46 protein-coding genes and 2 riboswitches (2 of these 48 cut by a window edge) are annotated in these 57,671 nt (G+C 51.4%); of the genes, 28 read left to right on the top strand and 18 right to left on the bottom strand.

All coding sequences use genetic code 11. The features are described from left to right. The 6 genes from HGH92_RS00435 to HGH92_RS00410 form a co-directional block, all read right to left on the bottom strand. A protein-coding gene (locus tag HGH92_RS00435) for a redoxin domain-containing protein (RefSeq protein ID WP_168868808.1) crosses the window boundary here: on the bottom strand, positions 1–117 show its start. Its footprint begins 1,698 nt before the window's first position; only the first 117 of its 1,815 coding nucleotides appear in the window; it begins with the start codon at positions 115–117; its stop codon lies off the left edge, out of view. Then, on the bottom strand, positions 117–1,505 hold the full coding sequence (locus tag HGH92_RS00430) for a RagB/SusD family nutrient uptake outer membrane protein (protein ID WP_168868807.1): 1,389 nt from the start codon (positions 1,503–1,505) through the stop codon (positions 117–119). Before HGH92_RS00430 ends, HGH92_RS00435 begins: the two co-directional genes overlap by 1 nt. A 14-nt stretch (positions 1,506–1,519) precedes the next feature. Further along, complete coding sequence (locus HGH92_RS00425) at positions 1,520–4,714, bottom strand: TonB-dependent receptor (RefSeq protein ID WP_168868806.1); 3,195 nt, start codon at positions 4,712–4,714, stop codon at positions 1,520–1,522. A 264-nt stretch (positions 4,715–4,978) separates the two neighbouring features. Beyond that, a complete protein-coding gene (locus tag HGH92_RS00420) occupies positions 4,979–6,178 on the bottom strand; it encodes a FecR family protein (protein ID WP_168868805.1) in 1,200 nt (399 codons plus the stop codon). 109 nt (positions 6,179–6,287) lie between these two features. Further along, positions 6,288–7,814, bottom strand: a complete 1,527-nt coding sequence (locus tag HGH92_RS00415) for a hypothetical protein (RefSeq protein ID WP_168868804.1) — start codon at positions 7,812–7,814, stop codon at positions 6,288–6,290. Positions 7,815–7,819: 5 nt separating this feature from the next. After that, positions 7,820–8,485 (bottom strand): RNA polymerase sigma factor, encoded by a 666-nt coding sequence (locus HGH92_RS00410; RefSeq protein ID WP_168868803.1) that lies wholly within the window; start codon positions 8,483–8,485, stop codon positions 7,820–7,822. Between the two features lie 121 nt (positions 8,486–8,606). Here HGH92_RS00410 and HGH92_RS00405 point away from each other — a divergent pair, with 121 nt between their 5' ends. The 10 genes from HGH92_RS00405 to HGH92_RS00360 all read left to right on the top strand — a co-directional run bounded on the left by HGH92_RS00405 (position 8,607) and on the right by HGH92_RS00360 (position 27,121). Next, positions 8,607–9,323, top strand: coding sequence for an SGNH/GDSL hydrolase family protein (locus HGH92_RS00405; protein ID WP_168868802.1), 717 nt, complete (start codon positions 8,607–8,609; stop codon positions 9,321–9,323). Positions 9,324–9,808: 485 nt separating this feature from the next. Further along, a complete protein-coding gene (locus HGH92_RS00400; protein ID WP_168868801.1) occupies positions 9,809–12,889 on the top strand; it encodes a SusC/RagA family TonB-linked outer membrane protein in 3,081 nt (1,026 codons plus the stop codon). 3 nt (positions 12,890–12,892) lie between these two features. Then, complete coding sequence (locus tag HGH92_RS00395) at positions 12,893–14,587, top strand: RagB/SusD family nutrient uptake outer membrane protein (RefSeq protein ID WP_168868800.1); 1,695 nt, start codon at positions 12,893–12,895, stop codon at positions 14,585–14,587. A gap of 109 nt (positions 14,588–14,696) precedes the next feature. After that, positions 14,697–16,418, top strand: a complete 1,722-nt coding sequence (locus HGH92_RS00390; RefSeq protein ID WP_168868799.1) for an FAD-dependent oxidoreductase — start codon at positions 14,697–14,699, stop codon at positions 16,416–16,418. A gap of 184 nt (positions 16,419–16,602) precedes the next feature. Continuing rightward, positions 16,603–17,196, top strand: coding sequence for an RNA polymerase sigma factor (locus HGH92_RS00385; RefSeq protein WP_168868798.1), 594 nt, complete (start codon positions 16,603–16,605; stop codon positions 17,194–17,196). A 70-nt stretch (positions 17,197–17,266) separates the two neighbouring features. Next, on the top strand, positions 17,267–18,427 hold the full coding sequence (locus HGH92_RS33700; RefSeq protein ID WP_168868797.1) for a FecR family protein: 1,161 nt from the start codon (positions 17,267–17,269) through the stop codon (positions 18,425–18,427). 318 nt (positions 18,428–18,745) lie between these two features. Then, on the top strand, positions 18,746–21,997 hold the full coding sequence (locus tag HGH92_RS00375) for a TonB-dependent receptor (RefSeq protein WP_168868796.1): 3,252 nt from the start codon (positions 18,746–18,748) through the stop codon (positions 21,995–21,997). Between the two features lie 18 nt (positions 21,998–22,015). Continuing rightward, the gene (locus HGH92_RS00370) at positions 22,016–23,599 is read left to right on the top strand and encodes a RagB/SusD family nutrient uptake outer membrane protein (RefSeq protein ID WP_168868795.1); all 1,584 of its coding nucleotides are present in this window, start codon (positions 22,016–22,018) and stop codon (positions 23,597–23,599) included. Positions 23,600–23,605: 6 nt separating this feature from the next. Further along, entirely contained in the window at positions 23,606–25,666 is a 2,061-nt protein-coding gene (locus tag HGH92_RS00365; RefSeq protein ID WP_247654797.1) for a glycoside hydrolase family 2 protein, read from the top strand. A gap of 12 nt (positions 25,667–25,678) precedes the next feature. Next, complete coding sequence (locus tag HGH92_RS00360) at positions 25,679–27,121, top strand: alpha-L-fucosidase (RefSeq protein ID WP_168868794.1); 1,443 nt, start codon at positions 25,679–25,681, stop codon at positions 27,119–27,121. 131 nt (positions 27,122–27,252) lie between these two features. Here the strand turns inward: HGH92_RS00360 and HGH92_RS00355 are convergent, their stop codons facing one another. Together HGH92_RS00355 and HGH92_RS00350 are read right to left on the bottom strand one after the other, a co-directional pair. Next, positions 27,253–28,248 (bottom strand): S1C family serine protease, encoded by a 996-nt coding sequence (locus tag HGH92_RS00355; protein WP_168868793.1) that lies wholly within the window; start codon positions 28,246–28,248, stop codon positions 27,253–27,255. A 100-nt stretch (positions 28,249–28,348) separates the two neighbouring features. Continuing rightward, the gene (locus HGH92_RS00350) at positions 28,349–28,753 is read right to left on the bottom strand and encodes a VOC family protein (protein WP_168868792.1); all 405 of its coding nucleotides are present in this window, start codon (positions 28,751–28,753) and stop codon (positions 28,349–28,351) included. Between the two features lie 142 nt (positions 28,754–28,895). Between HGH92_RS00350 and HGH92_RS00345 the strand changes: the two genes are divergently transcribed. Continuing rightward, positions 28,896–29,531, top strand: coding sequence for a 4'-phosphopantetheinyl transferase family protein (locus HGH92_RS00345; RefSeq protein WP_168868791.1), 636 nt, complete (start codon positions 28,896–28,898; stop codon positions 29,529–29,531). Positions 29,532–29,575: 44 nt separating this feature from the next. Here HGH92_RS00345 and HGH92_RS33990 read toward each other — a convergent pair whose 3' ends face one another. Then, the gene (locus HGH92_RS33990) at positions 29,576–29,707 is read right to left on the bottom strand and encodes a hypothetical protein (protein ID WP_262888710.1); all 132 of its coding nucleotides are present in this window, start codon (positions 29,705–29,707) and stop codon (positions 29,576–29,578) included. Continuing rightward, positions 29,691–32,837, bottom strand: coding sequence for a lantibiotic dehydratase (locus HGH92_RS00340; RefSeq protein WP_168868790.1), 3,147 nt, complete (start codon positions 32,835–32,837; stop codon positions 29,691–29,693). Before HGH92_RS00340 ends, HGH92_RS33990 begins: the two co-directional genes overlap by 17 nt. A gap of 273 nt (positions 32,838–33,110) precedes the next feature. Here HGH92_RS00340 and HGH92_RS00335 point away from each other — a divergent pair, with 273 nt between their 5' ends. From HGH92_RS00335 to HGH92_RS00300, 8 genes are all read left to right on the top strand, one after another. Beyond that, positions 33,111–33,266, top strand: a complete 156-nt coding sequence (locus HGH92_RS00335; RefSeq protein ID WP_168868789.1) for a class I lanthipeptide — start codon at positions 33,111–33,113, stop codon at positions 33,264–33,266. Between the two features lie 18 nt (positions 33,267–33,284). Beyond that, complete coding sequence (locus HGH92_RS00330; protein ID WP_168868788.1) at positions 33,285–33,458, top strand: hypothetical protein; 174 nt, start codon at positions 33,285–33,287, stop codon at positions 33,456–33,458. Between the two features lie 31 nt (positions 33,459–33,489). Beyond that, positions 33,490–33,648: a hypothetical protein gene (locus tag HGH92_RS00325; RefSeq protein WP_168868787.1), complete on the top strand. Its 159-nt coding sequence runs from the start codon at positions 33,490–33,492 to the stop codon at positions 33,646–33,648. Between the two features lie 132 nt (positions 33,649–33,780). Next, positions 33,781–35,001 carry a lanthionine synthetase C family protein gene (locus HGH92_RS00320; protein ID WP_168868786.1) on the top strand — a complete coding sequence of 407 codons (1,221 nt, stop codon included), beginning with the start codon at positions 33,781–33,783 and terminating at the stop codon, positions 34,999–35,001. Between the two features lie 128 nt (positions 35,002–35,129). Continuing rightward, a complete protein-coding gene (locus tag HGH92_RS00315) occupies positions 35,130–35,762 on the top strand; it encodes a response regulator (RefSeq protein WP_168868785.1) in 633 nt (210 codons plus the stop codon). Positions 35,763–35,779: 17 nt separating this feature from the next. Next, positions 35,780–35,984: riboswitch (cobalamin riboswitch) on the top strand. A 123-nt stretch (positions 35,985–36,107) separates the two neighbouring features. Beyond that, positions 36,108–38,123 carry a TonB-dependent receptor gene (locus HGH92_RS00310; protein WP_168868784.1) on the top strand — a complete coding sequence of 672 codons (2,016 nt, stop codon included), beginning with the start codon at positions 36,108–36,110 and terminating at the stop codon, positions 38,121–38,123. A gap of 3 nt (positions 38,124–38,126) precedes the next feature. Beyond that, complete coding sequence (locus HGH92_RS00305) at positions 38,127–39,278, top strand: YncE family protein (protein ID WP_168868783.1); 1,152 nt, start codon at positions 38,127–38,129, stop codon at positions 39,276–39,278. A gap of 20 nt (positions 39,279–39,298) precedes the next feature. Further along, positions 39,299–40,468, top strand: a complete 1,170-nt coding sequence (locus HGH92_RS00300; RefSeq protein WP_168868782.1) for a PKD domain-containing protein — start codon at positions 39,299–39,301, stop codon at positions 40,466–40,468. A 76-nt stretch (positions 40,469–40,544) separates the two neighbouring features. On the opposite strand, the gene HGH92_RS00295 is transcribed toward HGH92_RS00300, so the two are convergent. Then, positions 40,545–42,782 carry an FG-GAP-like repeat-containing protein gene (locus tag HGH92_RS00295; RefSeq protein WP_168868781.1) on the bottom strand — a complete coding sequence of 746 codons (2,238 nt, stop codon included), beginning with the start codon at positions 42,780–42,782 and terminating at the stop codon, positions 40,545–40,547. A gap of 217 nt (positions 42,783–42,999) precedes the next feature. Next, positions 43,000–43,218, top strand: a riboswitch (cobalamin riboswitch). 247 nt (positions 43,219–43,465) lie between these two features. On the opposite strand from HGH92_RS00295, the gene HGH92_RS00290 reads away from it, so the two are divergent. Together HGH92_RS00290 and HGH92_RS00285 are read left to right on the top strand one after the other, a co-directional pair. Then, positions 43,466–44,617 carry a DUF5074 domain-containing protein gene (locus tag HGH92_RS00290; RefSeq protein ID WP_168868780.1) on the top strand — a complete coding sequence of 384 codons (1,152 nt, stop codon included), beginning with the start codon at positions 43,466–43,468 and terminating at the stop codon, positions 44,615–44,617. Between the two features lie 38 nt (positions 44,618–44,655). Further along, positions 44,656–45,585: a PKD domain-containing protein gene (locus HGH92_RS00285; RefSeq protein WP_168868779.1), complete on the top strand. Its 930-nt coding sequence runs from the start codon at positions 44,656–44,658 to the stop codon at positions 45,583–45,585. Between the two features lie 119 nt (positions 45,586–45,704). Here the strand turns inward: HGH92_RS00285 and HGH92_RS00280 are convergent, their stop codons facing one another. After that, positions 45,705–46,160, bottom strand: a complete 456-nt coding sequence (locus HGH92_RS00280) for an NUDIX domain-containing protein (RefSeq protein WP_168868778.1) — start codon at positions 46,158–46,160, stop codon at positions 45,705–45,707. Positions 46,161–46,202: 42 nt separating this feature from the next. Beyond that, entirely contained in the window at positions 46,203–46,766 is a 564-nt protein-coding gene (locus HGH92_RS00275) for an AAA family ATPase (protein ID WP_168868777.1), read from the bottom strand. Positions 46,767–47,361: 595 nt separating this feature from the next. Here HGH92_RS00275 and HGH92_RS00270 point away from each other — a divergent pair. Continuing rightward, the gene (locus HGH92_RS00270; RefSeq protein ID WP_168868776.1) at positions 47,362–48,096 is read left to right on the top strand and encodes a LuxR C-terminal-related transcriptional regulator; all 735 of its coding nucleotides are present in this window, start codon (positions 47,362–47,364) and stop codon (positions 48,094–48,096) included. Here HGH92_RS00270 and HGH92_RS00265 read toward each other — a convergent pair. After that, complete coding sequence (locus tag HGH92_RS00265) at positions 48,062–49,135, bottom strand: AAA family ATPase (protein ID WP_168868775.1); 1,074 nt, start codon at positions 49,133–49,135, stop codon at positions 48,062–48,064. The genes HGH92_RS00270 and HGH92_RS00265 overlap by 35 nt on opposite strands. Positions 49,136–49,232: 97 nt before the next feature. Here HGH92_RS00265 and HGH92_RS00260 point away from each other — a divergent pair, with 97 nt between their 5' ends. Then, positions 49,233–50,339: an ABC transporter permease gene (locus tag HGH92_RS00260; protein WP_168868774.1), complete on the top strand. Its 1,107-nt coding sequence runs from the start codon at positions 49,233–49,235 to the stop codon at positions 50,337–50,339. A gap of 5 nt (positions 50,340–50,344) precedes the next feature. Here HGH92_RS00260 and HGH92_RS00255 read toward each other — a convergent pair whose 3' ends face one another. Beyond that, a complete protein-coding gene (locus tag HGH92_RS00255) occupies positions 50,345–51,481 on the bottom strand; it encodes a glycoside hydrolase family 172 protein (protein WP_168868773.1) in 1,137 nt (378 codons plus the stop codon). 92 nt (positions 51,482–51,573) lie between these two features. On the opposite strand from HGH92_RS00255, the gene HGH92_RS00250 reads away from it, so the two are divergent. After that, positions 51,574–52,257, top strand: a complete 684-nt coding sequence (locus HGH92_RS00250) for a hypothetical protein (protein ID WP_168868772.1) — start codon at positions 51,574–51,576, stop codon at positions 52,255–52,257. Here HGH92_RS00250 and HGH92_RS00245 read toward each other — a convergent pair. Then, the gene (locus HGH92_RS00245) at positions 52,241–53,044 is read right to left on the bottom strand and encodes a universal stress protein (protein ID WP_168868771.1); all 804 of its coding nucleotides are present in this window, start codon (positions 53,042–53,044) and stop codon (positions 52,241–52,243) included. The two genes, HGH92_RS00250 and HGH92_RS00245, sit on opposite strands and share 17 nt — an antisense overlap. A gap of 159 nt (positions 53,045–53,203) precedes the next feature. Here HGH92_RS00245 and HGH92_RS00240 point away from each other — a divergent pair, with 159 nt between their 5' ends. Beyond that, a complete protein-coding gene (locus tag HGH92_RS00240; protein WP_168868770.1) occupies positions 53,204–53,581 on the top strand; it encodes a hypothetical protein in 378 nt (125 codons plus the stop codon). On the opposite strand, the gene HGH92_RS00235 is transcribed toward HGH92_RS00240, so the two are convergent. Both HGH92_RS00235 and HGH92_RS00230 read right to left on the bottom strand, forming a co-directional pair. Then, complete coding sequence (locus HGH92_RS00235) at positions 53,578–54,636, bottom strand: response regulator (protein ID WP_168868769.1); 1,059 nt, start codon at positions 54,634–54,636, stop codon at positions 53,578–53,580. The two genes, HGH92_RS00240 and HGH92_RS00235, sit on opposite strands and share 4 nt — an antisense overlap. 1 nt (position 54,637) lies before the next feature. Next, on the bottom strand, positions 54,638–56,236 hold the full coding sequence (locus HGH92_RS00230) for a sensor histidine kinase (protein WP_247654796.1): 1,599 nt from the start codon (positions 56,234–56,236) through the stop codon (positions 54,638–54,640). Positions 56,237–56,390: 154 nt separating this feature from the next. Here HGH92_RS00230 and HGH92_RS00225 point away from each other — a divergent pair, with 154 nt between their 5' ends. The 3 genes in view from HGH92_RS00225 to HGH92_RS00215 are tightly spaced (at most 20 nt apart) and all read left to right on the top strand, a layout consistent with a single transcriptional unit that may run on beyond the window. Further along, entirely contained in the window at positions 56,391–56,786 is a 396-nt protein-coding gene (locus tag HGH92_RS00225) for a hypothetical protein (protein ID WP_168868768.1), read from the top strand. An 11-nt stretch (positions 56,787–56,797) separates the two neighbouring features. Next, complete coding sequence (locus HGH92_RS00220; protein WP_168868767.1) at positions 56,798–57,631, top strand: universal stress protein; 834 nt, start codon at positions 56,798–56,800, stop codon at positions 57,629–57,631. 20 nt (positions 57,632–57,651) lie between these two features. Then, a protein-coding gene (locus HGH92_RS00215) for a universal stress protein (RefSeq protein ID WP_168868766.1) crosses the window boundary here: on the top strand, positions 57,652–57,671 show its 5' end (the start). The gene runs 817 nt beyond the window's last position; only the first 20 of its 837 coding nucleotides appear in the window; the start codon lies at positions 57,652–57,654; its stop codon lies beyond the right edge, outside the window.

The raw sequence follows: 57,671 nt of genomic DNA, 5'->3' as shown, positions 1-57,671 counted from the left end.
ATCACCGCGCTGCGGGTATTGCGGCGCGATGGCGACCCGTTGCTGTGACCGGGCGCTGTTAGCAGCGCCGGTCATCAACAGCAGGAACAATATGGCAAATGAAAAAATACGCATCATTAGTATCCCGGGTTTTGAGTGAGGTTGGGATTGGTGCTGGTGGCGTCTACAGGGATGGGATACAGGGTGTCTGTATCCTGCCAGTTGGCGCCTTTAATGGGTTTCAGCACAACGGAAGATTGTTTGGTCCGTTTCAGGTCAAACCAGCGGTGGCCCCATTCGGTGAACAGTTCCAGGTGTCTTTCTTTGGCCACGGCTTTCAGCAGGTCGTCTTTGCTGAGCGTATTGGACAATACGGGAATGCCTGCACGAACACGGATGGCGTTCAGGTCGGCGCGGCCTTCGTCCAGTTTCCCTTGCTGGATGCGGGCTTCGGCGCGGATGAGGTATTGTTCGGCGAGGCGCATCACCATGGAGTATTCGGTCACTACGCCCAGGGTGCCTACTCTGATTTTATACTTATAGGGAAAATAGTAGGTAGCGCCGGTAGACGTTTTGCGGAAGCCGGTCCAGTTGGCCAGTCGTTGATCGTTGGGTTCGAAGCGGCGGATAAAATTTAAGGTGTCCAGCCGGAACACCGCGGTGGCTGTGGCATTGGCGGGAGCGGCGGTGAAGCCTTCCCAGGTATTGCGGCCACTTGCCACGTTCACAGGTTGCAACTGAAAAATAGCTTCTCCGCTGTTGGCGAGAAATACTTTGTTCAGGTCTGTCAGCAGGGAATATTTGTTGTCTGCTATCACCTGGCCCGCGGTAGCTTCTGCCAGGGCCCATTGTTGGTTGTACAGATATACCCTTGCCAGCAGGGCGTTGGCGGCAGCTTTATTGGGGCGTACCCGTGTGCCTGTCGGATAATCGTTGCCCATCAGGGACACGGCATCAGTCAGGTCTTTGATGATGTTATCATAAACGGCGGCCCTTGTTGCACGTGGTTTGAGGCCGTTCTCTTCGTAGTTGGTAGTGGTGATCAACGGTACATCACCATACATATTGACCAGGTGAAAATAGAAGAAGGCACGCATAAAGTAAGACTCGCCCAACAATTGGTTTTTAATATTGGGAGAGAGGGCGGTGGCTTTCTGTAATCCTTCCAGGCAGGCGTTAGTATGATAAATAAAACCATACTGGTCGGCAAACATGCTCTTTACATACTGGCTGCTGGGCACCAGTCTGTTGTCCTTAAAAACGTCGTAGTTCTCGAATGCTGAGAAATAATACATTTCATCGGCCTGCATGGCTGATAAAAAGCTGAGCAGCACATTGGCAAACTGATAATTGAAGCCGTTCATATCGGTGTACAGGCCTGTTACCGCCGCAGTAGCAGTTTTATCGTCAGTGAACACCAGTTCGGACACCAGCTCGTTTTTCGGCAGGGGAGTGTCTACATACTTATTACAAGCCATAGTGGCGGTGATGGCGAGTAAGGTGATATATATATAAATGCGTTTCATGTCAGTTTATTTTATCAGAGTGACAATTGTAATCCTATGGTATATGTTTTCAACGGAGGCATCATTCTGCCTTGTGTTTCAGGATCATAACCTTCATATCCGGTAATGGTGAACAGGTTCTGTGCGAGGCCATAAACGCTGGCGCCGGCCAGTTTCCATTTTTGTACATATTTGGAAAGGTCATAACGCAGGGAGAGGTTTTTCAACCGGATAAACGAAGCATCGCCCCACTGTTCGGTAGAGATGGCGTAGCTGCGGAAGTTGGCGGCGCCGGAGCCTACTGTGGCTTTGGGTACGCCGGCATTGTTTCCTGCTGCCGTCCACCGGTCAAGCGCGTACAAGCTCTGGTTGCTGGCGGAACCGATATATGGAATGCCATAACCATAGTTGAAAGAAGTGCCTTCCTGTTTCACGAACTGGAAGAGGAACTGCAGGCTGATGCCTTTATAGGAAAAACTGTTTTGCAGGCCACCGAAGAACTTCGGCAACTTGTTGCCCAGGATTACAAAATCATCCGGTTCAGATGGGGTGGTGGTAGTGCCGCCTTTGGCGCTCTGGAAGAGGGCGAGACCGGTTTGCGGGTCAATGCCGGCAAACTGGAACCCTTTCTGAATGGTCAGTGGTTTACCGATCACCATTAGATCTTTATAGGAAGAAGCTTCGATATTGGGAAATTCCTTCAGTTCATTTTTGTTGATGGACATATTGAAGGACGTACGCCAGGTGAAATCTTTTTGTTGGATATTGATGGTGTTTACTTCAAATTCCCATCCGCTGTTGAGCACTTTCGCCGGGAAGTTGCGGGTGACGGAAGGAAAGCCTGTCTGTGGAGACAGTTTATAGTCCAGTAACTGGTTCTCAGAGACATTATGGTAATAGTTGGTATTGATCAGCAGCCGGTCATTGAAGAAGCCCAGTTCCAGGGCCGCTTCTTTTTTATGGCTTAGTTCCCAGCGGTAGTTGGGATTGGCCAGCCTGGAAGGGGTGAGCCCTGTAATGCCATCGTAGGGGAAAGAGGTGGATGTCCAGCTGTCGAGGTATTTATAGTCGCCGATATTATCATTGCCGGAAGTACCGATGCTGGCGCGCAGTTTACCGAAGCTAAGCACAGACCCTTTGGGCATGAAGGATTCTTTACTGAAAATCCACGCGGCGCCTACTGCTCCGAAGTTGCCGAAGCGGTTGCCCGGGCCGAAGCGGGTGGAGCCATCGCGACGGAACGTAGCGTTGACCAGGTATTTTTCGTCCCAGTTATAGTTCACTTTACCAAATACCGCGTTATAACGGTAAAGGGCGTACGTATTGGATTTGGAAGTCAGTTTGGCGGCGGCGTTCATATTTTCCAGCATGGCGTCGCTGGAATAACCTTCGCCCACCACCCAGTTGCCTTTGCGGAGCGCTTCCTGCCAGCTGCCGCCAACGAGCACCTGCAGGTCGCCTTTACCAATATGGGTGGTATAGTCGATCTGCGGTTCAATGATATAGGTATTGGCCTGCGTATTGCCGTAATTAGCCATACTGGTAGTGGTGGTATTGGGGTTGTTGCTTTTCAGCGGTACCAGCTGCGTTTGTTGCATATCGCTGCGGGTATAGCCTACGTTGGCTTTCAGGTTAAGGCCCGGCAACAGGGTGTAACGGATGTCCGTTTGTGCCACCAGGTTATTGGTGCGCGTGTCGGAGCTACGCAGCAGGAAAGCCATCGGGTTAAGGCCGTCGGGTCTCCAGTAGTAGTTGCCGGTGGAGTCATAGACCGGATAGTTAGGGATCATGTCGGTGAAACCGGCCAGGCTGGCGGCGATGGAATTATCGCGCAGCGTGGAGTAGTTGGCGACAGCGCCTATATGAAACCGGCCGTCTTTATTGCTATGGTCTATGCTGAAGCTGCCCGCGCCTTTGGTGAAGCCGAGGTTATTGGGCATGACGGTGGTCTCTTTGCGGAAGGTGCCGCCCAGCCTGAACTGCGTTTGGGTATTGCCACCGGACACACTGCCTTGCGCTTCCGTGAGGTGACCGGTATTGCCGATCATCAGCTTTTGCCAGTCGGTGGTTTTCTGTTGGTCCCAGATCGTCAGATCGGGTGCTGTTTCCGCATCGTAGGTTTTGTTATCATTTTTAAAGGCTTCCTTACGCATCTGTACGTACTGCGGGGTGGAGAGCATGTCTACCATGTTCACTACCTTGCTGGCGCCGGTATAAACATTGAACTCCGTCTTTGTTTTACCGGCTTTCCCGCGTTTGGTAGTAATGAGCACCACGCCGTTGGCGCCCCTGGAGCCATAGATGGAGGTAGCGTCTGCATCTTTCAATACATCGATCCGTTCTATGTCGGCGGGGTTAATGGATGCCAGCGGGCTTTGATTGCCGTTGGCGGAGGTGAACTCATTGAGGGGGTCTGTGATGAAAGGCACGCCATCGATGATGAACAGCGGCTGGTTGGCTTGTAATACTGAATTCTGGCCTCTGATGCTGATGTTAAAAGCCGAGCCGGGCAGCCCGTTGCTGGAAGTGACAAGCAGGCCGGGCACATTGGCCTGTAAAGCAGACAGCGGGTCCATTACCGGGTTAGCGGCAATATCACCGGCTTTTACACTGCTGACAGAACCGGTATTAAATCTTTTGCTGGTGGTGCCATAGGCAATGACCACCGTTTCGTTCAGTGCGTTCACAGCGGGCTGTAGTTCAACCGGTATAGTGCTGCTGTTGCCAACGGTAATTTCTTTCGGTTCAAATCCTACATAGGTGATCACCAGCACATCGCCCGCATGGGCTTTGATGCTGAATTTGCCATCCGCATCGGTGATGGTACCGGTGCTGGTACCTTTTACCTTGACCGTTACGCCTGGCAGGGACACGCCGGCGGCGTCTTTCACGGTGCCGGTCACGGGCGCCTGTACGGCAGGTGCGTTGACAGGCAGGTCGCGCCGTTTAATGAAAACGGTTTTGTCTTTGATCGTGTAGTCCAGTGGCTGGTCTTTAAACACTTCGGTCAGGAAATCCTGCAGCGGCTGTTGTTGGGCCTGGATGCTGACCGGCCGGGTGCTGCGTAGCAGCGTCCGGTCGTAAAAAAAGAGGTAGCCGGTCTGTTTTTTAACAGCCGTAAACACATTTTCCATGGAGATGTTGCGCGCAGAAAGCGACACCGTCTGCGCAGAAGCGCCGGCAGAAACCTTTAGTGTGGCCGCAATCAGTAACATCACTGTTAATCTCATTGTTAGTGCAATTTTGGTTGGTAAAGACCCCGGTATAGAAAGAGTCTTTGCATAAAGATTCAATTGCATAGATTTGCATTGTTTGGATGTAAAAAATCAGTATTTAAGTCGTCAAGCTTAATAATGACAGTCTTCGTCCGGACATTCGCCGGGGGTGGGTCCAATCACCTCCGGTTTTTTTATGGACGGACTGCCGGTTTTAGGTCAGTGTAAGCGCATATAGCTGATAGATGGCTGGTTTCGTTCGTTGTGAATCATGACAATTTATGGTTGTACAATAATGTTTCTTCCTTTCATATGAAAACGGATGCCTGTTGACTGAAGGCCTTCCAGTATGTCTTCCAGTGGCAGGTTGCGTTGTATTTCGCCCTGGAAGGTGCGGACGGGGATACTGCCCTCGTATACCGCATGTACGTCGTACCATCTTTCCAGTTGCCGCATGATGGCGGGTATATCTGCATTGTTGAAATAGAACTCCCCGTTCTTCCAGGCGATGGCGGCGGCGGTGTCCGTTGGGCTGACTACTATGTTGCCATTGGTGATCTGTGCCTGTTGCCCGGGGGCAAGGGTGCGGGAAGTGTTACCGGTGTTGACTTTTACCGCGCCGCTCACCAGGGTGGTGCGGATGGTGTTTTCGTTGGCATAGGCGCTGATGCAGAAGCTGGTGCCCAGTACGTCTACGGTGGTGTGGTCATTGATTTTGACCTGGAATGGATGGTTGGCTTTTGATGTTACTTCCAGGTAAGCTTCACCGGTGATGCTTACCTGTCTGTTGCCTTCGCGGAAGGCGGTGGGGTAGGTGATGGAAGAAGCGGCGTTGAGCCATACGGCGGTGCCATCGGGGAGTATTACCCTGAACTGGCCGCCACGGGGAGTAGTCAGTGTATTCAGTGCCGGCGCTGCGTCCGGGTTTTGTATATCATAGCGGAGTTGCCCGTTCTGTTGGTGGATGCTGGCTGCGCCCTGTGCAATCACCTGCCTGCCGGCGCTGTCCAGCTGTATGGTGGAGCCGTCGGCCAATGTGAGCACGGCTTTGCTGGTGCCGGGCAGCACGGGCGTTTGTTGCTGTTGCTGTTGGGCAACCGGTGCAGCAGGACGGGAACGCTGGACATACCAGGCGGTGCCTGCCAGCAAAACCACCGCTGCGGCGGCGCTCCAGTGGCGCCATGTCAGCCGGAAGGTTTTGCGTGGTGCACGTTCAAAGTTGGCATCGGTCAGGTGTTTGGCCCGAAAGGCCTCCCACGCGGTATTGACATCAGGTTGGGAATAACTTTGCAGTTTGCTGGCCAGCCATTGGGTGTCGTTCCATTGTTCCATAAAACGACGGTTCTCCGGTGTGGCATCCAGCCATGCGCGCAGCTCTTCGGCTTCACTGGCGGTGAGCTGGTCCTGCTGGTGCCGGCTGATCAGGTAGGCGACCCGTTGTAAAAAGGTAGTTGGTTGTTGGCTGTCAGGTACTCCCAAAGTTGATGTTTTACTATAGAAACAACAACTTGATAGTTTCGATGAAAGGAAAAGATAAAAATTTTGGAATTTTTTTTAAATAAATGGATAACTGTTTGAACATAAGCGTTTAAAACTCCACGGTTACGTCCAACGCCTCTGCCCATTGTTGCAGCTGCGGGACGTTGGCCACCGGCATGCAGGCCAGCAGGTAGTTGCCCATGCCGGCGTTTACCCTAACCAGTATGGCGCCATGCGGCTGCAGCTCGGCGTTCACAAAATGCAGGTACTCGTCGCTGACCGGATTTTCTGCATAAGGTGGCGGCGTTGCAAAGCTGGTATTCCAGTAAAGCTGCCCTATTTCGTTCAGTTTGTGTATCTCCGCTGAGACAGGCTTTTTGTAAGAAAGTTCCGCGATCAGCCCATGCTCCAGCAGGCTGTCCAGCAGGGAAACAGGCAGGGTGGCGTCGGGGGCCTCGTCCAGCCCGCGCAGCTCACTGTCTTCGGAATAACGGCTATGGATATACGTGTAAGGATATTCCGCCGCCAGCATCACCCGTTGGAAGATAGCGGTAGCTACCGGCGTAAAATTATCGGTGTCATTGGCAGGATTAAACAGCCAGATGAGCCGCCACAGTTGTTCTTTGTCAATCTCTTTTTTGTAATACCCGTTCCAGGTGGTTTTAGCGCTAACGACGGAGCGGGCTTTGTTGAAGTAACGGAATAACTGCTGCCCTGCTTCAGTGGTGACATCGGTGATCTCTTTAAACTCGTTTTCGGCCACTTCTTCATAAAAAGACAAGGGCTTCCCCGGTGCAGTGGAAATAAAAAAAGCACGTCCTTCTTCTTCATTGCTCATATAGAGCGTGTCCAGTTTCCAGTCTTCCGGCCTGTCGCCGTACCGGCTAAAACGCAGTGCCCATGCCTTTTGCGTGACCGTCAGGAAGTCAAGCCCCGGTGCAAACAGCGGGTTATGCAGCAGCTGGTAAAAATCATCTGAAGAAATGCTGGTGCGTACCAGGTCCAGTTTGAAGACAGGTGTCCCTTCTTCAATCAGCCGTATCAGTTCCGCATTGCCCGCAAAAAGGTAGCCGTCTTCCAGCAGCTGAGCGGCCATTTCCGGCAGCAGCACATCGTGCCAGCTGGTATAGTCCGGTGTGGTGATCTGCTCATCCGGCCCAAAGGTGATGGCATTTACCCTGCCCTGTACAATGGTCTGGTGGTCGTCTTCTATCCACAGGCGGGCATGCAGGTCGCCGCCGATGGTCACCTCGCCGTGATTGTAATACCCGATGAAAGTTTGCTGCACGGTGACGTTGCCTTCTACATGTATGGGAACGCAGCCGGCAATGAGGTTGCGGCAGGTGAGGTCACCATCTACCCAAAGAAAGCAGGCGTAGGTGTCCGGTTCATAATCGATGATGGAATTGTCCACCTGTAAGTTGCCCCGGAAAATCATTCCGGCGATATCCTGTTCCACATAAATATTGTACAGGTCCAGTAGTTGGGCGGAGTGTACATCTTCTTCAAAAATCAGCACTTTCAGCCCGGGAACTTCTTCGGAAAGGAATTCAAAATCGTAGGAGAGGCTGGCTGTCAGCCCTTGCCGGATAGCGTCATCCAGCGTCAGTGTAATGGGTTTAACGTTCTCGAACATTGGTTTTATCCTTTATAGTCATAGTATCTCAACAGCGTGAGGTAAAGTGGCAACAACGGCAGCACCTGTTTTTTCAGCACGCTGCTGCGCAGCAGTTTGATGGCGCGTAGTTTTTGGGTCCGTACGGTATTATAGGAGATATTAAGCGCGGTGGCAATCTCTTCATTTTTGCGGCCTTCCAGGTAACCCATTTTAAAGACCCGCTTGCATTGGGCGGGTAGTTGCTCAATGGCGGCATACAGGTGCTGCAGCAGCTCTGTTTCAGCCAGCAGCGGATCGAAGCCGGCAGGAAGGGGAGTGGTCTGGCCATCCTGATGGTACAGGAATTCCTGTTCCCGTTCTGTCAGCCTGTTTTGTTGTTTCAGGTAATTCAGGCAGGCATTTCGCGTGGAGATGAACAGAAATGCTTTGATACTGGCGGTGCTTTGAAAATCGCCGCGCTTGTCCCATAGTTTGGAAAAAGCCTCCTGTACCAGGTCTTCTGCTGCATGTGTGTGAGAAATGATGGAACCGGCAAAATAACACAGGGCTTTATAGTGCCAGTCGAACAGCTGACGGAACACCTGATGGTCTCCTGCCGCCAGTTGCGCTATAAATGCATCCTCTGTATAATTGTTATGCTGTTCGCTCATCCCTGTGCCGCTGAAATAATTGAACCATAAAAATACCAAATCAATTACGAATTACGAATTACGAATTACGAATTACGAAGGCGGCACTATATCTTTATCCTATTCAATCCATCCAATTCAATCCAATTCGTAATTCGTAATTCGTAATTCGTAATTGATCATGCGTTTTTGGCTCTTATGCTGTCTGATGGCCTGTGTGGCCTGCACTTCCCGTCCGTATACCGTCATCAACAAAGGTATCGGCGGCAACAGTACTTCCGACCTGCTGGCGAGGGTGGAGAAAGATGTAGTGGCGCTCAGACCTGATCTGGTGATCATGATGGCAGGGACCAATGATATGGTCAATTCGCAGAAACTGGTGCCGTTTGTGCAGTATGCAGCACAATACCGGCAATTGGTGCGGCGTGTCCGCCAAAGCGGTGCTGCTGTGGTGCTGGTAACTCCTCTGCCTGTAGATACCGGATACCTTTTTATGCGCCACCAGCGCGGGTTGTACGATATGGACCCTAACCGCCGGATAGACAGTGCCCGGGCGGTGGTACAGGGAATAGCCGCTACGGAGCGGGTGTACTGTCTCGATCTGCACCAGGTTTTTGTGGACCGTGGTGAGCCAGGCAGAACGGCCGCTTCCCTGATTGTCAATGCGGCCAATATGGGCCGGGAAGACGGGGTACATCCTACTGCTGCCGGCTATCAGCTCATCGCGGCTGAACTGTATGCCTATTTGAAGGCGCATCGCCTGTTGCGCCGCAATCACCGCATCCTCTGTTTTGGTGATAGTATTACCTACGGCGCGTTTATGGACGGCGCAGGTACTGACAGCGGAGATACTTATCCCGCGGTCTTAAAGCGGTTGTTAGACCATTCTTTAAAATGATTTTGGGAGAGACCTTAGCGCGTCCGTGACCCTTGTTAGCCATGGTGGCTGGTGATTATGTGCCGGTCTTCTATACTTTTTATATCCTGCAATGTTTGCTTGATAAATTTAAAGTCCCTTCCAGTCTGTGTTTCAATATTGTTTTTAAAAAAATTAATTAATTATAGGTTGATTATTTAAAAGAATTACTATTTTAGTCTCCGCCAGGGCATTTATTATAAAGTAGGCTTTTTACAGCCATATATTTTATAAACGCAACCAAACTCTATACACGTTCTGATGAAACTAAAACAACCAGTCACCAGCCATGGGCTGTTGCTATGCTTTGCGTATGCCGGTCATGGCCAGGGTAACAGCTATCAACTATATGCGCGAACACTAAACCATCAACAACACCTGTAGTTACTGTCTCCGGCTGCATGCAGGCCGGCTATGTCAACCATTCATCTTTAATCAAGCTTTTTATCAATCAAAATTCGTTTTGTATGGGAAAATTTACCCGTCACTGGCGACTGAGCAGCTTTCTGCTCCTGCTCCTCGTCATCCTGCAACAGCCGAATGCTTTCGGGCAAAAAAGCTACCTGTTCAAAGGCAGCGTAAAAGATAAAGACGGTACGCCGCTTATTGGTGTCAACGTGGTCCTGAAAGGCACCACCAAAGGAGGCACTACCAACGCCAACGGCGATTTCCAGTTTGCCGGTACAACGGAAACGGCTACACTTGTTTTTTCGTTTGTGGGTTATAAATCACAGGAGCTGGAAGTCAACAGCCAGCAGGTGATCAACATCCTCCTGGAACCGGCCAACAAACAAATCGGAGAAGTGGTGGTGGTAGGATATGGCACCCAGAAAAAGGTAAACCTTACCGGCGCCGTTTCGGTGATTGAAGGTAAAACAATGACGACGCGCTCCGTGGCCTCTGCATCGCTGGCCTTACAGGGTGCGGCTCCCGGCGTGACCGTCACCCAGCAGTCGGGCGTACCCGGCGGCGACGCCGGCACCATCCGCATCCGCGGCATCGGCTCCATCAACGCCGGCCAGAACCCGCTGGTGCTCATCGACAACATTGAAATGAGCCTCGACGCGATAGACCCTAATAACATCGCCAGCATCTCCGTACTCAAAGATGCGGCGGCAGCGGCCATCTATGGCTCCCGTGCAGCCAACGGCGTTATCCTCGTCACCACCAAACGTGGCATCAATGGCGTCAGCCTGAGCTATAACGGCTACGTGGCCAAACAATCACCTACCAATCTGCCTAAAAAAGTAGATGGACTGGAACATATGAAACTGTGGGACATCGCACAGGTGAACGCCGGACTGCCACCAGCTTTCACCCAGCAGATCGCAGACTATGAAAAACTGGGACCGGATAATTTCGCCCGTTTTAACACCGACTGGAAAGACCTGATACTGGTGAACAACGGCATCATGCACAACCACAACCTGAGCCTGTCTGCCGGCAGCGAAAAAATAAAAGTGTTCGGTTCCGGCGGATACCTGGACCAGAACGGCCTAACCGCCAATACTAATTTCAAACGCCTGGACCTGCGCTTTAACACAGATATCGCCATCACCAGCAAACTGTCTGCTGCCGCGGATATCGTGGTGAACAGAACAGAACGCAACTGGCCCGGCCAATCATCGCCACAGGGCATCATCCGCGCCATGATAGGCCTGCCGGCCATTGCGCCCGGACAATTCAATACCGGCGAATGGGGCGAAGGCTGGTCCAATATGAACCCCGCCGCACAGGCCAAAGACGGCGGCTGGGACAAACGCGTCACCGATTCCCGCATACTCACCGGTACACTCACCTACAAACCTGTCAAAGGCATGGAGCTGCTGGCCAGCTACAGCTCCAATACCGCCAACGGGCGCGCCAGGCAGCTGACCAATCAATATAAAATTTATACGCCGGACATCGCCAACAACAAACTGCTGTTTGCACGCAACTGGCCGGCCAACAACTCGCTGATCGACAACAACGCACAAACCACGCGCAACGTGTTCCGCACCCAGGCAAGCTATAACCGGAACATGGGACAGCACGGCTTCACAGTACTGGGCGGCTTCACCACCGAACTGTTTAAAACCAGCTACGTCAACACACAGCGTCAAAACCTGATCTCTCCTTCACTGCCATACCTGGATGCGGCAGATCCATTGGGACAAACCATGTCAGGCGCACAAAGTGAATATGCGATGGCATCTGCCTATTCCAGGATCAACTACAATTACAAAGAGAAATACCTGCTGGAGCTCAACGGCCGCTTCGATGCATCGTCCCGCTTCCGGAAAGAAAACTGGTGGAAGCTGTTCCCCTCCGTATCCGCCGGCTGGCGCATCTCTGAAGAGAGCTTCTGGAAATCCATCAGCCACGTGATCAACAGCGCCAAGATCAGAGGTTCTTATGGTTCCCTTGGCAACCAGGACCTGGTGGTGAACGGTGTGGCCAACTATTACCCCACCTACGCTATGTACAGCACCGGCGGCTCGTTTGACTACTATTTCAACAACGTGGTGAATGGTGGCTACGGGCTGACAACCGCCGCCAACCCGCTTATCCGCTGGGAGACTTCCAAAATACTGGATGCCGGTATCGACTTTACCGCCATCAACGACCACCTCACCGTAACAGCCGATTACTTCAAACGCAACATCACAGACATGCTGCAGCTGGATGGCGTACCCACCTATGTAGGACTGGGCGCTCCTTTTGTCAACATCGGCTCCATGCGCAACACCGGCTGGGAACTCGGTATCGGCTGGAAAGACCGCGCCGGTGAATTCACGTATTCCGTACAGGCCAATCTCTCTGATGTAAAAAACGAAGTGGTAAGCCTGGGTGGTAAAGAATATATCAATGGCGCCCTCATCATGCGCGAAGGAAATCCGCTGAATTCCTATTACGGCTATAGAGCGGAAGGCTTCTTCCAATCACAGGATGAAATCGACAAAGCGCCTTTCCATTTTGCCAACACCAAACCGGGAGATATCCGTTATGCCGACATGAGCGGCCCCAATGGTAAGCCCGACGGCAAAATCGACGCCTATGACCGTGTGGTGCTGGGCAATTCATTCCCACGCTATGAATACAGCCTGTCTCTCAACGGCCAGTACAAAGGATTTGACCTGAACATCTTTTTCCAGGGCGTAGGCAAACGGAACAACTATATGTCCGGCACCGGCGCGCAGCCTTTCTATTCCGCCAACTTCCAGGGCACCATCTTCGAACATCAGAAAGACGCATGGTCGCCGGATAATCCGAACGCCGCCTATCCGCGGCTGACGCCCAACAGCATCGCCAATAACTACGTCACTTCTTCTTTCTGGATGCGTTCCGGCGCTTACCTGCGCCTGAAGAACGTGGTGCTCGGCTATACGCTGCCCAAAACCGTGACAAGCAATGCCAGGCTGCGCTCCGTAAGAATTTACGCCAGTGGCCAGAACCTGCTGACCTGGGATAAATTCTTCCCCGGTTTCGATGTGGAACAGACAAATACCGCGGGCGAATTTTACCCGATCATGAGAACCTTCACTATCGGCCTTAACGCAAACTTCTAAGCCATGAGAAAACTTTTTTATAGCATCATCGGTTGCACTTTTTTCCTGACAGGTATGTCAGGGTGTAATAAATTCCTGGACAGGGCGCCGCTCAGCGCGCCGGCCACCGGCACTTTCCTCAACAACGAAAATGAAATCAACGTATCTCTGACGGCCGTATATGGTTCCATCAAATGGGAATTCGGGCTGGTGCCTTACCAGTCGGGCAGCGAGGGCTGGACAGACCTCGCCATCCTGCGCGCCAACGAACTGGGAGAAGGCACTTTTGATACATACAACGCACATCCGGCAGCCATCTGGTCGTTTGCCTATACTACCATCCAGCGGGCCAACACCATGCTGGACGGTATGGTGAAAGCCAAATCCAGTGTGGCGCCGGCCACCTATAACCGCATGGAAGCGGAAGCGCGCGTGTTGCGTGCATGGGCTTATTTTTATCTCACCGCCATGTTCGGTGATGCGCCGCTGATCACCAAACCGTTGCAGCCTGCGGAGTTTTACAATCAGAAACGCGCTCCCAAACAAGAAGTGGTAAAATTCATTTATGACGAGCTGGATGCCGCGTCGCAGTCGCTCGACTGGATGCCCACTGTAAGAGGACGGGTCAGCAAATCCGTGGCCCTCGGCCTGAAAGCCCGGACGGCACTGTATAACAAAGACTACGCCGTTGCCGCAGATGCTGCCAGGCAGGTCATAGACAAATCCGGCTTGTCGCTCAATCCGCGTTACCAGGACCTGTTTACCCGCAGCGGCCAGAAACCCAATGCCGGTAACGAGATCATGCTGGAAATACTGTATACCGATGCCCTTGCGGGTTCTATCACTTACCTGCCGCTGGGCAATTGCTCCCGCGCCGCAGGCGGGCAATCGGGCCGTTTCCCGACCCAACGCCTGGTGGACCAGTTTGAATGCACCGATGGTAAAAGGATTGATGAATCCCCCTTATATGATCCGCAAAAGCCCTCCAAAAACAGGGACCTGCGCCTGAAATACACCGTAGCGCTGCCGGGAGACACGCTTAGCATGAACAACACCACGTTTGTGTACGACATCTATAAATCGTCTACCTCCTTTAAAAATGCGGATGGCAGCTGGTCAGTGAAAGGCAATGCTGACTATGACAATGCTTTCGGTCCGGCGAAGAGCGGTGTCGGTTACCTGTGGACCAAATACACCATGACCGATGAGAACGTGTTTCTCGCCAAAGTGAGCTTTATCCTGATGCGTTATGCGGAAGTACTGCTCACCTACGCCGAAGCCAAAATAGAGCAGGGACAGCTGGACGCCACTGTTACTGCCGCTATCAACAAGGTAAGGCAACGGGCCGGACAGCCGCCGGTGCCGGCAGCCATCGAAACAGATCAGAACGAAATGCGGAAACTTATCCGCCGGGAACGTACCGTGGAATTTGCCGTAGAAGGTTTCCGCTGGCTGGATATCCGTCGCTGGGGCATAGCAGACCTGGTGATGCCGGGCAAGGTAGTGGGCATTGCTAAAAGTCCTGCTGCCACGCCGCCCGTGCCCAATTTCAAAAAGACGGCCGCGCATGACCTGAACAGCATTCCAGATTACACCGGGCAACTGGACCTGCGTTATACCCGTGAAACCCGCTTCTGGACGCCGAAGCTGATGCTGCTGCCCGTACCGCAGGCGGAAAGGGACATTAATCCGGGGCTGACGCAGAACGAAGGCTGGTAAGTGTGATAGCCCTGATGGATGAAGAGCGTTGTTTGGTTGATGATATTTTAGAGAGATGAATGACAGGTGACAGCCCAACAAAATATCAACATGAAAAAATATTAACATAATGAAACGGAGGAATTTTTTAGAGATGCTGGCGCTGAGTAGCGGCGCCGTTATCGCACAGCCTGCGCTGGGACTGGCACAGGAGAAGAAGCAGCAGGGGAGCGCCAAAGGAAAGGGAAACACTAAACGGGAAACTATCACCGCCGACCTGGTGATTGCCGGCGGCGGACTGGGAGGCGTGTCAGCAGCTCTCGCTGCGTTGCATAACCAGCAAACAGTGGTGCTCACCGAGGAGACAGACTGGATAGGCGGCCAGCTTACCCAGCAGGGCGTACCGCCGGACGAGCATCCGTGGATTGAAACGCATGGAGCGCCTGCCCGTTACCGTGAATTGAGAAACCGTATCCGTGAATACTATGTCCGCAACTATCCACTCACGGCCGATGCCCGGCAACGGACGCACCTCAACCCGGGCGACGGCTCCGTGTCCAGGCTCTGTCACGAGCCCAAAGTGGCATTGGCCGTGATGCTGGATATGCTGGCGCCTTTTATCAGCAGCGGTAAACTGGTGCTGCTGACAGACACTAAAGTCGTACGGGCGAACGTGTCTGGCAACAAAGTGCTGTCGCTCACCGCACAGGACCTGCGTCATCAGCGGGAACTGACCCTGCAGGGCAGCTACTTTGCGGACGCCACAGAAATGGGCGACCTGCTGCCTTTGACCGGCACCGAATTCGTGACCGGCACCGAGTCCGGAAAGGAAACGGGCGAACTGCATGCGCCGGAAAAAGGCAATCCGCAAAACAACCAGGCTTTCACCGTTTGTTTTGCGCTGGACTATGTGCCTGGCGGCAACTTCGTCATTGAGAAGCCGGCGGAGTATGATTTCTGGAAGAACCATGTGCCGGCGCTTACGCCCGCATGGTCCGGCAGGCAGCTGGACCTGCACTATTCCGATCCGCGTACGCTGAAGCCTAAATTGCTGGGCTTCCATCCTGAAGGCATCGCCATCGGCGATAAGCTGAACCTGTGGAACTACCGCCGTATTATCAACAAGGACAACTTTGAGGCGGGAACCTACAGCGGTGATGTGACCATCGTTAACTGGCCGCAGAATGATTATATGCTGGGCAACCTGATCGGCGCCAGTCCGGAGAAATTCCATTATCACGTGGAGCGGGCCAAGCAGCTCAATTTATCGCTTATCTACTGGCTGCAGACCGAAGCGCCCCGTCCCGACGGCGGCAAGGGATGGCCGGGCATCCGTTTCCGTAAAGATATCATGGGCACCGCCGATGGCATGGCCAAATATCCGTACATCCGGGAGTCACGGCGTATCAAAGCGGTATTCACCGTGCTGGAAGAACATGTAGGCGCCCAGCAACGGGCGCAGAAAAGCGGCCAGACAGAGAAAACAACTGCAGCCAGTTTCCACGACAGCGTTGGCATAGGCTATTACCATATAGACCTGCACCCGAGTTGCGCCGGCGTTAACTATGTAGACTTCGGTTCGCTGCCTTACCAGATCCCGCTGGGCGCCTTGTTGCCACAACGGATGGAGAACCTGTTGCCCGCCAATAAGAACATCGGCACCACTCATATCACCAATGGCTGTTACCGTCTTCACCCAACAGAATGGAGCATCGGTGAGGCCGTGGGCAACCTGGTGGCTTTTGCCCGCAGTAAAAACGTGACGCCGCGGCAGGTGAGGGAACAGGCGCCGTTACTGCAGGAGTTCCAGGATTATATCCGTGCCCGTGGTGTGGAGACAGCCTGGCCGTGATATTTTTTTATCTTTTTATTTGAGTATTTTGATATTGACCTTTTCGTGTGCAAGGCTGCTTCCTGATAAGAAGCAGCCTTGCTTTTCAGATGGCTGCTCCTAAGACACCCAATATCAAAATATCAAAATACCCAAATGATCAAATTGTTTTATCTTGTTTCCGGAAAGAAAATCTGGAAGCACTGTGAAAATACACGAGGACAGGATACTTTTTTCGCGGATTGCAGGTGGGGATGAAGCAGCGTTTCGTATACTGTATCATCGTTATAATGCAGTGCTGTCCGTGTCTGTACGGAAAATGCTCCGTTCCGAAGAAGCCGCCACAGAAGTGCTCCAGGAGGTATTCCTGAAGGTATGGCAGCTGCGGCATACGCTGGATGGTATCGACAATCCGGCCGGCTGGATGTACACCATCGCCTCTAATTATTCCCTCTCCGCTCTCAGAAAAATTGCCCGGGAGAAGTACCGGGTAGAAGCCATTACGCATGATGATATAGAAGATAATGAAGATGTGACCTCGGGGTTCCGGGTCAAAGAGTTACAGTTGCATATACGGAATGCCATTGATCAGCTGCCGGCTTCGCGCCGCGAGGTGTTCATCCTGAACACGCAGGAGGGCAAGTCCCGCCGGGAAATTGCCGAAGCGCTGGCCATCTCCGAGCATACCGTCAAAAACCAGCTTGTCACCGCCCGGAAGTTTATCCGGGAATATCTGGAGAAACATACCGGTGATTGTCTCCCTGTCTTCCTGATAGGGATGTTGTTAAGAATTTTTTAATTTTTTTTCAGGCGGCGTAGTACACCTTTATTTTTTTAGCGTCTGATGATGTAAAAGCGGGAGACCTACAGTGGAAGCAAAAGAGTATTACAGGTTTTTGTTGCAGCGGTATTGCGCTGGCATGGCCACACCGGCAGAGGAGGAAGAGTTGTTTGCCGAACTGGGGAAACAGTCTGATGATGCGGAATGGGTGGCGATGCTCAATGAGCTGCATGCCCATACCGAAGCAGACCCGCAATACGATCCGGCGGAGTATGAGCCTGTGTTGCAAAGTATTTTGCAGCAGGGGAATACAGGCCGTGTACGTCCGATACGCCGCATGCGCCGCTGGGCGGCCGCTGCCGCCGTGGTATTGTTGCTCACCGCTGCCGGCAGTTACTGGCTGCTGCATAAACGGCATGCATCGCCGGCGGCACCCATAGCAGCTGTGGATGTGCTGCCCGGTAAAAACGGCGCCGTGCTTACGCTGGCCAACGGTCAGCAGGTAGTGCTGGACAATCGCGATGATGGCCTGATCACCACCGCACAAGGCACACAGGTGGTATTAAAAAACGGGCAGGTGGAATACCAGCCGTCCGGAACAGGGGTACCTGTCAACAACACGCTGCATACGCCAAGAGGCCGCAAATTCAGAATGCAGTTGCCCGATGGTACGCTGGTATGGCTCAACGCCGCCAGCGCCCTCACTTTCCCCACTGCCTTCACCGGTACGGAAAGGAAAGTGGAACTTACGGGAGAAGCCTATTTTGAAGTAACGAAAGGCAAAACGCCTTTTGTGGTGGCGCTGAGCAATAAAACATCCGTCACCGTGCTGGGAACACATTTCAATGTGAGCGCCTATGCGGACGACCCGGGCATCAGCACCACGCTGCTGCAGGGCGCTGTCCGTGTGAATTTGCCGGAACATCCCAGTGTGCTGAAACCCGGCCAGCAGTTGTTGTTTGACAAAAAAGCCGGCACCATTGCGCTGAACAACCATGTGGACACCGCCGCTGTGATGGCCTGGAGAAACGGCGTAATGAATTTTCAGGATAAAAAACTAACCGCCGTTATCGCTATGATAGCGCGCTGGTACGACATAGAAGTAACTTATGCTTCCACACCGCCTGACATTACTTTTGTGGGCGAGATAGGCAGTGATGTGAATCTGTCAAGCGTATTAACTTTTTTAAGGGAATCGGGCGTAGCCTTCCATTTAGAGAACAGAACATTGATTATAGGGAAACAGTAAACAATCAAAATACATCTAAATCTGAATCAACCGGTAATAGTGCCCGCTGGCGGGCCGTTATGGAAAAAACAGTGAACAACAATTTCAAATATCAATCAGATGTCTGCCTGTAATAGAAAACCGAAAGTGCTTCGACCCACTTCCGGCTGGATGGTTACAGCCATGCAAAAACGTTGAGTGTTCCAGAACACCATTTTTTACAAGCCAAACCGCTGCAAAGTTATGCAAAAAACTGCTCTTTGCAACCAGGCGAGCTATGCCCCTGTACCAACGGGAAGCCGTGTCCGTCAATGGTTGCCAACCAAAATGCTGTTAGTCATGAAGCTGACTTTTTTCTTTCTTACCGCTGTGATGTTGCAAGCCAGTGCCGCCGGGTATGCCCAGCTGATCACCTGGTCCGGCCGGAATGTGCCGGTGGAAAAAATCTTCGGTGTCATCCGTCAACAATCGGGTTACACCATCGTTGCCAGCAGGGACGTGCTGCAGAAGGCACGCCCGGTCACTATCTCGGCAGAGAATATGCCGGTAGCGGAATTTCTTGACCTGGTATTAAGAGACCAGCCGCTGAAGTATGTGATTGAAAACAAATCCATTTTTATTTCTCCTAAAACAACGAGCCATGCTACGGCTTCCATCACGATGGAAGCGGCGGCGCCGCTGGACATCAAAGGCAAGGTTACCGACGAAAGCGGTAACCCCCTGCCCGGCGTGTCTGTCAGGGTGAAAGGCACTGCACAGGGCGTCTCTACCGGCACCGACGGCAGCTTCGCCCTGCGCGTGCCTGCCGATGGCCCGGTGGTATTGCAGTTCTCCTACCTGGGCATGATACCACAGGAAGTAACAGTTTCCGCCAGCGCTACGCTTAACATCACCATGAAAATGGCGGTGGAACAACAGAACGAAGTAGTGGTAGTAGGATATGGCACCAAAAAAAGAAGTGATGTCACCGGTTCTATTTCTTCCGTACCTACCGAACGTCTTAAAAACCTGCCTGTGACCAACGTACTGCAGGCTGTACAGGGCTCTGCCGCCGGTATCAACATTGTGAACAATACCAGCAAACCAGGCAGCTCACCTGCATTTTATCTCCGTGGCATGAAATCCATCAACGCCAGCAACGCGCCGCTGATCGTGCTGGACGGCGTGCCTTTCGGCGGTACCTACAACGACATCAACCCGAACGATATCGCTGCCATCGATGTGCTGAAAGATGTTTCCGCTACGGCCATCTACGGCGCCCGCGGCGCTAACGGCGTGATCATGATCACTACCAAAAGAGGAAAGTCCGGTAAACCTGTGATCTCCTATAACGCTTATGCCGGCCCCGAATTTCAATCGAATGTAATGAAGAACATGAACGGGGAACAATACCGTACCAAGAACCACTGGTACAATATTCAGGCTGGCCGTCCTACTGCGCCTGACCTGCCTTACCTCTCCGAACAAACGAACTACGCCAACGGAGTGCCGGAAGTAAACTGGCAAAAGGAAATCGGCCAGCAGGGCTATATCCAGAGCCATGAGCTGAGCCTCTCCGGTGGTACCGACAACGTAAAATACTATGTGTCCGGCACCTACCTCAAACAGGAAGGCACTATTAAAGGGTTCCAGTTCAACCGCAGCAGCATCCGCGCCAATATAGACGCGAATGTTACTTCCTGGCTGAAAACAGGCCTGAACATGTTCCTCGTCAATAACAACAGCGACGGCGGCAAAGCCACACTTTTCGATGCCAACTCCCTGAGCCCTTATGGTACGCTCTACAATGCCAAAGGCGATTATGAAGTATACCCGATAGCGCCGCAGACGCTGTACCAAAGCCCGTTGGTGAACACCTACAACCCTGGCCTGAACCGCAACAAAAACATGGCGGTCAGCGGTTACGCGGAAGTAGCACCTGATTTCGTGAAAGGCCTCAAATACCGCGTCAACGGCTCTTACGGCTACCGGCCGTCCCGCACGGCGGATTACTTTGGCCGCAAAGCCGGCGACCAGCTGGGCTCCGCAGAGGTGTACAACGAAGAGAACAAACAGTGGATCGTGGAAAACCTGCTGTCCTACGCTACCAGTTTCAATAAACACGGCCTGGACTTCACCGCCCTGTACAGTGCGCAACGCGATGAACTGTTCTCCACCCGGCTCAAAGCCAATTCGTTCATCAACGATAACCTCGATTTCAACAATCTCGCTGCCGGCCAGGTACAGAAAACAGAATCCCGCTATTCCAGCGGCAGCCTGCTGTCACAGATGTTCCGCGCCAACTATACCTACGACAGCCGCTACCTCGTGACTGCCACTATCCGTCGCGATGGGTTCTCCGGCTTTGGCAAAAACAACAAATACGGCGTATTCCCTTCCGTAGCGGTAGGGTGGAACGTACACAACGAAAAATTCATGGCGGCCACCGCACCGGTGATCTCTCAGCTGAAACTGCGTGCTTCCTACGGCAAATCCGGTAACCAGGCCATCGGCGCCTATCAGACGCTGACAAGAATGAATACCGCGCAATACATCTATGACGGTGTAACTACCATCGGCGTAGTGCCCGACACCCTTGGCAACCCTAACCTCAAATGGGAAACCACCAAAGGCTTCAACGTGGGCATCGACTTCTCCCTGTGGAACAGCCGCTTAAGCGGTACCATCGAGGCATACAGCACCAATACCTACGATCTGCTGCTGAGCCGGAAGATACCAGCTGTCAGCGGTTATACTTCCGTGTTCGACAACATCGGCAAAACAGCCAACAAAGGCATTGAAATATTACTCAACAGCCGTAACGTCCAATCGGATAATTTCACATGGCAGACATCTTTCAATATCTCCTTCAACAAAAACAAAGTGGTATCACTTTATGGAGATAATAAAGATGACATCGGCAACAACCTGTTCATTGGTAAATCACTGTTAGGCATATACGATTATACCATGATTGGTATCTGGCAGGAAGGCGAGGATATGAAGATAGACCCGGGCGCAAAAGCCGGCTATATCAAGTTCAAAGACCTGGACGGTAATGGTAAAATAGATGCGGCCGACCGCTCTTACCTGGGCTCTCAATTACCCAAATACATCGCCGGCCTCACCAATACGTTTACCTATAAAAACTTCTCGCTGAATATTTTTATCCAGGACGTACATGGCGTGCTCCGTTCCAATTATATCCTGGATAACCGCGACCAGGGCGGGACGGTAAACCTGCCCGCTGAAATACCCTACTGGACGTCAGAAAACAAGATCAACACCAACCCGTCACTGATCTATAACAACCCTAAAGGGTATAAGTATGCCAACGATGCTTCCTTTATCCGCATTAAAGACGTCACCTTCAGCTATACATTCGATAAGAAAAAGCTGGAACGCTATAAAATCGGTAACCTGATGATGTACCTCAGTGGCCGGAACCTGGGCACTTTTACCAAATGGGTTGGCTGGGACCCGGAAACAGCGCCTACATCAGCCACCTCCAGCGCTACCCGCCTGAACAACGGCCAGGGAGGCGGATCTCAGAGCTCCGACTTTTATCCGCTGACAGCCACTATCGTATTTGGCGTTAACATCAGTCTGTAATTTTAAACAGGTAAGACAATGAAGAAATCATCTTATATATATGGCATTTTGCTGGCAGGCCTGGTGATCACCGGCGTAACATCCTGCAGCAAACACTTTCTCGATGAAGAGCTAAAATCCAAGTACGCGCCAGACAACACACTGGTGGATGAACTGGGATTTGAAGCCGCCAGTACCGGCTTACAAAGTATTGTTCGTAACGATTACGGCAACACGCAGGGCCTGCTGGCCACTTTTTACGTAGGCACAGACATGGCCATTACCGGTCAGCCCAACGCGGTGCAGGCGCCTTACGAAGATTACCGCAACCTTAATCCACAAACCGGCTCCCTGTCTACCGTCTGGAACTGGAACTACCGCGTGATCAACGCAGCGAACAATATCATCATTAATGCCGGCAATCCGAAGGCTACGCTTACCGACCAGCAGCGCGCCTTTTACAAAGCAGAGGCCAGCTTCTTCCGGGCATATGCCTATAACCAGCTGTCTATTCTCTTTGGCGGCGTGCCCATTATCAAAGAGCCGGTAACGGTGCCACGTACGGATTATACCCGGGCTTCCGAAGCGGAGGTGATAGATTTCATTATCAGCGACCTCACTTTTGCAGAAGCTAATCTGCCAGATCCGGCCAGCGTAAAGAAACAGGGGCGTATCAATAAATTCGCCGCGTCACAGCTGTTGGCAGAAGCGCTGCTGCGTGCCAACAAACCTGTTGAAGCGGAAGCTGCCGCCAAAAGGATCATTGACAGCAAATTTTTCAGTCTCATCACCAACCGTTACGGTGTAAAAGCATCGCTGCCCGGTGATCCTTTCGCGGACATGTTCACCTACGGCAATATGCGCCGCAGCCAGGGCAATACTGAAGCGATCTGGGTGATCGAGCAGCAATACAATATCCCTGGTGGCGCGTCAGATTTTGACCAGCGCCGTCGCGAATGGGGACCTTTCTATGTGAACGTGCAGGGCATGAAAGTATGTGATTCCCTCGGGGGCCGCGGTATCGGCAGAATCAGGCCTACTAACTGGTGGACGTACGAACTGTACGAGAAAACCGATATGCGTAATTCACCTTACAATATCCGTCGTACGTACTATTACAACGATCCGGCTTTTGCGAAATACGGTCAACAGGTGTTCCCTACAGGCTTTGACACTATTCAGAACATGTACGCACATACGACAAAATGGTACGAGTTCCAGCCGCAGGACATCCAGGGGGCGCAATCCTACAAAGACCGCATACAGATGCGCCTGGGTGAAACATACCTGCTGATGGCAGAAGCACAGCTGCTGCAAGGCCGGAATGCCGATGCAGCGGCCAGCATCAACGTGATCCGCGGCCGTGCCAAAGCTACGCCGGTACAACCTGCGGAAGCGACCATGGACTACCTGCTCGATGAAAGGGCCCGTGAACTGACAGCAGAAGAGCTGAGAAGGCTCACGCTGATACGCACTAAAAAACTGGTGGACCGCGTCCGCAAGTACAATCCGAAAGTGGCGCCTACCATCGCCGATTTTAATATACACCTGCCCATCCCGCAGTCAGAGATCGATGTGAACAAAGATGCGGTGCTGACGCAGAACGACGGCTATCAGAAATAATTTTTTATGAAGAAATTTTCACTGGCCGGTATGCTGTGTGTATCCCTGTTTTTACGGGGATACGCACAGGAAGGCCGCAGCATACTGCCTTTCAATGATGGCTGGTCTTTTCGCAAAGGAGCGCTGACCGCCGACAAAAACCAGCCGGACACCGGCTGGACGAATATAACGGTGCCGCATACGTGGAATAACAAGGACATGCAGGAAGGCAAAAACTTCTATGCCGGCGAAGCCTGCTACCGCAAAACATTTACGGTAAGCCCGCAATGGAAAGGCAAGCGGCTGTTCCTGCGTTTTGAAGGCGTTGGGTCTGTTGCCAGCCTGTATGTCAACAACCGGTTGATCGGAGAGCATAAAGGTTCCTATTCCGCTTTCTGTTATGAGATCACCCACTCGGTGAAATACGGCGAAGAGAATACTTTCGTCGTGAAAGCCAACAACAGCGCGCGTGAGGACGTACTGCCCATCAATCATTTCCTGTTCGGCATCTTCGGCGGCATCTACAGGCCGGTAAGTCTCATCGTTACCAACGATATCAATATTACCACAACAGACTATGCGTCGCCAGGCATTTATATCCGTCAAAGCGATGTAAACGCGCAAAAGGCCGCCATCAGCGTAACGGCCAAGATCGAAAACAAACAGTTGCACCACAAAGACATTACCGTGGAGACGGTGATCAAAGACCGCCAGGGCAAGCAGGTGGCCGTCAACAGTAAAAAGGTGAATGTCAGCCCGCAGGGGACCAATATCATCCGCCAGGACCTGCAGGTGGACCAGCCGCATTTGTGGAACGGACAGAAAGATCCTTACCTGTACTCGCTTACCACCACGGTGATGGCTGATGGAAAAATACTGGATGCCGTTACCCAGCCACTGGGCATTCGTCGTTTTGAGGTAGTCCCTGGCAAGGGATTTTTCCTGAACGGCCAGCCATATGTGATGCATGGCGTTACCCGTCACCAGGAATGGCAGGATTACGGTAACGCCCTTTCCAATGCACAACATAAAGCAGACCTCGACCTGATCAAAGAAATAGGCGCTACCACCATCCGTTTCGCGCATTACCAGCAGGCAGAATACCTGTATTCCCAGTGCGACAGCATGGGCTTTGTCATATGGGCGGAAATACCTTTTGTCAATAATTCCTCCGGTAAAGAAGGGGATAATGCCAAACAGCAGCTGACGGAGTTGATCCGCCAGAACTTCAACCATCCGGCTATTTATGTATGGGGACTGCATAACGAAGTATACGCCAAAACACCTGATGAACATGTGGCCGTACTCACGCGTCAGTTGAACGATCTGGCCAAAACAGAAGACCCGGACCGGTATACGACCGCTGTCAGCGGTTATGGTGAAATGGACCGTCCGGCCAACCTGGCCGCGGATATACAGGGCATGAACCGCTACTACGGCTGGTACGAAGGCAGGATAGAAGATATTGAAGGCTGGGTGAAAGGTCTGGAGCAAAAGTATCCCGATTATAAACTGATGCTGACAGAATATGGTGCAGACGGAAACATTCATCAACATACTGATAGCCTGTCCACCGACTTTAACCCGGTAAACGGGCAGTTTTTCCCTGAAACCTATCAGACGGCCACACACGTCAAACAATGGGCCGTTATTGAGCAGCATCCCTACATTGCCGCTTCCTATTTGTGGAACACGTTTGAGTTTGCCGTTCCCATGTGGAACAGGGGAGGCGTGAATGCCCGTAACCTGAAAGGTTTGATCACCTATGACCGTAAGCAGAAAAAGGATGCTTTCTTTTGGTACAAGGCCAACTGGAACCCTGAGCCGATGATTTATATTGCAGAACGCCGCAACAATATCCGCAAGCAGGCAAAGGTACAGGTGGAGGTGTTCAGCAATATGGAAAAAATCACGCTTTCCGTGAATAACGGAAAACCGTTGACCGGCAGGCAGGGTGCTAATAAGAGAGATGTTCTCTTTGATGACGTTGTCCTGCAACCCGGCGCCAATACTATCATTGCCACGGGTGTGCAGCACGGGAAGATATTGACAGACACGATCACCTGGCAACTACAGGCATCGGAATAAAATAGTCTCATCATGAAGAAGAAAATGATTACCGGCATACTGACGGCCGCCTGCTGCACTTTCCTGCTACAGGCCATCGCGCAGGTCCAGCTGCCGAAGAAAGATACCATTGCGCTGCAACATGGCGCGCATCGCACCGGCAACCGTACCGATGCTGACATGGCCCGCTGGCGGTCGCTCCGCTTTGGGCAGTTTATTCACTGGGGGCTGTACGCTATCCCGGGAGGAGAATGGAACGGTAAGACCTACAACGGCGCCGCCGAATGGATACGCTCCTGGAAAGAGATGCCGCATGAGGAATATGATAAATTATACCGTCAGTTCAACCCGGTGAATTTTAATCCGCAGCAGTGGGCCGCACAGGCCAAAAGCATGGGCGCCAAATACATGATCATCACCACGAAGCACCATGATGGTTTTTGTCTATGGCCCAGCAAGTATTCCAAATACACCATCGCTGCCACGCCCTGGAAAAAGGACCTGCTGGGACCGATGATCGACGCGTATAACAAGGCAGGCATTGATGTACACCTATATTTTTCCATCATCGACTGGAACCATCCGGACTATCGCGCTTCGCTGAAGAATGCCGCCGATTCTGCTGCCGGTAAGCGTTTTCAGCTGTTCGTTAAAAACCAGCTGGCGGAACTGTTGCAGCGGTATCCTACCATCAAAGGCTTTTGGTTTGACGGTACCTGGGACGATTCGTGGAAAAACGATGGCGCTTTCAGCGATGAGCTGGAACAGTACCTGCAATCGCTGCATCCCGGGTTGGTGATGGGCAGCCGCCTGCGCGCCGATGAAAAAGGCGCCCGCCATTTTGATTCAAACGGCCGCCTGATGGGCGACTACGAACAGGGATGGGAAAGAAAACTGCCGGCTACCATCGAAGATGTGCATGGTAACGACTGGGAAGCAGTGATGACGGTACCGGAAAACCAATGGGGCTATCACGCCAAATGGACGGGCCATGTGAAAACCGTCAATGAAATACTGGAGATGCTGGTGAAGAGCGTGTCGCTTAACGGCAATTTTGTGCTCAACTTCGGCCCTAAAGCAGACGGCACTTTCCGTACCGAGGAGCAGCAGCTGGCCGCCGGTATCGGGCAGTGGATGAAAGTAAACGGAGAGGCCGTTTACAACGGCACTTACGCTGGTTTTGAGAAACAGGACTGGGGATATTATATCCGTAAGGCAGGAACAGACAGCGTATACATGGTAGTATTTAATATACCCGTTTCCGGTAGTCTGCGGGTGAAACTGCCGGCACGCACCGAACTCACAGGAGCGTCTATGCTGCTGGGCAATACCACGCTTACACCGGAGTGGATTGGCCGGAACGAATATTTCCTGCATCTTCCCGGCAAAACAACAGATTCGCCGGTGGTCATCTTACTGAAAACAGTTACAGGAGAGAATAAAGACAAGGGCAATTTTGAGAAAGCCAAAACCTAGACATTCAGGGGTTTTTGATTTTGTGGATCAAAATCGCGAATGATAAAAAGGGAGACCTAAGCGAATGTAACCGCTTAGGTCTCCCTTTTTTATCAGATTATGAAATCAAAAAATCGTAAATCAAAGAATCCCTAAATGTCATTAGGTCCCGGTGTAACCGTAATCGTTACCTTATGTCCTCCGCGGAGCACGTCCAGCGGTACTTTACGGCCGATTTGTTTTTCGGTGAGCAGCTGGTGCATATCATCAACGCTGGCCACGGGAACATTATCGAAGGCCACGATGATATCGCCGGCGTGAAGCTGGCTGTTGTCATAGTTGCCGTCGGGGACTGTTTCAACGATATAAACGCCGCTTTGCGTGGTGAGTTTATTGGCCGCGATCATACGGGCCGTAAGTTTCACCGGCTGGGCGGCGATGCCGAGCAGGGCGCGTCTTACTCTTCCATGCAGGATAAGCTGGCCGGCTATCTGTGCTGCGAGGTTGGAGGAGATAGCGAAACACAGTCCCTGTGCCGCAGGGATCATGGCGGTGTTAACACCGATGATCTGTCCGAGGGAGTTGACCAGCGGTCCGCCGCTGTTGCCCGGGTTGAGTGCCGCATCGGTTTGAATGACGTTGTCGATAAGCCTGCCGTTGCTGGCGCGGAGCGTGCGGCCCAACGCACTCACCACGCCGGCGGTAACGGTGTATTGCAGGCCCATGGGATTACCGATGGCGATAGCGATCTGGCCTACCTGTAACGCAGCTGAATCCGCGAAAGACAATGCTTTCAGCCCGGTTTCATCGATCTTGAGCACGGCGATATCCGTAGAGGGATCGGCGCCCTTTATTTCTGCATTGACTTTCCTGCCGTCAACGAAAGAAACGCGGATGCTTTCTGCCTTTTCTATCACGTGGTTATTGGTGATAATAAAGCCGTCAGAAGAAATGATGAAGCCCGATCCCGAGCCGCCCTGCGTTTTTCTTTCCGGATGGCGCCTGTCGTTAACAGGGCGCTGTACTTCAATATGTACAACGGATTCGGCGACCGTGCCTACTACACCGGTAACCGTTTGAGAATATGCATCCAGTAAACCGGCATCGTTTACCGGATGATATGTTAAGAAATTGAGTGCATTTTCCATAATGGAACAAGCGCTCAAATATGTATCCAGAATATAATTCCGCCTTTTTGGCAAAGCGTGGCCGGTGTTGCTGCCAGAATAGGCAGGACTACTGTCAACTTTACTGCTGGCCGTTATGGGAATAGAGGATCCAGTAGAAGCCGTATTTGTCTTTCAATGCCGCAATTTTACCCGCGAAAAAGTCATGCACCGGCCGGGTCCGTTCTCCGCCGGCAGACAACTTTTCAAAAGCTTCTTCCAGTTGCTCGCCCGTGTCGCAGGTAAGACTGATACTGATATTGTTGCCCGCCGGATTTTCACCCATATCGGAAGCCAGTAACAGCAGCGGTCCTTTGGTAATGCTCGCATGCAGTACGTGGTCCTGCTTAAAGGCAGGCCAGTCGTTGGCCATAGGAGAGTCTTTTACGGTCTGCAACGTCAGTTCGCCACCCAGACAGGACTGGTAAAACTTCATGGCTTCCGCGCATTTGCCATCAAAATTTAGGTACACGTTGATCTGTGACATACACTGGTTTTTTACAAAACTACAGCATGCGGCAGGATTGCGCCGGGGGGCGTTGCGACAATTTTGGGGGATAATACGTCCCAGGGCGTGAGCCCCGGGAATTTCATATCATCAAATCAGGGAAAAAATATATCTTCCGTTTATGGCTGTCTCGATTTATTATTCCGTTTTTGACACACCGCTGCCAGAGCATCGTTTTGAGCGGTTGCTGGCCGTATTGCCGGAACAGGCACGGCGCAAGGTGCTGCGTTTTCATCGCTGGGAGGACGCGCATGCCTCTCTTTTAGGCAAACACCTGCTGTTGCATGCATTCTCCCAGGCAGGCCGGCAGCCGGACCTGGAGGAGGTGCTGTATACATCGGCCGGCAGGCCGTACTGGAGCGACGGGCCGGATTTCAATATCTCCCATTCCGGTAATATGGTGGTATGCGCGGTGGATACCGGCGGGCGGGTAGGCATCGATATAGAACAAAACGGGGGGATCGATTTCAGTGATTTCCGGGAACAGTTTGCGGAAAACGAGTGGCGGCAGGTAGTGACTGCGCCCGATCCGGTTTGGCAGTTTTACCGGTACTGGACCATGAAGGAAGCGGTGGCCAAAGCCAATGGGATAGGCATTGTGGAGCTGCCTGCCATACATATTCTCTCCGACAGTGCGGTGGAGTTGCAGGGCTTCACCTGGACGCTGACGCCACTGACCCTGCAGGAGAGCTATGCCGGCCATCTGGCAACAGAAACAACCCCTGCATTTATTTCCATTGAAAAAATTACTTTCTGAAGATAAAAAAGTTGCGTTACTACCCGTAACGCAACTTTGAATGATTAGCAGTCAAACGTCCGAATCACTGTTGTGGTGGGACGGGTAACGCCAAAAGCGTTCTTTTCGTGTGTAGCAGTCAGCCTGGCCACTTTGATAGTGGTCAGTTTCATTTTTTTCTCATTTTTCTTTTTCATACTGTATCGATTTTATGTGATGAATAGAGCCGGTGGTAGTTTGTTGCTTCCGGATGGCGGACTGGGAAGCGTAATACTTGCTCAGGAAGTGATAGAGCACCAGTTCCTGTTTACGTTGATTGGCGAGGAACAGGCGGTTGAGGAACATATGTATGTAGCTGGGCAGCAGCGCTGCTTTTTCGGGGAGTGGTCCATGCTGATGCAGTAGTTGCCGTATTTTTTCTGAGCGCTGCCGGAAAAGGGCCACGGCCTCCTCTACGCCGTTGCGCTCATCATCATGTGGGTTCAGTATACTTTGTATTTTCCGCATCTCCTTGCGGTACTTATCGTTGAGTTGATGTAACAGTGCTTTTTCCCCGCCAAACTCCCGGAAGAAAGCTTGTTGTATTCTTTCCATGAAAGCGGTTTTTTCATCCGGTGAATACCCGAAATCCTGTATCAGCATGTCTGTGCCCCGGAGGGCCAGCTGCCAGCGGTAGTCTTCTCCCTGTTCTTCGTCCAGCAGCCCGGTCATTTGCACGACTGCTTCACTGTCATAACAGAAGATGCTTTCACTGAGCGCCATGGTGGTTTCGCCGTAGCGTTCCATTTCCCGTTCATACGTGTCCGTTTGTATGCGGTATACCAGTGCTTTGCCGGAAAAATCCTGTACGGCGGCGTAGAACCGCTCCAGTACTGTCTTCCAGAAGTCAGGCCGTGTGCCGTGGTGAAACCGGATACGCAGGTGATGGTCCGGATCAGTGTAACGGATAAAGAACCATTTATCGATGAGCGATGCGTCCGTGAGTTGTTGCGCCAGCGGATGCAGCGCTTCTTTCAGGAAATCTTCCGCGGTGCGGGTGCCGCAGTATACTTTCAGGTACAGCCATTCGCTGCCCGGCATAAACTGCCGCTGCGGGGAGGATGCAGCCACCGGACGTGTGTCCGTTGCCGTTGTATCTTTTGGAATAGCGGCAGCGTCATGCACAGGGATGATAAACTGGTTGGTATGCCGGCCATCGGGACCTTCTATCCAGCAGTTTTCGGATGTGCCGAGAAATTCCTGGATGGTAAGGGTGCCGCTTTTGCGCAGCTGTCGTAAAAGCAGCTGCAGTGCGGCTTCCTGGGCAGTGTCTATCAGCAGTTCATTGTCACCTTCCACGATCACCACATGGGAGGGTAGTTGCCACCGTGTTTTGAAAGGATGGAAAATAGCGAGGGACGACTTGCTGCTGTCGAGATCGGGAAAGTCTTTTTTATCCAGCGTCCAGGTGCATTTGCTGAGGAGGATGTTACGATAGCGCACGCGTGGAAGGAAAGTCTCACCCCCCGGCAGTTGCCAGTCCCAGCCGATATTGCCGGAAAAGTCCTGTAGTGGCAGTTCACAGAGGAATTTATACACCGGCAGGCCGTTGCGGTAGTTATGGGCGGTGCTCATGCGGGGCACGATGATCTTGTTCAGTTTGCGGGAGCGCAGCACCACGCGGCCTTGTTGCACGCTGATCATCAGGTCTGACAACGGCAGCTGATGGTCTTCGGCCACCTGTGAGTTGGCGAGATATACGATTTCATAATCGCGCAGCTGAGGGCGCATTAAAATATTGCCGGTGCGGGCTTCCGGCAGATGTACCACTTCCGCAAAAATTTTATCCGGTTCCTGTGCCGCTTCGCGGTCGAGGCAGGCTTTTAGCTGTGTGGCGAGGTGTTCATCACCATGACAGAAACGTCCCAGCAGATTGGCGGCGGAAGGGCCGGCGCATCCGTTCATCTCAAAGAGGTAATCGCCGGCATCTATAGCTGCGGCGCTGGCGCCCAGCAGGCTGCCCATCAGGTACATGCTGTAAGGCATCGGGGATGGCTCTTTTTCCTGTATAGCGTCAAGGTCTGCATCGGTGAGCAGTATTTCGGTGCTGTTGTTTCGCAGGCACTGATAGAGTTGTTGTTGCTGAAACTGTTGCAGCTTGTTTACGGGCCTTGTGGCCGGTGTACTGGCTGCTGCCACAGCGATGTCATCGGCCAGCGGCGTATGGTCTGTATGATGCCCGAGGTGGTGGCCGTAGCCGATGCCCGCTTCGGGGTCGAGGGCGAGGCTGAGCGGTATTTCCTGTTCCTCATACCGCCGGCTGAAAGCCTGGCAGAAATTTTCCAGGTCGGTATGGGGCCGGTGGCGTATCAGTTTGCGCAGTTGTTCCACCTGGGCCGTGATATCGTCGATGACGCGTTGACTGAGCGTGTTTTGCACTGTTGCGACAAAGAGGTCGGTCTGAATGAGGTCTTTGACGCTGGTATCGGGCACCAGCGATTTTACCAGCGAATGTACGTGGCGGTATGCATCGATGCTGCTTTGCTGGTCTTGCAACAGTGATTGTATCTGATGGAGCACGGCAGGCCAGTCGCCGGTATGTTGCAAGGTGGCTGCCCGTTCGAGGAAACGTTTGAAAAACTGTTCGCCGGTGACGGTTGGTTCCAGTTCACTGACCAGCAGCTGGCTTTGCAGCAGCTCTTCCGTAAAATCGTCGGCGTCCGCTTCGGTGATACCGGCTGCTTCATCAACGAGGCTGTTGCGTATATCCTTCAGCGTAGCGCCCTGGGCGGCCCTGTGCAGTACTGCGTCGAGGTAGTCGCTGGCATTAACAGCAGTCAGGAAATAGTGACGGAATTTATTGGTGAGCTGGTAGGCCGCATAACGGTAACGGCTACCTGATTTATATAAAGAGTTGTTGGGATAGAAGAGAAGCTGTTCCCTGACTTCGGGGATGGCGGTAAAGGCTTTGACCAGTTCTGCCACATAGTTCATGTCGAGCCGGCTTTGTTTAATATGTTGCCGGTAATGATGAAGCCGTATGCCAGATTGTTCGCTTACTGCACCTGTAGCGCAGCCGGCAAACAGCCCATAGGGTGTGCAGCGGCTGCTCATGCGCAGGAAGTAACGATAGAGCGCATATAATAATTTATCATCCTCGTGTCCCTGTTCCCATTTCTCCAGTTCCTGGAACAGCTCCGGTGAGGCGATGTAGATAGCTTCGCGGAAAAAAGGTATTTGCAGTAGTTGCCGGATATGTTGGGCCAGATGTGGGTGGGCCAGATTGCTGGTGGTGTCTACCGGTAACAGCGGTGTTCTGACAACGTAAAAATTTTCAGCCTTGATCATGGTTTTCGGTACGCGCTTAGGCCACTGAAGGTAACAGAAACAGGTACGTAAGGCTATCCCGTAAAACCGGTAAATTTCATGTTTAAACAAATAAAATTTTAAAAATCACGTTTTTCCGTGAGCTATGGTTTCATGGTTTCTGCTTACATTTATCAGTATCCTGTAATCCGTAGAAAACCTGATTTAATCACCCTCAAAGTAGAGACTCTGTCCAAAATCCGTTATCTGTTTATCAATCACTCTTCTTTTATTTAAACCTATAAAAATTGTTTTATGAGAAAAACATTTGAAAAAAAGCTGGCGCTCAACAAGATTAAAGTAGCAAAACTGAATGCTTCCCAAGCGGGTAATAACGATATCAAAGCGCCTACTTACACAGGATGCAGCCTGATGGCCAAATGTACTCCTCCGTCAACTAAAAGTTGTTAATCACTAAATAGATAGCAGATGAAAAAACAAGCTGAAAAAAAGCTTAGCCTGGGTAAGATCAAAGTATCTGACCTGAGCCGGAACATGCAGACCAACGAAGCCGATAACCGCTCTGCTGCCTGCGTTTCCCACCCGCTCTCCTGTCTGAGCCAGGGTGCGCCTGTATGCAGTGTTGATTCCTGCCGGTTCTAAACAAAAACATTTGTATTTAAAAACGATACTAATGAAAAAGCAAACTGAAAAAAAACTCAGCTTAGGCAAGATCAGGGTATCTGACCTTAGCAAAAACGTGCAGACTGCCGGTGCAGAAAACCTGGCTGGCTCCCGCAAGTGCATAAGCACCGGTGCGCCGATCTGCAGTGTAGACTCCTGCTTGTATTAAACGGAATTCACGGATTACAGTTGCCCCGGGTTAAAGCCCGGGGCTATTATGTTTTAGGGTATGCATACAATCGCTGTTCACAACATTCTCAGCCCGGAGCTATAGGCCCGGGAACATTATATCTCAGGAACGATGGATTACATGGATTACAAAGACGACATGACTGCCGTGCTGGAAAATATCAGCAGGGAACTGGATGACTTTACTGCCAACGACAACAATGCCGGGCTTTTGGGAGGATATACCGGCTGTGCTTTATTTTATGCCTATTATTATCAGCATACCTCCCGCGATGAGCATCTGGAAAAGGCTTTGTTTGTTGTACAAAAAAGTATAGAGGCTTTATCGGAACTGCCGCTGAACGGATCTTTCTGTGGTGGCGTGGCCGGTGTGGCCTGGTGTATTCAGCATCTGGCACAGATGGGATATATAGAAGACGATGAGGTGGAGGATGCTTTCGGGGAAATAGACCTGATGGTAGCTGCTTTTATGGAAGAATCTTTGTCCGCTGGCAAAAACGATTTTCTACACGAAGGCGTGGGTACGGCATTGTATTTTCTGGAGCGGCCGGCTGCGGTGGCCACGCCGGTGCTGGAACGCCTGGTGGATTATCTCGAGCAATCGGCGCACCGGTTCCCGACAGGCATCACCTGGAAAGACGTTTTCTCTTCACAGAGTGAACAGTACCAGCACCGCGATCTGTACAACCTGGGCCTCGCCCATGGAGTGCCCGCTATTATCGCTATACTCGGACGGCTATACGAAAAAGGCATTGCCCGTGAGAAAGTGCGCCGTTTGATGGAAGGAAGCATCAGCTGGCTGATGTCCCACAAAAAAAGCCATGGTGGGGGAGGGGAATCACTCTACCCGGTATTGGCAGATGCCTCCGGTGAAGCGGTGGGCGATAAACACAGCCGCCTTGGGTGGTGTTATGGTGACCTCGGCATTGCTGTTGCTCTATTGGGGGCCGGAAAACGCCTGCAACGGGCAGATTACAACGAAGCTGCGCTGACCATCCTGCATGATATCGCCCGGCATCGGGATACCCGGAACGGCGCCGTGCATGATGCCTGCATCTGTCACGGCAGCGCGGGCATTGCACATATACTGCAACAGGCCGCTATCGCCACCGGAGATCCCGTCCTGGAAAAAGCCGCTGAAAAGTGGTTGCAAACAACACTCAGTATGAACACCTGGAAGGATGGGCCTGCCGGGTATAAGTTTTATCATCATCCCGATTACCATAACAGTTACAACGTACTCGAAGGTATTGCCGGCGTGGGATTGTCTGTATTAGGCTTTCTCCAGCCGGACATAACACCCGGATGGAATAACAGCCTGCTGATCCCGTAAACTTTTCATGATAGCTTTCTTTTTCTTTTTTTTATATATTACGGGTAGTAAATGAAATCTAAACAGAACGGTTCTCCCGGGAGATGCCATGCCTAAGCATGCCAACGTTACAGCAAATATGAAAAACCATGATCAGATTATATTTTGTGGATGATCATCCATTGATATTAGAGGGACTTCGCGCTTTACTCAGTTATGAAAAGGATATAGAACTGACAGGGGAAACAAGAACAGGGGAGTCTTGCCTCAATTTCCTGCTGCACCACCAGACAGACGTGGTATTACTCGACACCATGCTGCCCGACATTGCCGGGGCGGAATTATGCCACCTGATCAAAAAGAACCATCCTGATACGATGGTGCTCGGACTGAGCTATCATAAAGACGGCCGCGGCATCCAGGATATGATGGACAGCGGCGCGAGCGGCTGCCTGATGAAAAATGCCGATAAAGAGGAGCTGCTAAAAGCCATTCACGATGTCTATAGCGGTCATACCTACCTCTCCGCCGTACTGGCCGCCGAACTGGAAACCACTGCCGGCGCTGCCCGTACCCGGGAACTACATATCACCAAAAGGGAAAAAGAAGTGCTGTGGCTCATCGCCAACGGGCATACGAACCATGAAATAGCGGAAAAACTGTTTATCAGCAGCGATACGGTAGACAGCCATCGCCGCAACCTGCTGGGCAAACTGAAGGCCCGCAATACCGCTATGCTCATTAAATGCGCGATCGACCATAAGCTCCTGACAACTTTTTGAAGAAATAAATTAAAGCACTACCTTCGCACCGCAATGGTTTACCCCCCTCCATTGCGGTGTGGGGTAATTAAAAGGGAACACCGGTGTAAATCCGGGACAGTCCCGCTGCTGTAAGTCTCCATAAACGCCCGGGCAACCATCCGGCCACTGTTGAACATTCAATGGGAAGGCCGCCCGGAGCAGAGATAAGTCAGAATACCTGCCATGCATCAGTTTTTTTAAGCCTTCGTGGAATGAGGCTTGGAAATGAGTCATGATGCAGGACTGATACCCTGCTGTTATCCACCTTGATTTTATTTCCTGTTACGAAGGCCGTTGGATGAATTATCAAAACGGTGAATTAACATGCGTATCCCATTACTGAGGACCACCTTGTACATGGTGCTCGCAGGATGCCCTGTTGTGTCCCTGATGGCGCAACAGCAAACTGACAGCACCCGGACCAAAGACCTGCGGGAAATATCTGTCATTGCCCCCAGGGGCGGTAAAGAAATCGCCCCCGGGCAACAACTGAAAGGGGCGGAGCTGCAAAGACTGAACTCCCAGTCTGTCGCGGATGCGCTGCGCTTTTTTTCGGGTATCCAGATAAAAGACTACGGTGGCATCGGCGGCCTGAAAACAGTGGACATACGCAGCATGGGCACCAACCACACCGGCGTGTTCTATGACGGCATCGAACTGGGCAACGCACAAAACGGCGTGGTGGACCTGGGCAAATTCTCCCTGGACAACATGGAGGAAATAGCGCTCTACAACGGACAGAAAAGCAGCATCTTCCAACCGGCAAAAGACTATGGCTCCTCAGGGTCCATCTATCTCACCACCCTTAAGCCCCGTTTCGAAGAAGGCGAAAGAAGACACCTGAGAGGAACGTTTAAGACCGGCTCCTTTGGCCTCGTCAACCCTTCCGTGCTATGGCAGGAGAAAATCAGCAGCCGCGTATCGGCCACTTTCAGCGGTGAGTGGACCAACGCCAACGGCCAGTATAAATTCCGCTACCGGAAAACCGACAAACAAAACCCTGCCGCGGGATATGATACCACGGCCATCCGTAAAAACGGCGATATCAACGCTTTCCGCCTCGAAGGCAGCCTGCACGGCGTCATGAACGGCGGTGAATGGAACTCCAAAATCTACTTTTACGATTCAGAACGCGGCCTGCCCGGCTATATGGCCAACAACCTGTTTGTACATGTGGACCGCCAATGGGACCGGAACTTCTTTGCACAGTCATCCTGGCGCAAAGACATCTCGCCCAGGTACAGCCTGATGTTCAACGGTAAATACGCCTACGACTATACGCATTACCTGGCCCCGGATACTGCCTACTTTGCGGAGAACCGCTACTATCAGCAGGAAGTATACCTGTCGGTCGCCAATCAGTTTGCCGTGACCAACTGGTGGAACGTAGGACTGTCAGGGGATTTTCAATGGAACAAACTGGACGCGGACCTGAAAGGCTTCTCCTATCCGCAGCGCTTCACCACCCTGGTGGCATTGGCCACGTCCGTTAACTTCCAGCGTTTCAGCGCGCAGGCCAGTCTGCTGAACACCAACATGAACGAACAGGTAAAACGCAATGCAGCCTCGCCTTTCCGGCAGGAGCTGACACCGGCGGTTTTTGTATCGTGGCAGCCGGTAGCGAAAATACCCGTCACCTGGAGGAGCTTCTACAAGCGCATTTTCAGAATGCCCACATTTAATGATCTCTATTACACGGAAATAGGCAACTCCAACCTGAAACCGGAATTCACCACACAATACAATACAGGCCTTACCTGGAACCAGTCCTTCCACGGAAGCATATTGCAGGAACTGGGCATAGAAGCGGACGCCTACTACAATGAAGTGACCGACAAAATCGTGGCGGTGCCCGGCTCCAGCCAGTTCCGCTGGACCATGATGAACCTCGGCTTTGTGAAGATCAAAGGCGTGGACGTTAAGGCAAAAGCAGCATGGCAGTTGCTGCATGACCTGCAAGTGACTACCAGGGCCACTTATACCTTCCAGGAAGCGCGTGATTATACTGATAAGTCAGACTCGTTCTACGGAGATCAGATAGCCTACGTTCCCCGGCACAGCGGTTCGCTGATCATAGGCGGCCTGTACAAGGCCTGGGACCTGAACTACAGCTTTATCTACACCGGCGAACGGTACAATGCGAAAGCCAATATACCGGCCAACTACACGCTGCCCTGGTATACCAGCGACCTCGCGCTGGCGTATACACGTACTGTCAATAAAACCCGCTTCCGGCTTACCGCACAGGTGAATAACCTGATGAACCAATACTATGACGTGGTGATCAACTACCCGATGCCGGGAAGAAACTACAAATTTATTCTCTCTGTAAATATTTAAAAGATGATTAAACAACTACGTTTTATCAGAATAGTTGTAGTAATGACCATGCTGGCCATGGCCGGTTGCCGTAACGGCGACTATATCGTGCCTCCGGTAGTAACACCTGTGGACACACCGGTAACGCACGCCACCTACAAAGGGTTTTATCTTCTCAACGAAGGAAACATGGGCAGCAACAAATGTACCCTCGATTTCTACGACTTCACGACGGGAACGTACAATAAAAACATCTACGCCACTGTGAACCCTAACGTGGTGAAAGAACTGGGCGATGTAGGCAACGATATCAAAATATACGGCAGTAAGTTGTACGCTGTCATCAACGTGTCCAACAAGGTAGAGGTGCTGGAAGCTGCTACTGCAAAGCGTATAAAGCAGGTAGACCTGCTTAACTGCCGTTACATGGCGTTTGCTAACGGGAAAGCCTATATCAGTTCATATGCAGGCCCCGTAGTAATAGACCCGCGTTCGCCGCTGGGTATTGTGGCCGAAGTGGATACCGCCACCCTGGAAATTACCCGCAAGGTGGAAGTCGGCTACCAGCCTGAGGAAATGGCCGTGATAGGCAACAAGCTGTATGTGGCCAATTCCGGTGGCTACCGTCCGCCGGACTATGACAGCACCATATCCGTGATAGATCTGGCCACATTTAAAGAGATTAAAAAAATCCATGTGGATATTAACCTGCACCGGCTGAAAGCTGACAGCGATGGTGATTTGTATGTGACCAGCAGAGGAGACTACTATAACCGGCCCTCTGCGCTGTATGTGGTGGACACCAAAACCGACGAGGTAAAAAAGCGTATCGCCATTGCGGCCAGCAATCTTTGCATCGCGGGGGATACCGCTTACCTGTATGGCTCCGAGTACAGCTATAATACCGCTTCCTGGAAAATCAACTATGCCATGGTGAATGTGAAAACGGAAACATTGCTGCCGGGCAATTTTATTACTGACGGCACAGAGAAGAACATCAAAATGCCTTATGGCATCATGGTAGATCCTGAAACCCGGGATATTTATGTAACTGATGCCCGTGATTATGTGTCTCCCGGCACATTGTATTGTTTCGATAAAACAGGTAAAAAGCGATGGTCAGTGATTACCGGTGATATCCCTGCACACTTTGTCTTCCTTCCTAAAAAACTATAAAACTATAAAACTCAACCATTATGAAATACAAACTTTTACCTGTCACCCTACTGGCGGTACTCCTGGCCGGAAGCTGTTCCAAATCTGACGATACGCCTTCCACGAAGCCGGACGTGTCTGTCAACGTTCCGCCGGGCGGCGTAACGACCGCCAACATGAAACTGGTGCGTGTATCCGCCACCGTAAAGAATGAAAGCGCCTCCACTTCCTTCCTGTGGAAACTGGGCAATGACACGATCGCTACCACAAAAGAGCTGGTGTATGCCTTCCCCAAAGAAGGCGATTACACCCTCACTTTCGTTGCCAAAAACAGCGTTGGTGAACAAAGTGTAAACGTTCCCGTTAAGGTGACTGCCGGCAAGTATGTGAATGGAGTTGCCCGTGTGTTCGACTACTTCCCGGCGCCCGGCCAGTTTGTGCATGACCTGCCGAAATGGGAGGCCGGTGACGACCAGGCGAAGATGACGGCTAAGGCAGAAGAGTCGCTGAAGAACGGTACCATGATCCACCTTGGTGGCTTCGGCGGTTATGTGGTAATGGGATTTGACCATACTATTGTGAATGTTCCGGACTCTTTCAGTTTTACCGTGCTGGGCAATGCTTTTGCCAACTGGTCTGAAGCGGGTATCATCGAAGTGGCTTATGATGCCAATGGCAACGGTTTGCCGGATGATCCCTGGTATGAAATCGCCGGTTCTGAATACAAGAGCCCTAAAACCATCCACAACTATAGCATCACTTATTTCAAACCGGATGAGAATAAAACGAAGACCCCTAATAAGGACTACGCTTATCTCACTGATACCACTTATATCCGCTGGAAAGACAACCAGGGCAAATCCGGTTATCTCTCCCGTAACCAGTTCCACGCGCAGCCTTATTACCCGCAGTGGAAAGGTGACAGTATAACGTTTACGGGCACACGCCTTACTGATGAAGGTGTGAAAGACCAGTCCGGAAAAGGCAGCTTCTATGTAAGCATGGCGTTCCCTTTCGGTTATGCAGACAACTGGGCCAACAGTAATCCGGACGCACGGATCAAAATCAGCTGGGCGGTGGACAAGAATGGCAATACTGTTCGGCTGCCGGGCGTGGACTTTATCCGGGTGTATACCGGTGTGCGTGCAGAAGGTGGCTGGCTCGGTGAAATTTCCACTGAGGTCACCGGTGTGACGGACCTTAATTTGTAATCGACTTTTCCGATACATAAAAAGGGCGTCTCAAATATTTTTGAGACGCCCTTCTGTTTAGAATATGGTTGAATTACTACCATAGTTTCCATTTCACTACGTCGGTATCCATGAACCAGCCTCCGTTAGCAGAGGTTGTCCGGTACCGCCCGGTGCCGTAAGCGGTAAGCAGCGAACCGTCTGGCAGCTGTACGGTGGACGTAGACTGACAGGAACGGAAGAAATAGTTGGGGTTGGTTAAAGGGAGATTGCCTTTCCATCTTGAAATAACATATCTTTTATCAATATTCCAGGTTGCTCCATTGTCTGTACTTACGACAGCTTCGATGCCATAATAAGGATAACCATCAGGCGAGTTACAGAAATTATCATCTGTTCCGCACCGTGCGCCACCAACGCGGACCGCATACGTCATCAGTAAAGTGTGCTGATCGTTCAACAATATGACTGAGGCATGGTGCCTGCCATACGAAAACAGTACCTGAGGATTGGACCAGGTAGCCCCCTGGTCTTTTGAAATTGAAACAGCCAACCCACTATAGTTATCGTAGTTTACCTGGTGATCGTTATAATTAAACTGTGACGGGTCCGTATCTTTCCTTAACGCAGCTACCCAGTCGCCATTGCCGGCAACCACGAGGCTGACTTCATTATAGCCTTTCCAGTTAGTGACAGCCCTGGGTATGCTCCAGGTAGCACCCTGGTCGGTGGAAGACCGGATAAAGGGCTGTGAAAAATAATTAACATTCTGCCCAAAAGGGAGATTGTTCTGACTATATCCGGTTTCGGTTATTTGCTGCGTGCCGCCACTGTTGGTTACCAATACCGGGTTCCAGGCATAGATGGACGTGGTTGATGTCGGAGGAGTACCGGTGGAGGCCCAGGAGACACCGTAATTAGTGCTTTTATAGAACAGGTGGTTAAAATCTTCTTCAAAAGAATATAATACCCCATTACCAGCATAGGTCAAACCTATCGGCTTGCCTATCGGGAACTGTGACCTGCCGCTCCAGCTTGCACCCTGGTCTGTACTGGACACCAGCACCCGCTGACTGCTGTTAACACCGTTGGGCACAGCAGGGAAGGAGAGCAGTTGCATTAATAGTTTATTTTGCTCCGGCATGTATACGAGGTAAGGTTGCTGGATGTCATCATTGTTCCACGCATTACCACCGAGATGCTGCAACTCCGCGGGTTTAATGGCAGTAGAATCGACTTTCCATACCGCATGGTTGTAGGACCATAAGGTGGCCTGGCCGGTGGTATCTTTTACAGCCAGCAGGTCATATCGTCTATCACCGGAGAAATCAGTGCCGTTGAACTCTCCCAGGCAAAAGGTGTGGCCGGAGTAATCACCCTGCCCTTCCATCATGGCGGCGGCAACTCCGAAGCTACTGCCAGTGCTGTTCCACATTACGGCGCGACCATATTGTGGTGTAACGGCCACCAGGTCGCTCCGGCCATCGCCGGTCATATCGGCCGCCATAAAATTATAGCCGGTGTAGTTGCCCTGGTTCTCCATCCACGAAGCGGCCGTCCCCAAACTGCTGCCGGTGCTGTTCCATATTACTGCCCGGCCAGGTTGGGGTATGACTGCTACCAGATCGCTCTTTCCGTCTCCGGTCATATCAGCCGCCAAAAACGTATAACCGGTATAGTTACCCTGGTTGTCTGTCCATACCGCGGCGGCTCCCATCCCGTTACCTGTACTGGGCCAGATAATGGTGCGGCCGGTGGCCGGCGTAACGGCCAGCAGATCGGCTTTTCCATCACCGGTCATATCGGCCGTCAGGAATGTATAGCTGCTAAGATTGCCCTGGTTCTGCATTAGGGGAGCCATCAATGGAAAACCACTGCCACTGCTTCTCCAGATCACCGCTTTCCCAAGCTGTGGCTCAACAGCTATCAGATCGGCTTTTCCGTCACCAGACATATCAGACACCATAAAATTATATCCGCTATAATTGCCCTGGTTCTCCATCCAGGCTACAGGAGCACCGAAAACATAACCTTTATTTTCCCATACGACAGCACGGCCAAATTGTGGCGTAACAGCGATGAGATCGGCCCGCCCGTCGCCCGTCACATCACCAGTAAGAAAATTGTACCCGGTAAAGTTACCCTGTCTCTCCTGCATGATTTTGCTTTCAAATAACAGGTTGTTGATGGGCGTACCCTGTAACAGTAAAGCCCCCATTGTTTTTTCGCCTGCATCGAGGGGGGATAGTTTTTTTTCGGGTTTAGTGCAGGAAAAGAGGAGGAAGGCCATCAGCAACCAGATGGCGGGACAGGTTTTTTCAAATAGTTTTTTCATAAAATAAGGGTTTGAAGAACAACAATTAATTCGGTTAAGATATGCTTGCCAAAATATAGTTATTCCCTAAAATATTGTAGGTTTTTTAAGGCTTGACTAATTCAGTGGCGGATAAAGACGGGAATCCGGGAACCTGCCACGGGCTGGGGCTCCAGCGTGGTTTTCAGCCACTTTATTTTTTGCGCTTTATTTTATTGGATATAAGCGGAAGTTAACGTACGTTTGTAAGGCAACTGGTTGTTCTGTTCATGCAGAACATTAAAAGGGAATCCGGTGTAAAACCGGAGCTATCCCCGTAGCTGTAATCCTGCCTGCCGGCTTATAACCGGCAATGTTTTTCCGGAGTTTGCTCCATACCACTGTCTGCGATTGCGGATGGGAAGGTTTCCGGAAAAGCAGGAGAGCCAGAAGACCTGCCAGCTGTGATCACCATTCGTCGCTTTCGGGTGAAAGGCTGTAGAATGTAGGCCTGCCGGCTTTATATTCGCGTATTTGTTTTTTTGTTTCACCTGCGTGCGGGTACGGGAAAGAAAACCTGTACTGTTTTTTCAGGCTGTGAAAAGCAGCTATTGTAGCAAATTGTTTTTGAGTGAAAAACAAAATGGATAACCCTTGCCTCCTATGAACGACCGGATGTCCTATGATGCTCATTTTTTATTTAGCATAACCACAATTTGTAAACTATGAAATCAATCAAGTGTTTGGCCCTGGCGGCCTCGCTGTTAATCCTGTTCGCCGCCTGTAAAAAAGAAAACACCGATTCCGGGTTAGGACTGATAACCAAAGAAAACGCCAATGCGGTACATGCCGGTGCAACCCTCCTCGGCAAATATCAAAACGGCTTCCTGATGGTACATGAAGGACAGTACGGTGTCAACAATGGTGATCTGTGGTACTATAGCTATGACAGCAACAAAGTAGCGAAAGACATCTACAAAGCGGAGAACCCCGGTAAAAACCTGGGCCCAACTACCTCCACACTGCAGTTTGCCACTATCTACAATGGCAAGGTGTATATGGTCGCAAAAGTGGGAGGCCCGCTGGTGGCCACTGATGCCAATTCCCTGGTGGAAACCGGCAGGATTGCCAATCTGCCTCAAAGTGAAGGTTATGCCTTCGTAGGCGTAGATGCCAGCAGAGGGCTGCTGAGCGCGGTGGACGGTGTTTATCGCATCAGCCTCTCCGGGCCATCGCTGGGCGCCAAAGTAGCAGGCATTAGCGGCCCTGCGGGCGATATGCTGCTGGCTGGCAACTATGTGTTTGTGATGACCAAAGACGATGGGGTAGTGGCACTGAACGTATCCGACTACAGCATCGCGAAAAAATTTGGTATCGGCGACGCAGGCTTTGCCCGTACCAATGACGGCACTGTCTGGGTAGCCGGTAAAGATTCACTGGTGGCCATTAACCCGGCTTCGTTGGCGGTGTCCCGTGTGAAACTGCCTTTTGCCACTACTAACCCTTGGGCTTATCTGTCCTGGCGCTCCGGTTCCCTGACATCTGACGGATCATCCGTGTTTATTGCCGCCCGTCAGTCCACTGCCGGTATTGGCGGCAACATCGAATATGGTGGTACGCAGTTGTACCGTTATGTTCCGGGTAATCCCGCGTCGCTGTCAGCGCCTTTCCTGACAGTGCCTTCCGGTCAATATTTCTACGGTTCTGCCGTACGCTATAACGCCACGCGCAATGAACTGCTGGTGATCACGCTCACAGACCAGTTCGGCGCCAGCAACGATAACCGTTGGCTGATGTATGACGCCAATACCGCCGCGTTGAAAGAAACAGTGCGGTATACCGGTTATTATTTCCCGGCCCTGCCAGTATTTTATTGATCATGTTCCTTCTTTCCCTCCAACCTTAAATAAATAATATGAAGATTTCCTATTTGCCAGCTATCGCACTGGCCACCCTTTTTTTCTCGTCTTCCTGCCGTAAAGAGGCTTTAACGGGTACGCTGAACAGCCCTGAAACAGCACGTGCCGGGATTGTCAGCAATGTGGCTGTCAGGCAGGCCACGCTGACCAGTAGCCCGCTTATCAGTACCGTATATACGTACATGCCGGCGCCGGGTCAGTACATCAATGAGTCTGGCCTGGGTTCTGCCGCTGCTGCGCAGGCATTGGTGGGTAGCACCACTAACATGGTATCGCTGGGCGGCTATGGTGGTTACATTGTTTTTGGGTTTGATCATTCCGTAGTGAACGGGACCGGGGCAGACCTCGGCATATATGGCAATCCGTCCGGCCCTGCCTATCAATGGTCTGAGCCGGGGATTGTGATGGTAAGCCAGGACGTTAATGCCAACGGTATTCCTGATGATCCCTGGTATGAACTGGCCGGCAGCGAATACACTGCGTCCGGTACTGTCAAAAATTACCGGATCACCTATTACAATCCACATGCTGCCGGAACAAATGTAAACTGGACCGATAACCTGGGCAACAGCGGATATGTACAGGCCAATGCCTTTCATACGGCCAACAACTACTATCCGGCCATGGCGCCCAACCAGGACTCTGTTACCTTTACGGGCACCAGACTGGTGAATACGCTGGTATCGGGAGGAATACTCACCAATCTTGCTTTTGCATGGGGATACACCGACAGCTATTCCAGTGAGTATCCCACTTTGGGATACAACACTGTGGATATTGCCAATGCAGTCAATGCGAGTGGTCAACCGGTAACGCTCAATGCCATTGATTTTGTGAAAGTGTATACGGGCCAGAACTGCAATGCAGGCGCCATGTTAGGGGAGATCTCCACCGAAGTGAGAGGAGCGCGCGACCTTCATCTGTAAAAAACAAACCTCCGCTTTTGTCATAAACGGTAAAACCTTCGCTTTTATCACAACGATAAAACCTTCGCTTTTATCGCAGCGGTAAAATCACCGCTTTGATCTAAACGTAGCCCAGGGCTTCAGCCCTGGGACCTTAATAATTCATCGATGAATGCCGCTTGTTGCGGATTGATCATTTTTTTAGCCGTACCGGCGTCAAACCAGCCGGCTTTGTCAATTTCCGGGAACTGTTTCTTTTTGCCGGAATGCGGCGGCCATTCTATTTCGAATAAATTGCTCACGATGGCCTGGTGGTCCAGGTCGCCTTCGGTGGCCCAGCAAAGCACTTGTTTGCCTCCTTTCTGGGTGACAGGTTGCAGTGGGATAAATGTTCCTCCCGGCCGGTAGCCGGTTTCTTCTTCAAACTCACGGATAGCTGCTTGCAATGGGGCTTCTCCCGGTGCTATTTCTCCTTTGGGTATGCTCCACCATCCGGCGTCTTTTTTGGCAAAGAAGGGGCCGCCGGGATGTACCAGGAAGTAGTTTGTGATGCCTTTGTGCTTTCGGTAGAGCAGGATGCCCGCACTTTGTTTCATATCATGGTGGTATGCATGAGTAGAAAGTCGTCGATGGTAGCCCTACTGTCGGGAAGTCTCGTGACATTTGATGCCGGCGATTTTCTCCTGCATCCGTTGCAGTCTTTCTGCCAGTGGGAAGTCGCCGCTGATTTCCAGTACCGGTATTTTCAGTTGCGCGATCCATTCTTTATGGAGGGTGAGGCTTCTGCTGGGGAAACCGGGCTCGTCGTACCGGGACGCCCAGGCAATGAATTCGGCGTTGTGTTTTTTGAGCCAGGGATCGGAGTCCAGCAGGGAGCCATAGCGTTGTTTTTCCCGCAGTATAAGCCGCTGCATCCTGATTTCAGGGGGCAGCCACAGGAAAACGGCCAGGTCAAACAGTCCGGCCATGGCCGGGTCCCATTTGAAAATAGAGCCTGCCACCACCACTTTATGATGACTGTTAAGGTCTTCGAGGAACAGTTTGTTCCTTTCTGCGGGGTCGCGCCTGGATTCGTATGGCCGTTCGGTTTTGAGCCAGTAATAGTTGTCCGCTTCGAGATGCAGGTAGCCGTTTTCTCTGGCAAAAGCTTTGGCCAGGGTGCTGGTGCCGGCACCGGAAGCTCCGAAAATAATGATCTTCATTTTTGCTGGATATTCTTTGGGTGTTACAATCGGGTATAACAAATATACTCATATCTTTTTTTTATTCATGGCGGGTATCATGATAAGCTGGCGAAAAATAAAATGGCGAGGCAGTAGCCTCGCCAGGTTGCTTCATTACTGAAGCGAGTAGGATTAACAATTCGGGGGGTAATTCAACAGTCAAAAAAATTCATGACAATCTTAACACAAAATCAATATCTTTTGAGGGTCAACAGTCAGGGCCAGTACAGGCATGGACCTGGATAATCCGGTCCATGCGCCGTAGCTGTATCCCCGGGGGACATTGCATCAATGAGGATGGGGCTTTTTCTAACAAACTTTTCCTCGGTTTTTAACACATTCCTTTATCTCAACTTTTGGGCTGTAACCACTCCTGGTCAAGGTCTCCGGTTCTTGCCTCCTTGCCGGACCATTAACCGGGTGAATTCGCTGGACAAAAGGCCTCTTCAGCGGTTTTTCCTGCAGATCCATTTCGTATGGTTTACGGACGCAAAATTACCAGTACGTTCATAATCAGTCAACTGCGTAATTACGCAGGTTGTGATATTATTTTTACATTTATGACAAAAAACGAATGGATCCGGATAAGTTGGGGCATTATTCCAAAACATTTATTACAGACGTACCGGCTGACCTGAACAGCCCGGAAGCACGGCATTTTAAGACGATCATCCGGCGGTTTCCGGATGAAGCGGTATATATCTATTCGTTCAAAGAAAACCGCATGTTATACGCCGATGGCTGGGAACCGCTGCTCGGATACCGGGATGATGAAATGACCATGATGACGTTCGTTAACATTACGGCGCCGGAGTATGCTCCCTTTTCCAATGAGCTGAACGATAAGGCGCTGATGTTCCTGCATAACAAAACAAAGGACCTCGAACAATATAGTTTTACCATTGAGCTGAAAAAGATCCATAAAGACGGCACCCATGTGCCACTGATCACCAAAGTGGGGGTATTTGCTTCGGAAGAAGGAAGGGTGACGGCCATCATCGGTCATTCCCAGAAGAATGAAAGCATACAGCTGGGCAATGTAATGCGCTATGCGGCCTATGGCCCGGAAAAATCGACTTTCGAGGAAGACCTCAACAAACAACTGTTCCGGCACTACGCTATTTCAGAAAAGGAAAAAGAAGCCTTGTCGCTGGTGGCGGAAGGGTTTTCCTTTAAAGAGATCGCGGCGCGGTTTGGGGTGTCACAGTCGGCCATTGAAAAAAGGATCATCCCGATGTACAAGCGCTTTGAGGTGAAGAGCCTCACCCATCTGATCAGCTTTGCATACGCAAATCATATTCTGCCTTAACAGGCGCCTGGCTATATAACTGGAGATTGAGAGACAGCAGTTTCTCTTTCTCCACGCCGATACCTGTCAGCATATCCTGCCATCTCTCCGACAGTTTCCTGGAAGCATCATCATCTCCCAAAACCCAGATCACATTGGTCTGGCGCAGCACTGTGCGGTTAATATCGTTGGTGGAGAAGGTATCAACAAAGCTGAGGAATCTTTCAGGCGTAATAATATCTTCCTTGATAGGGTCTCCCGGATTAATATCATCAATAACAAGAATGGAGGCTTTGCGCCAGGTCCATAATACGTTGGCCGCGCTGTCATCGTCATGTTCAAAGAACATGCAGTACAGCTTCATGGCAGAGGTATATACCGCAGACTGGTGGCGGATGGACAGCTCCGTGGCGATAGCCACGCTCAGGCTCGTTTTACCGCTGCGTTTAGGGCCGAAGAGGAACAGGTGCATGCCCTGCTCTTCGTTGTCGAGGAAACGGCGCACCAGCGCGATGTCTTCATCGGGAATATGTTCTGTGCTCCACTGGCTCAGCCTGAACTGGAAAGGATAGGAGGGCGCCTGCAGGTACATTTTGGTGAGATACCAGTAGTAAGCCGGGTAGAGCACCAGTACAGTCAGTATCAACAGGGCAACGAACGCCATTGTCGTATAGGCGCAAAGGATAGAAGCCATTAATGCGCCGCACCAGAAATATATCAGGTCGGTGATAGTGTCGAAAGCGATGTTGCCCCATGCCGGCTGAAAGACGTAGGTGCTCCTGGATTTGCGGGACAGCAGCGGTCCGAGGAAATTAAAAATTTCGAACGTCAGCCAGAAGAGGCTTACGGCCAGTGCAGCGTACAGGGATGCCCGTTGTTCGCTGAAATGCCGCTTCAGGATAAGATAACCCACAAAAGTAGGGATGAAGCCGAGGGAGAAATGGCCAAACTGATTGGCCAGCCAGGTATAGGTCAGCGTAACTCCGCGGTAGGAGTCCTTGCCGATCAGGTCTGCTTTGAGTTGGCGCACGATGTCTTTGCCGGTGATCACTTTTTTCATGAGTAGCCTTGGGTATTAGGGGACCGCATTGGAAGGGCAAATATAATATGTTCCGGGAAAATGAATCTTTGAAAGAATACTGTAGCTTTGGTTCCCTATGGCAAAAAAATATAGTCAGCTCAGGGCCGGTCTGGTGATGGCCCGTGCCAGCCTGATTGCTACCCTGCGTAGCCCTACTTCGGTTGTATTCGCCCTATTGTTTCCCATCATTTTTGTGACGGTGTTCGGTGCAATGGTTGATAACACAGCGGTGAAAATCCCGGTGGCCATCGCTCCCGGCAGTGATACCAGCAGCCCGGTATACCGGGCTGTAAAAGATATCAGCATCTTCAGCCTGTCAAAAGAAACAGATTCGCTGGCACAGCTCAACGCCCTGAAAAAGGGTCGGATAGCCGGCATCATCCGCATACCTGCGCCGGTGATGACCGCCCCGGTGCCGCAATATGGCCTTACCCTGCTCAGCTCCGGTGCGGTGGCCGATAAAAGACCGCTGGTACAGGCGGCGTTGCAGGAGGTGACCAGCCGTATCAACCAACAGGTGCTGCAGGGGCAACCGGTGGCTGCAAAGCTGGACGTGGTCACTATTCCCGGCCGTGTATACCGGCAGATCGATTTTATCCTTCCCGGCCAGCTGGGCTTTTCTTTGCTGATGGCGGGCGTGTTCGGCTCTGCTTTCCTGTTGTTCAACCTGCGGCATACGCTGGTGCTGAAACGTATTTTTGTGACGCCCGTTAGCCGCGCTTCGCTGCTGTTCGGTGAAATGATGAGCCGCCTGGTGTTCCAGATCATCTGCTTTATCATCATCACGGCGCTGGGTTACTTCGCATTCGATTTCACCCTGGTCAACGGTATCCTTACTTTCCTGGAAATGTTGCTGCTCTCTGTATTCGGCCTGGTGATCTTTACCGGCATCGGCTTTATGATCAGCGGCGTTATCCGCAACGAAAGTTCTATTGCGCCGGTGGCCAATACCATCACGGTGCCGCAGATATTGTTGTGCGGCCTCTTTTTCCCGGTAGAGAACTATCCCGTATGGCTGCGCACCTTCTGTGAATACCTGCCGCTCACTTTCTTCGTGGACGGCCTGCGGAAGATCGCCTTTGAAGGCGCACATATCTGGCAGGTGCCGGTGCAACTGGGCGGACTGACCGTATGGGCCGCTATTGTTGCAGTGCTGTCTGTGAAGATGTTTAAATGGGAATAAAGCTGTTAATTGACTTCCAGCTCATTCATGGACGGTAATTTTGGGAACGGCGCATGTGGCTCCCGCTGATACCAGAACACCACGCTGCTGATATCAGATTGTTGTGGCAGGTAACGGCCGCCGCTGCGCCAGCCAAGGTCCTGTATGGTCACCTTCAGTTCTTTTTCAAAACGGACAGGGTCCATAATATGCCAGCGGTACAACCCGAAACGTTGCTGCGATTTATACAGTCCGTCCGGACGGATGACCTGTGGCAGCCCGGCATAGGGCGTTGAGAACTCCTGGTATTTCCCTTTGAGGTCAAAGTTGTAGGAGCCGCAGAAATAGTCTTCTGTGCCGGTACCGCAGATGGTGGGATATTTGCCGTCGCCGTCCATAAAAAACTTGATTTCCCCTTCGCCCCACCAGCCGTTGTTGTTCACACCCCAGGCAAGATAAGTACCTACATATTGCCCTTTGCCACGGATGCCGTCTACCAGGGTGTAGCTGGCGTCTTTTACCGGATTGCTGCGCCGGAACTGTGCATGGAAATAACCGGCATCTTCAGGAACGGTGGTCAGCGTATAGTCGATCTGGTAATACAGCGTCATTTTTTCAGTATTGATATTTTCCATGGTGATCCGGCATTTTTTGCGGAAGGGCATAGACCAGTAGCAGTTGAAAGCGCTGCCGGGATTGACGCATACCGCGAGGGAATTGAGATGGGCGTATTCGCCCCATCCCATGCCAAAAAAGTCACCTACCGGCACTTCCACGGAAGGGGTGGTTTCATCGTCCCAATAGAAGCGGAGAATGGAATAGCGCCAGTTGCCGGTGGGTGTCATCCAGATGTGCTGGATGGCGCCGGGGCCGTTGATTTCAGCCAGCGTGACGGTTTTGCCGGGCTCTATGAAGATATAGGGATTTACCTTCCAGCCTTGTCCCAGTTCCCGGGCAGCATGACGTGCATTGCCCTGCTCCAGGGTGGCCATGCCGCCTTTGCCGGCTTCTCCGGTGAAGTTCTCCGGGCTGATGGACCGTGTTTTGGCATCTGACAGGCGGGAGAGATTGCCCATGTTCATGTCCAGGCCGTTGAAGGGTTGTTGGGCGTAGGCCGACAGCTGTATACAGGCTGCAGCCAGCAGAAAGAAGAATTTTTTCATGTCGTGGAATTTAGGATTTTGCAGCAGTCTGATTAAAAGTAAGGTTAAACGTTTTAGTATGCAAGCACTGCCCGGATTTTTTTATGGATGGTATGCAATACCTTTGCCGCCTTGCCGTTAACATGACGAAACTGAACGACCGTATGTACCGTATTGCTTTACACAGCATGCTGTGGTTGCTGTTGGTGATGACCACTGCCTGTAATATAAAAACAGACCTTTATCAGCATTACTGGACCATGGATGTGAACAGTTATATGAACTACAGGGACCATGTGGTCAGCCGTGAGCCGTTTACATCACTGCCCAGTAAAATGATTGACAAGGTGCGTGATTTCCGTTATGGAGACCTGCTGTTTACGGGAGATGCACATGACACGTTGCGTTCGCCCAACGGCTGGGGCAAAAGCATTTCTTTTTTGTATGATGATGAAGCCCGTACCAGTAAAGCAGGTGTGGAAATGGAGGAAACGAACCTCGTCGCCAGTCCGCGCAACGTAGCTATAGTGAAGCAACTGACAGTACTACTGGGCACTAACGTTGACCGATATACGGACGGGAAAGACAGTGTATACATCTGGACCGGCAAACCGGCTGACGGGCAGGCGGTCGTACTCTCTCAAAGCCATGGTGGCAGCCCCTTCGCCGGTTTTGTTACTACACGCCTGTTTATGATCAGGCAATCGGCCGTTATCCCGGCCACTCATACCACTGCATTTGATAAGATGGTCAATGCCCTGAAAGGAAACAAATATGCTGTCAACGGTGCGCGATAAACACCGGCACCTGATGTGCGCGCAGCGTATCTTCCACAAAGCTGCGCCGGAATATTCTCGATAACAGGGAACGGCCGTAGGCGCCACTCACCACGATAGGGTTGGGAATATCATTCAGCCAGGTGCTGAAATATTTTTCCGGGATGGTATTGATGGCTGTTGTGGTCACATTGGGAAAATGCTGCTGCACCAGTTCCTGTATGCCCGATGCATCCGGAAGCGGGGCATCGTGGGCATTGCCATACAGTAACATGGTTTTCAGCTCGCACAATTTTGGGAACAGCGCTGCAAAACTCTTAATGGCAAACACGGAAGAGGCGCTGCCGTCGTAGGTAAGGATCACGCTTTCCGGAAAGGCGGCATTTTCAGGTACTGCTATCAGCGGGCATGCCGACTGGTGCAAGGCGCTGCCCAGGAAACCACCGGGGCCATATAACAGATCGGCATAAAATTTTTCACTGCTGAGCAGCAGCAGGTCAGCAAAAAGAGATTCTTTCCGCAGCACTTTCAACGCATCCTCCTTCATGTCATGATGCTCGATATGATGGATATTATATTGATCGCACAAGTCCTGGAAAGTCTGCAGGCTTTGCTGGATGGAGCTGGCTGCATAATTTTCAATCAGTGGTATGAACACCGACGTGTAATTGATATCTTCCGAGAAGTCGAGTTCCGGTAAAAAGACCCCGCATAAAGTGATAGCTTCCATTTCGTTGATTGTACGGGCAAACCGGAATGCCCCTTCGGGGAAATGGCCATCATCGATGGCCAGCAGTATCTTTTTCATCTGGCATCATTTATAATACACTGAAAAATAACCTGTATCAAAGGTCGTATGCCTGTCGGCCGAAGGCAATGACGGATATCATTGAGGGGGCTGATTCCAGTCATAAATCAGGAGATGCCGCTGTTCTAATTTGTGCCGGATTACTATAAATAACGGACGATGAAGGACAAGTTGGAGGAACTGCGGACACAGCATGATTCACGTAAATACCTGCTAAAGGTCCTGGAAGATGAGAATATTCATTTTAAGCTCAAGCTGGCCCGGATTTTATCGACAGATTTTGACCACAGGGAGTTGGGCCGGCTGGAGTATTTCCAGAGCCGGTTTCTGAAAATGGACGAGCAGATTGCCCTGCTGCGGCATGAAATCAGTGAGCAGCAGGACAAGCTGGCATTGGTGCATACCCCGGCAGCCCTCAAAGAAGCCACCATCTCGGAACTGATGATGGAGAGGCGGTATACCATGGTGCAACAGCATTTTGATATGCTGAATGCTGACTTCAGCCATTATGTGAGGCAGGCTTTCCCGTTGGTTTAAGCCAGGATGCCGGCCAGTTTTTTTTCATTCAGGATCACCACGGCCCCTTCTTTAATTTCGATCAGTTGTTCATCCCGGAAATCGCTCAGCGTGCGGATCAGCGACTCGGTGGCGGTACCGGCAATGTTGGCCAGATTCTCCCGGCTGATATTGATCACCAGGGGCGTGCCTTTGGGCGGATTATATTTTTTGAGCAGGTTCAATAATGCCTCCGCCACTTTTTTACGCAGGGAGTTATATGCCAGTCCCAACAGCTGCTGTTCTTTGTCGCTGATATTTTTAGCCAGCATTTTGATAAGTTGGGAAGCTACTTCATGGTTGTTGTTCAACAATTCCTGAAAATCGCTGGCCGGGATAACAGCGATCTCACTTTCTTCCATGGCCACTGCTGTGTCTTTATACAACGAGCCTTCCAGCAAGGCGTTATAACCGAGGAAATCACCTTCTGTATAGATATCCAGTACCAGTTCTTTGCCCTGGTCGTTGGTCTTGCAGGTTTTTACCTTTCCTTTCTGTACATAGAAGAGGCGGGTGGGGTGGTTACCTTCCGTATAGATCACTTGTTTTTTGCGGTATTTGTCGATGTTGCGGCCTTCGGCCAGTGCTACCATCGAGCCTTTTCCGGTAGCCTCCAGCATCAGCTGGTTCATACCTTCCAGGTTGGGCGGGAATTCTTTTTGACGGATGGCAGCTTTACGAAGCCTGTTTTCCACGGTTTCCCACAATTCTGTGCCACTGAAGGGTTTGGTCAGATAGTCGTCTGCGCCCATGCCCATGCCTTTGCGGAAATCGGCCCGCTCGGTTTTGGCGGTAAGGAAGATGAACGGCGTATCTTTAACGGCTTCATGCTGCTGCATGAGGTGCAGTACGCCAAAGCCGTCCAGCACAGGCATCATAATATCACAGATAACGAGGTCGGGCTTATGTTCCAGCAGTTTCTCAAAGCCTGTCATGCCATTCTCTGCGGTCAATACATGATAACCGGCAATAGCCAGGATATCTGAGGTATTTTCCCTCAATTCTTCATTGTCTTCTATCAACAAAATCGTTTTCATATTAAGGAATATTTATAGGATCAGCAGGGAAGGTGATAGTGAATACGGTGCCTTTGCCCAGCTCGCTGGCACAGGAGATGGCGCCGTTCATCAGCTCACTGTATTTCTGTACGATGTGCAGTCCAAGGCCGGTGCCCTGTATGTTGCTTACGTTGGTGCCCCGGTAAAAACGCTCATAGAGATGTTGCTGGTCGTCCTGCGACATACCGATGCCATAATCCTTGACCATCAGGGTGAACAGGTTGTCTTCCATGCGGGTAAATAGTTCTATGGTACTGTCGGCAGCGGAGAATTTAATGGCGTTGCCGAGCAGGTTCATCGCAATATGCCGGAGCAGCGAAGTGTCCAGCCAGCAGGTTTCTTCACCGGTATGTTCATAAAGGATGTTTTGTTTTTCCTTGATGATGCCCTGCATTTCCTGTATGATGGTCTGGAAATAATCTTTGATCTGGAACATGGAATAACGTGCCTGCATCTTGCCTTCTTCGATTTTACCGACAGACAGGAAATCGTTGAGCGTATCTGTCAGAAAACTGACAGCGTTCACGATGCGCTGAATGTGTTTGTTGCGTACCGGCTGTTCGCTTTCCGCAGCATAGTGTTTTACCAGGAAAGCAGACGAGAGGATGGTGCTCAGCGGCGTTCGGAATTCATGAGAGGCCATAGACACAAAGCGCGATTTGAGGTCGCCCAGTTCCTTTTCCTTGCTGAGCGCTATAGTCAGGTCTTCCTTGGACGCTTCCAGGTCGGCCAGTGCTTTCACCAGTTGCTGGGTGCGTTCCTCTACCATGCTTTCCAGCTCATTATTGAGTCTTTCGATGCGTTCCTCCGCTTTTTTTCTTTCCGTGATGTTGCTGATATAGGCGATCACAAAATGTCCTTCTTCGTTGGAATAGTGGCTCAGGCTTATTTCCACCGGGAACTCGGAGCCATCGCGGCGGACGGCGAAAAGGTCCAGCCCGATGCCCATCGGCCGGCTTTGCGGGGAGGCGTTGTATCTGTCACGGTGGCCAATATGTTTGTCGTGCAGGCGCCGCGGGATAAGTTTTTCTACTTTCTGCCCTGTCAGCTCTTCCCGGCGGTAATCGAACTGGGAGAGGGCGAAGTCATTGATCAGTGTGATATCGCCGTCCTGGTTGGCCACAATAATGCCGATGCTGGCGTAGTTGAACAAAGCGCCAAACCGCTGTAATTCCTTGCTGAGCTGCAGTTTATAGCGGCGGTCTGACTGGCTGTCAGTGATTCTGAAGAAACAGTACTGTTCTTTTTTGTGTTTGAGCACCATTTCTTCATAAAGGCCGGTATAGGTTTCGCCTTGCATGTTTTTCCACTGTATTTCCTGCAACAGCGGTTCTTCGGAGGAAAAGGCGGCGCCTTGTACGGCTTTGCCGGTGCCCAGTTTGTTTTGTTCCATTAACAATTCCAGCGAAGGGAAATCTTCGGTGCCCAACATCCGGATACCAGTATCATTGATGTATTTCAACCGTCCGGAGGCTATTTCCCTGACGGCCACCAGGCCGGGGGTGCGCTCCATAACGGCGGTAAAAATGCTGAGCTGCAAGTCGATGTCCAAATCGCTGACATGTAGGTTCATGGCCATGTGTCTTATGAATAACCGGGTGAATCGCCGGAAAGTTAAGGATTTATGCGGTGGTGGCAAAGTATATGACCACTATCATCCTCCCCCCTGACTGATCTCATTTCAGAAGGAACGATGGCGGCGTAATATTGTATCAGCATTTAAAGCTATGGTTATGCAGATCTATATTAGTGAAGAAGCCATTATTTCCGATATACAGGAGCGGTTTCACCAACTGTATCCCCGGCTGAAACTGGAGTTTTTCCGTAAATCAGCCTTACCGGGAGAATGCTGTGATATGAAAGATAAGTTCGCCTCCAATACCCCGATCGAAAAAATCAGGATACTACACAGCTTCGGCTGGCTGGATATCAGCCATTACCGCACTGCACTGGCGGTGGAACATGACCTTAGATGCCTCTTCGGCCTGCATGGACACATATTTCATAAAGCCGGCGGGCTTTGGTTGCAAACCACTACTACCGGCCATCTTACACTGGAAGAATTAAATGCCGGAGATGCGGAGGAAGCTACTGCTTTCCACATGCCGGAAGAACCTGAAAACGAATAATACACTTGTTTATGGAAAAGATATTATTTGTAACAGATGCCGTTTGTATGAGCAAAAGTTGTCTTGACTTTGCCTGCTATCTGGGTAACCTTACCCATTCGCGGCTGACCGGCGTATTCCTGGAAAACCAGGCCATGGAGCTGCGCTCGGTGGAAGATATCCGTGAAAAAGGTGTGATTGCGCCTGTACCGGGCGCCCGCATCGAGCAGCAGAAAGAACTGTACCGCGATGAAAACATCAAACGTTTTCAGCGTCACTGTGAAAACAGCGGGGTAAACTGCTCCATTCATCAGCATACAGGTATTCCTGTTAAAGCGGTACTGAAGGAAAGCAGATACGCTGACCTCCTGGTGGTGGACGCGTCCACCTCTTTCTCCTGGCGTCCTGAATCGGCGCCTTCCGCATTTGTGAAAGAAATCCTGGAACAGTCTGAATGCCCGGTGATCATCGCGCCGGAAAATTTCGACGGAATAGATGAGATTATATTTACCTACAACGGCAGCCCTGCTGCTATGTATGCCATCAAACAATTCACCTACCTGCTGCCGCAATTGTTCGGGCATAAGGCCACCGTGCTCAGTGTTACGCCTAAAGGTCAACCTGTAAAGGGAGACACGGAAAAACTGGAAGAATGGTTGCATATGCACTACCCCGACAGCTCCCTGCTGGTATTGGAAGATGATAATGTGCAGGCAAGGTTGCTGGAGCATCTTTTTATGAAAGAAAAAGTGATGATCGTCATGGGTGCATTCGGAAGGAACCAGCTGTCCAACCTGTTCGTGCCCAATCCCATGAAGCCGGTCGTGAAGCTGGTCAGCCAGCCTGTTTTCGTCGCCCACCATTAACATTATAAAAAGTTATCACCATGAAAAAGATGATTGCTGC

Source organism: Chitinophaga varians (assembly GCF_012641275.1).
Taxonomy (GTDB): Bacteria; Bacteroidota; Bacteroidia; order Chitinophagales; family Chitinophagaceae; genus Chitinophaga; species Chitinophaga varians_A.
The sequence above is the reverse complement of the archived record's forward strand: the minus strand, read 5'-3'. Positions and strand labels throughout refer to the sequence as shown.

What these genes read in the sequence shown, in the direction of transcription:
- HGH92_RS00395 (WP_168868800.1), top strand. Translation starts at nt 12,893, where the DNA reads ATGAGAAAACTTTTTTATAGCATCATCGGTTGCACTTTTTTCCTGACA.
- HGH92_RS00275 (WP_168868777.1), bottom strand. Translation starts at nt 46,766, where the DNA reads ATGAAGATCATTATTTTCGGAGCTTCCGGTGCCGGCACCAGCACCCTG.
- HGH92_RS00390 (WP_168868799.1), top strand. Translation starts at nt 14,697, where the DNA reads ATGAAACGGAGGAATTTTTTAGAGATGCTGGCGCTGAGTAGCGGCGCC.
- HGH92_RS00340 (WP_168868790.1), bottom strand. Translation starts at nt 32,837, where the DNA reads ATGATCAAGGCTGAAAATTTTTACGTTGTCAGAACACCGCTGTTACCG.
- HGH92_RS00220 (WP_168868767.1), top strand. Translation starts at nt 56,798, where the DNA reads ATGGAAAAGATATTATTTGTAACAGATGCCGTTTGTATGAGCAAAAGT.
- HGH92_RS00225 (WP_168868768.1), top strand. Translation starts at nt 56,391, where the DNA reads ATGCAGATCTATATTAGTGAAGAAGCCATTATTTCCGATATACAGGAG.
- HGH92_RS00355 (WP_168868793.1), bottom strand. Translation starts at nt 28,248, where the DNA reads ATGGAAAATGCACTCAATTTCTTAACATATCATCCGGTAAACGATGCC.
- HGH92_RS00405 (WP_168868802.1), top strand. Translation starts at nt 8,607, where the DNA reads ATGCGTTTTTGGCTCTTATGCTGTCTGATGGCCTGTGTGGCCTGCACT.
- HGH92_RS00320 (WP_168868786.1), top strand. Translation starts at nt 33,781, where the DNA reads ATGGATTACATGGATTACAAAGACGACATGACTGCCGTGCTGGAAAAT.
- HGH92_RS00290 (WP_168868780.1), top strand. Translation starts at nt 43,466, where the DNA reads ATGAAATCAATCAAGTGTTTGGCCCTGGCGGCCTCGCTGTTAATCCTG.
- HGH92_RS00360 (WP_168868794.1), top strand. Translation starts at nt 25,679, where the DNA reads ATGAAGAAGAAAATGATTACCGGCATACTGACGGCCGCCTGCTGCACT.
- HGH92_RS00430 (WP_168868807.1), bottom strand. Translation starts at nt 1,505, where the DNA reads ATGAAACGCATTTATATATATATCACCTTACTCGCCATCACCGCCACT.
- HGH92_RS00295 (WP_168868781.1), bottom strand. Translation starts at nt 42,782, where the DNA reads ATGAAAAAACTATTTGAAAAAACCTGTCCCGCCATCTGGTTGCTGATG.
- HGH92_RS00365 (WP_247654797.1), top strand. Translation starts at nt 23,606, where the DNA reads ATGAAGAAATTTTCACTGGCCGGTATGCTGTGTGTATCCCTGTTTTTA.
- HGH92_RS00305 (WP_168868783.1), top strand. Translation starts at nt 38,127, where the DNA reads ATGATTAAACAACTACGTTTTATCAGAATAGTTGTAGTAATGACCATG.
- HGH92_RS00235 (WP_168868769.1), bottom strand. Translation starts at nt 54,636, where the DNA reads ATGAAAACGATTTTGTTGATAGAAGACAATGAAGAATTGAGGGAAAAT.
- HGH92_RS00425 (WP_168868806.1), bottom strand. Translation starts at nt 4,714, where the DNA reads ATGAGATTAACAGTGATGTTACTGATTGCGGCCACACTAAAGGTTTCT.
- HGH92_RS00370 (WP_168868795.1), top strand. Translation starts at nt 22,016, where the DNA reads ATGAAGAAATCATCTTATATATATGGCATTTTGCTGGCAGGCCTGGTG.
- HGH92_RS00350 (WP_168868792.1), bottom strand. Translation starts at nt 28,753, where the DNA reads ATGTCACAGATCAACGTGTACCTAAATTTTGATGGCAAATGCGCGGAA.
- HGH92_RS00335 (WP_168868789.1), top strand. Translation starts at nt 33,111, where the DNA reads ATGAGAAAAACATTTGAAAAAAAGCTGGCGCTCAACAAGATTAAAGTA.
- HGH92_RS00330 (WP_168868788.1), top strand. Translation starts at nt 33,285, where the DNA reads ATGAAAAAACAAGCTGAAAAAAAGCTTAGCCTGGGTAAGATCAAAGTA.
- HGH92_RS00375 (WP_168868796.1), top strand. Translation starts at nt 18,746, where the DNA reads ATGAAGCTGACTTTTTTCTTTCTTACCGCTGTGATGTTGCAAGCCAGT.
- HGH92_RS00280 (WP_168868778.1), bottom strand. Translation starts at nt 46,160, where the DNA reads ATGAAACAAAGTGCGGGCATCCTGCTCTACCGAAAGCACAAAGGCATC.
- HGH92_RS00255 (WP_168868773.1), bottom strand. Translation starts at nt 51,481, where the DNA reads ATGAAAAAATTCTTCTTTCTGCTGGCTGCAGCCTGTATACAGCTGTCG.
- HGH92_RS00245 (WP_168868771.1), bottom strand. Translation starts at nt 53,044, where the DNA reads ATGAAAAAGATACTGCTGGCCATCGATGATGGCCATTTCCCCGAAGGG.
- HGH92_RS00415 (WP_168868804.1), bottom strand. Translation starts at nt 7,814, where the DNA reads ATGTTCGAGAACGTTAAACCCATTACACTGACGCTGGATGACGCTATC.
- HGH92_RS00325 (WP_168868787.1), top strand. Translation starts at nt 33,490, where the DNA reads ATGAAAAAGCAAACTGAAAAAAAACTCAGCTTAGGCAAGATCAGGGTA.
- HGH92_RS00260 (WP_168868774.1), top strand. Translation starts at nt 49,233, where the DNA reads ATGGCAAAAAAATATAGTCAGCTCAGGGCCGGTCTGGTGATGGCCCGT.
- HGH92_RS00285 (WP_168868779.1), top strand. Translation starts at nt 44,656, where the DNA reads ATGAAGATTTCCTATTTGCCAGCTATCGCACTGGCCACCCTTTTTTTC.
- HGH92_RS00315 (WP_168868785.1), top strand. Translation starts at nt 35,130, where the DNA reads ATGATCAGATTATATTTTGTGGATGATCATCCATTGATATTAGAGGGA.
- HGH92_RS00250 (WP_168868772.1), top strand. Translation starts at nt 51,574, where the DNA reads ATGCAATACCTTTGCCGCCTTGCCGTTAACATGACGAAACTGAACGAC.
- HGH92_RS00310 (WP_168868784.1), top strand. Translation starts at nt 36,108, where the DNA reads ATGCGTATCCCATTACTGAGGACCACCTTGTACATGGTGCTCGCAGGA.
- HGH92_RS00240 (WP_168868770.1), top strand. Translation starts at nt 53,204, where the DNA reads ATGAAGGACAAGTTGGAGGAACTGCGGACACAGCATGATTCACGTAAA.
- HGH92_RS00265 (WP_168868775.1), bottom strand. Translation starts at nt 49,135, where the DNA reads ATGAAAAAAGTGATCACCGGCAAAGACATCGTGCGCCAACTCAAAGCA.
- HGH92_RS00300 (WP_168868782.1), top strand. Translation starts at nt 39,299, where the DNA reads ATGAAATACAAACTTTTACCTGTCACCCTACTGGCGGTACTCCTGGCC.
- HGH92_RS00400 (WP_168868801.1), top strand. Translation starts at nt 9,809, where the DNA reads ATGGGAAAATTTACCCGTCACTGGCGACTGAGCAGCTTTCTGCTCCTG.
- HGH92_RS33990 (WP_262888710.1), bottom strand. Translation starts at nt 29,707, where the DNA reads ATGAAAAAGAAAAATGAGAAAAAAATGAAACTGACCACTATCAAAGTG.
- HGH92_RS00270 (WP_168868776.1), top strand. Translation starts at nt 47,362, where the DNA reads ATGGATCCGGATAAGTTGGGGCATTATTCCAAAACATTTATTACAGAC.
- HGH92_RS00345 (WP_168868791.1), top strand. Translation starts at nt 28,896, where the DNA reads ATGGCTGTCTCGATTTATTATTCCGTTTTTGACACACCGCTGCCAGAG.
- HGH92_RS00230 (WP_247654796.1), bottom strand. Translation starts at nt 56,236, where the DNA reads ATGGCCATGAACCTACATGTCAGCGATTTGGACATCGACTTGCAGCTC.